General features: G+C 37.6%; 48 protein-coding genes and 1 pseudogene (1 of these 49 cut by a window edge). 34 read left to right on the top strand and 15 right to left on the bottom strand.

The annotated features are described in order from the left end of the window. The 14 genes from ACFIKN_RS03725 to ACFIKN_RS03660 all read left to right on the top strand — a co-directional run. Positions 1-1,080 carry the 3' portion of a Ppx/GppA phosphatase family protein gene (locus tag ACFIKN_RS03725; protein ID WP_375657922.1) on the top strand. The gene continues 231 nt to the left of window position 1, outside the view, so the window shows 1,080 of its 1,311 coding nt (coding positions 232-1,311); the start codon falls outside the window, past its left edge; the stop codon is at positions 1,078-1,080. Positions 1,081-1,109: 29 nt separating this feature from the next. Then, the gene (locus tag ACFIKN_RS03720; protein ID WP_273790641.1) at positions 1,110-1,838 is read left to right on the top strand and encodes an RlmE family RNA methyltransferase; all 729 of its coding nucleotides are present in this window, start codon (positions 1,110-1,112) and stop codon (positions 1,836-1,838) included. Positions 1,839-2,011: 173 nt separating this feature from the next. Further along, the gene (gene obgE / locus ACFIKN_RS03715; RefSeq protein WP_273790640.1) at positions 2,012-3,037 is read left to right on the top strand and encodes a GTPase ObgE; all 1,026 of its coding nucleotides are present in this window, start codon (positions 2,012-2,014) and stop codon (positions 3,035-3,037) included. 1 nt (position 3,038) lies between these two features. Continuing rightward, on the top strand, positions 3,039-4,178 hold the full coding sequence (proB, locus tag ACFIKN_RS03710) for a glutamate 5-kinase (RefSeq protein WP_375631102.1): 1,140 nt from the start codon (positions 3,039-3,041) through the stop codon (positions 4,176-4,178). Between the two features lie 45 nt (positions 4,179-4,223). After that, on the top strand, positions 4,224-5,480 hold the full coding sequence (locus ACFIKN_RS03705) for a glutamate-5-semialdehyde dehydrogenase (protein WP_375631101.1): 1,257 nt from the start codon (positions 4,224-4,226) through the stop codon (positions 5,478-5,480). Positions 5,481-5,509: 29 nt separating this feature from the next. Further along, a complete protein-coding gene (locus tag ACFIKN_RS03700) occupies positions 5,510-6,103 on the top strand; it encodes a nicotinate-nucleotide adenylyltransferase (protein ID WP_273790637.1) in 594 nt (197 codons plus the stop codon). 111 nt (positions 6,104-6,214) lie between these two features. After that, on the top strand, positions 6,215-6,601 hold the full coding sequence (gene rsfS, locus ACFIKN_RS03695) for a ribosome silencing factor (RefSeq protein WP_273790636.1): 387 nt from the start codon (positions 6,215-6,217) through the stop codon (positions 6,599-6,601). 1 nt (position 6,602) lies between these two features. Further along, complete coding sequence (rlmH, locus tag ACFIKN_RS03690) at positions 6,603-7,085, top strand: 23S rRNA (pseudouridine(1915)-N(3))-methyltransferase RlmH (protein ID WP_273790635.1); 483 nt, start codon at positions 6,603-6,605, stop codon at positions 7,083-7,085. 133 nt (positions 7,086-7,218) lie between these two features. After that, a complete protein-coding gene (locus tag ACFIKN_RS03685) occupies positions 7,219-8,463 on the top strand; it encodes a murein hydrolase activator EnvC family protein (protein WP_375657926.1) in 1,245 nt (414 codons plus the stop codon). Next, the gene (locus tag ACFIKN_RS03680) at positions 8,453-9,763 is read left to right on the top strand and encodes a S41 family peptidase (protein WP_273790634.1); all 1,311 of its coding nucleotides are present in this window, start codon (positions 8,453-8,455) and stop codon (positions 9,761-9,763) included. The genes ACFIKN_RS03685 and ACFIKN_RS03680 overlap by 11 nt, the downstream gene beginning before the upstream one ends. 39 nt (positions 9,764-9,802) lie before the next feature. Continuing rightward, on the top strand, positions 9,803-10,324 hold the full coding sequence (locus ACFIKN_RS03675) for an RNA pyrophosphohydrolase (protein ID WP_273790633.1): 522 nt from the start codon (positions 9,803-9,805) through the stop codon (positions 10,322-10,324). Between the two features lie 99 nt (positions 10,325-10,423). Further along, a complete protein-coding gene (locus ACFIKN_RS03670) occupies positions 10,424-10,984 on the top strand; it encodes an invasion associated locus B family protein (protein WP_273790632.1) in 561 nt (186 codons plus the stop codon). 327 nt (positions 10,985-11,311) lie between these two features. After that, a complete protein-coding gene (locus tag ACFIKN_RS03665; RefSeq protein ID WP_273790631.1) occupies positions 11,312-11,605 on the top strand; it encodes a YggT family protein in 294 nt (97 codons plus the stop codon). Positions 11,606-11,627: 22 nt separating this feature from the next. Continuing rightward, positions 11,628-11,942 (top strand): DUF167 domain-containing protein, encoded by a 315-nt coding sequence (locus tag ACFIKN_RS03660; RefSeq protein WP_273790630.1) that lies wholly within the window; start codon positions 11,628-11,630, stop codon positions 11,940-11,942. Positions 11,943-11,995: 53 nt separating this feature from the next. On the opposite strand, the gene ppa is transcribed toward ACFIKN_RS03660, so the two are convergent. The 3 genes from ppa to mgtE form a co-directional block, all read right to left on the bottom strand. Then, positions 11,996-12,526 (bottom strand): inorganic diphosphatase, encoded by a 531-nt coding sequence (gene ppa, locus ACFIKN_RS03655; protein WP_273790629.1) that lies wholly within the window; start codon positions 12,524-12,526, stop codon positions 11,996-11,998. 68 nt (positions 12,527-12,594) lie between these two features. Further along, positions 12,595-14,421 carry a translational GTPase TypA gene (gene typA / locus ACFIKN_RS03650; RefSeq protein ID WP_273790628.1) on the bottom strand — a complete coding sequence of 609 codons (1,827 nt, stop codon included), beginning with the start codon at positions 14,419-14,421 and terminating at the stop codon, positions 12,595-12,597. A 1,262-nt stretch (positions 14,422-15,683) separates the two neighbouring features. Beyond that, the gene (gene mgtE, locus ACFIKN_RS03645) at positions 15,684-17,060 is read right to left on the bottom strand and encodes a magnesium transporter (RefSeq protein ID WP_273790627.1); all 1,377 of its coding nucleotides are present in this window, start codon (positions 17,058-17,060) and stop codon (positions 15,684-15,686) included. Between the two features lie 553 nt (positions 17,061-17,613). Between mgtE and ACFIKN_RS03640 the strand changes: the two genes are divergently transcribed. After that, entirely contained in the window at positions 17,614-19,638 is a 2,025-nt protein-coding gene (locus tag ACFIKN_RS03640; protein ID WP_375657921.1) for a M3 family metallopeptidase, read from the top strand. A gap of 162 nt (positions 19,639-19,800) precedes the next feature. Here the strand turns inward: ACFIKN_RS03640 and ACFIKN_RS03635 are convergent, their stop codons facing one another. Both ACFIKN_RS03635 and ACFIKN_RS03630 read right to left on the bottom strand, forming a co-directional pair. Next, the gene (locus ACFIKN_RS03635; protein WP_375657920.1) at positions 19,801-20,877 is read right to left on the bottom strand and encodes an SGNH family hydrolase; all 1,077 of its coding nucleotides are present in this window, start codon (positions 20,875-20,877) and stop codon (positions 19,801-19,803) included. 14 nt (positions 20,878-20,891) lie between these two features. After that, on the bottom strand, positions 20,892-22,145 hold the full coding sequence (locus ACFIKN_RS03630; protein ID WP_375637590.1) for a lytic murein transglycosylase: 1,254 nt from the start codon (positions 22,143-22,145) through the stop codon (positions 20,892-20,894). 264 nt (positions 22,146-22,409) lie between these two features. On the opposite strand from ACFIKN_RS03630, the gene ACFIKN_RS03625 reads away from it, so the two are divergent. Together ACFIKN_RS03625 and ACFIKN_RS03620 are read left to right on the top strand one after the other, a co-directional pair. Continuing rightward, entirely contained in the window at positions 22,410-23,300 is an 891-nt protein-coding gene (locus ACFIKN_RS03625; protein WP_375631096.1) for a UTP--glucose-1-phosphate uridylyltransferase, read from the top strand. Positions 23,301-23,339: 39 nt separating this feature from the next. After that, positions 23,340-24,332: an SIS domain-containing protein gene (locus ACFIKN_RS03620; protein ID WP_273790622.1), complete on the top strand. Its 993-nt coding sequence runs from the start codon at positions 23,340-23,342 to the stop codon at positions 24,330-24,332. 274 nt (positions 24,333-24,606) lie between these two features. Here the strand turns inward: ACFIKN_RS03620 and ACFIKN_RS03615 are convergent, their stop codons facing one another. After that, positions 24,607-24,966 carry a hypothetical protein gene (locus ACFIKN_RS03615; RefSeq protein ID WP_375631095.1) on the bottom strand — a complete coding sequence of 120 codons (360 nt, stop codon included), beginning with the start codon at positions 24,964-24,966 and terminating at the stop codon, positions 24,607-24,609. Between the two features lie 252 nt (positions 24,967-25,218). On the opposite strand from ACFIKN_RS03615, the gene ACFIKN_RS03610 reads away from it, so the two are divergent. The 3 genes from ACFIKN_RS03610 to guaB all read left to right on the top strand — a co-directional run bounded on the left by ACFIKN_RS03610 (position 25,219) and on the right by guaB (position 30,229). Then, on the top strand, positions 25,219-26,604 hold the full coding sequence (locus ACFIKN_RS03610; RefSeq protein ID WP_375631094.1) for a sigma-54-dependent transcriptional regulator: 1,386 nt from the start codon (positions 25,219-25,221) through the stop codon (positions 26,602-26,604). Positions 26,605-27,007: 403 nt separating this feature from the next. Continuing rightward, on the top strand, positions 27,008-28,579 hold the full coding sequence (locus tag ACFIKN_RS03605) for a phospholipase D family protein (RefSeq protein ID WP_375657919.1): 1,572 nt from the start codon (positions 27,008-27,010) through the stop codon (positions 28,577-28,579). Positions 28,580-28,729: 150 nt separating this feature from the next. Next, positions 28,730-30,229: an IMP dehydrogenase gene (gene guaB, locus ACFIKN_RS03600; RefSeq protein WP_273790618.1), complete on the top strand. Its 1,500-nt coding sequence runs from the start codon at positions 28,730-28,732 to the stop codon at positions 30,227-30,229. 179 nt (positions 30,230-30,408) lie between these two features. On the opposite strand, the gene ACFIKN_RS03595 is transcribed toward guaB, so the two are convergent. Then, positions 30,409-30,555 (bottom strand): hypothetical protein, encoded by a 147-nt coding sequence (locus ACFIKN_RS03595; RefSeq protein ID WP_375631092.1) that lies wholly within the window; start codon positions 30,553-30,555, stop codon positions 30,409-30,411. A gap of 454 nt (positions 30,556-31,009) precedes the next feature. Between ACFIKN_RS03595 and ACFIKN_RS03590 the strand changes: the two genes are divergently transcribed. The 7 genes from ACFIKN_RS03590 (at position 31,010) to ACFIKN_RS03560 (ending at position 39,766) form a co-directional block, all read left to right on the top strand. After that, the gene (locus ACFIKN_RS03590) at positions 31,010-32,296 is read left to right on the top strand and encodes an RsmB/NOP family class I SAM-dependent RNA methyltransferase (RefSeq protein WP_375637591.1); all 1,287 of its coding nucleotides are present in this window, start codon (positions 31,010-31,012) and stop codon (positions 32,294-32,296) included. Between the two features lie 132 nt (positions 32,297-32,428). Next, on the top strand, positions 32,429-33,985 hold the full coding sequence (gene guaA, locus ACFIKN_RS03585; RefSeq protein WP_375631106.1) for a glutamine-hydrolyzing GMP synthase: 1,557 nt from the start codon (positions 32,429-32,431) through the stop codon (positions 33,983-33,985). 76 nt (positions 33,986-34,061) lie between these two features. Beyond that, positions 34,062-34,784 carry a glycerophosphodiester phosphodiesterase gene (locus tag ACFIKN_RS03580; RefSeq protein WP_375657918.1) on the top strand — a complete coding sequence of 241 codons (723 nt, stop codon included), beginning with the start codon at positions 34,062-34,064 and terminating at the stop codon, positions 34,782-34,784. A gap of 756 nt (positions 34,785-35,540) precedes the next feature. Then, positions 35,541-36,875 (top strand): sn-glycerol-3-phosphate ABC transporter substrate-binding protein UgpB, encoded by a 1,335-nt coding sequence (gene ugpB, locus ACFIKN_RS03575; protein WP_375631091.1) that lies wholly within the window; start codon positions 35,541-35,543, stop codon positions 36,873-36,875. A gap of 95 nt (positions 36,876-36,970) precedes the next feature. After that, complete coding sequence (gene ugpA, locus ACFIKN_RS03570) at positions 36,971-37,855, top strand: sn-glycerol-3-phosphate ABC transporter permease UgpA (protein WP_375637592.1); 885 nt, start codon at positions 36,971-36,973, stop codon at positions 37,853-37,855. 10 nt (positions 37,856-37,865) lie between these two features. Beyond that, positions 37,866-38,717 carry a sn-glycerol-3-phosphate ABC transporter permease UgpE gene (ugpE, locus tag ACFIKN_RS03565; RefSeq protein WP_375637593.1) on the top strand — a complete coding sequence of 284 codons (852 nt, stop codon included), beginning with the start codon at positions 37,866-37,868 and terminating at the stop codon, positions 38,715-38,717. A 2-nt stretch (positions 38,718-38,719) separates the two neighbouring features. After that, positions 38,720-39,766 (top strand): sn-glycerol-3-phosphate import ATP-binding protein UgpC, encoded by a 1,047-nt coding sequence (locus ACFIKN_RS03560; protein ID WP_375637594.1) that lies wholly within the window; start codon positions 38,720-38,722, stop codon positions 39,764-39,766. Between the two features lie 28 nt (positions 39,767-39,794). Here the strand turns inward: ACFIKN_RS03560 and ACFIKN_RS03555 are convergent. From ACFIKN_RS03555 to ACFIKN_RS03540, 4 genes and pseudogenes are all read right to left on the bottom strand, one after another. After that, a pseudogene (locus tag ACFIKN_RS03555) lies at positions 39,795-39,995 on the bottom strand (DNA-binding protein). Between the two features lie 1,642 nt (positions 39,996-41,637). Next, a complete protein-coding gene (locus ACFIKN_RS03550) occupies positions 41,638-42,555 on the bottom strand; it encodes a metal ABC transporter solute-binding protein, Zn/Mn family (RefSeq protein WP_375631087.1) in 918 nt (305 codons plus the stop codon). A 10-nt stretch (positions 42,556-42,565) separates the two neighbouring features. After that, positions 42,566-43,435, bottom strand: a complete 870-nt coding sequence (locus tag ACFIKN_RS03545; protein WP_375631086.1) for a metal ABC transporter permease — start codon at positions 43,433-43,435, stop codon at positions 42,566-42,568. Positions 43,436-43,438: 3 nt separating this feature from the next. After that, positions 43,439-44,191 carry an ABC transporter ATP-binding protein gene (locus tag ACFIKN_RS03540; protein ID WP_273790609.1) on the bottom strand — a complete coding sequence of 251 codons (753 nt, stop codon included), beginning with the start codon at positions 44,189-44,191 and terminating at the stop codon, positions 43,439-43,441. Positions 44,192-44,873: 682 nt separating this feature from the next. Between ACFIKN_RS03540 and nrdH the strand changes: the two genes are divergently transcribed. From nrdH to nrdF, 4 genes are read left to right on the top strand one after another with little or no spacing between them, the layout of a single operon-like run. Further along, the gene (nrdH, locus tag ACFIKN_RS03535) at positions 44,874-45,098 is read left to right on the top strand and encodes a glutaredoxin-like protein NrdH (RefSeq protein ID WP_273790608.1); all 225 of its coding nucleotides are present in this window, start codon (positions 44,874-44,876) and stop codon (positions 45,096-45,098) included. Then, a complete protein-coding gene (gene nrdI / locus ACFIKN_RS03530) occupies positions 45,098-45,496 on the top strand; it encodes a class Ib ribonucleoside-diphosphate reductase assembly flavoprotein NrdI (protein WP_273790607.1) in 399 nt (132 codons plus the stop codon). Before nrdH ends, nrdI begins: the two co-directional genes overlap by 1 nt. After that, on the top strand, positions 45,478-47,628 hold the full coding sequence (nrdE, locus tag ACFIKN_RS03525) for a class 1b ribonucleoside-diphosphate reductase subunit alpha (RefSeq protein WP_273790606.1): 2,151 nt from the start codon (positions 45,478-45,480) through the stop codon (positions 47,626-47,628). The genes nrdI and nrdE overlap by 19 nt, the downstream gene beginning before the upstream one ends. A gap of 11 nt (positions 47,629-47,639) precedes the next feature. Next, positions 47,640-48,614: a class 1b ribonucleoside-diphosphate reductase subunit beta gene (nrdF, locus tag ACFIKN_RS03520; RefSeq protein WP_273722534.1), complete on the top strand. Its 975-nt coding sequence runs from the start codon at positions 47,640-47,642 to the stop codon at positions 48,612-48,614. Here the strand turns inward: nrdF and prmC are convergent. The 4 genes from prmC to secA form a co-directional block, all read right to left on the bottom strand. After that, entirely contained in the window at positions 48,611-49,477 is an 867-nt protein-coding gene (gene prmC / locus ACFIKN_RS03515; protein ID WP_375657917.1) for a peptide chain release factor N(5)-glutamine methyltransferase, read from the bottom strand. The two genes, nrdF and prmC, sit on opposite strands and share 4 nt — an antisense overlap. After that, positions 49,474-50,550: a peptide chain release factor 1 gene (prfA, locus tag ACFIKN_RS03510; protein WP_375631085.1), complete on the bottom strand. Its 1,077-nt coding sequence runs from the start codon at positions 50,548-50,550 to the stop codon at positions 49,474-49,476. The genes prmC and prfA overlap by 4 nt, the downstream gene beginning before the upstream one ends. 223 nt (positions 50,551-50,773) lie before the next feature. Continuing rightward, complete coding sequence (locus tag ACFIKN_RS03505; RefSeq protein WP_273790603.1) at positions 50,774-51,265, bottom strand: Fur family transcriptional regulator; 492 nt, start codon at positions 51,263-51,265, stop codon at positions 50,774-50,776. Further along, positions 51,204-53,921 (bottom strand): preprotein translocase subunit SecA, encoded by a 2,718-nt coding sequence (secA, locus tag ACFIKN_RS03500; RefSeq protein WP_375657916.1) that lies wholly within the window; start codon positions 53,919-53,921, stop codon positions 51,204-51,206. The genes ACFIKN_RS03505 and secA overlap by 62 nt, the downstream gene beginning before the upstream one ends. 435 nt (positions 53,922-54,356) lie before the next feature. Here secA and ACFIKN_RS03495 point away from each other — a divergent pair, with 435 nt between their 5' ends. The 3 genes from ACFIKN_RS03495 (at position 54,357) to mutT (ending at position 57,211) form a co-directional block, all read left to right on the top strand. Then, positions 54,357-55,310 (top strand): peptidylprolyl isomerase, encoded by a 954-nt coding sequence (locus ACFIKN_RS03495; RefSeq protein WP_375657915.1) that lies wholly within the window; start codon positions 54,357-54,359, stop codon positions 55,308-55,310. A gap of 129 nt (positions 55,311-55,439) precedes the next feature. Next, complete coding sequence (gene argJ, locus ACFIKN_RS03490; protein ID WP_273790600.1) at positions 55,440-56,672, top strand: bifunctional glutamate N-acetyltransferase/amino-acid acetyltransferase ArgJ; 1,233 nt, start codon at positions 55,440-55,442, stop codon at positions 56,670-56,672. Positions 56,673-56,797: 125 nt separating this feature from the next. Continuing rightward, positions 56,798-57,211 carry an 8-oxo-dGTP diphosphatase MutT gene (gene mutT / locus ACFIKN_RS03485; RefSeq protein ID WP_375631082.1) on the top strand — a complete coding sequence of 138 codons (414 nt, stop codon included), beginning with the start codon at positions 56,798-56,800 and terminating at the stop codon, positions 57,209-57,211. Positions 57,212-57,671: the final 460 nt, after the last annotated feature.

Genomic DNA, 57,671 nt, shown 5'->3' with positions numbered 1-57,671 from the left:
ATAATGATAGGTGCTCAAAAAACAAAAAAACTCAAAGCACCTTTTCTTCGACGGTTCCATCCAGTAAAATCTCCACCTCTTTATGCGGCACTTGATCTCGGAACAAATAATTGTCGTCTTCTTATCGCATCTCCCAGTAAACCTGGATATTTTCGTGTTGTTGATGCTTTTTCTCGTATTGTACGATTGGGAGAAGGTTTAATAAATAACGGTTTTCTTAATACACAAGCTATGGATCGTGCGATTGAGGCATTAAAGATTTGTCATTTAAAGCTAAAACAAAGGCATATTAAGCGTTATCGCTTGATTGCAACGGAAGCTTGTCGTTCTGCAGAAAATGGTAGACATTTTATTCAGCGTGTTTTGGAGGAGACAGGACTTGAATTGGAAATTGTTGATCGGCGAACAGAAGCGCGTTTTGCTGTTACAGGGTGTAGTACACTTGTTGAACCAAATACTGACGCAATTGTGCTTTTTGATATTGGAGGAGGGTCATCAGAAATTGTGCTACTTGATGTTTCTCAAAAGCATTCTTTTCGTTTAGCTAGACAAATTATCGCTTGGACTTCTCTTCCTGTTGGTGTTGTTACGCTTGCTGAACGTTTTGGAGGGAATGATATTAGCTTAGACGATTTTGAAAAAATGAAAAGCTATGTGCGAGGGTTATTAAATAATTTTTCAGATCGTCATAAATTAGGAGAGTTAGCACAAGGTTCGAAGTTTCATCTTTTGGGAACCTCCGGTACAGTTACGACTTTAGCAGGAATGTATCTTAATTTAGAGCGTTATGATAGGAAAAAAGTGGATGGCATTTGGATGAAGGATGCAGACATTACACTTATGACACAACGTCTATTATCATGGGATATAGAAAAACGTGTCATAAGTCCTTTTATTGGGCGCGAGAGAGCAGATTTAGTTTTAGCTGGTTGTGCAATTTTAGATGTTATTCGGGAAGTTTGGCCAAGTCAGCGTTTAAGAGTTGCTGATCGTGGATTAAGGGAAGGAATTTTGATAGAGCTAATGTTACGCGATGGGGTATGGTGTCGTCGTAGAAAGAGCAGAGATTTCAAGCGTTAGAGAATTAAATATGGAGACAATGAATAACGATGAAAAAAACAACAAAAACACCGAGAGGTGGCTATGGAGGTTCAGGGTCACATGAATTATATCAGCGCGTAAAAAAGAAAGCAGGAACCATTAAAGCTTCATCACGACGATGGTTAGAGAGGCATCTGAATGATCCTTATGTCCATCAATCAAAAGTAGATGGTTATCGTTCACGTGCGGCTTATAAACTCATTGAAATTAATGAGCGCTATAGGTTTTTGAAAAAAGGTCAAAAGGTTATTGATCTAGGAGCAGCACCTGGGGGCTGGTGTCAGGTGGCTGAGCGTATAGTAGGGTCAAGTGATGAGGATCCTAGCGTTGTTGGTATTGATTATTTACATGTTGATCCATTACCTAGAGTTGCCATGTTGGAAATGGATTTTTTGCATACAGATGCACCGCAGAAATTAATTGAAACTTTAGGGACAAAACCGGATGTGGTTCTTTCTGATATGGCAGCGCCAACAACAGGTCATCGTCAGACGGATCATTTAAGAACGATTTATTTATGTGAAGTTGCGGCTGATTTTGCTCTTTCGGTTCTTAAGCCTGGGGGACATTTTTTAGCAAAGGCTTTTCAAGGAGGAGCAGAAAACACTCTTCTTACGATACTAAAACAGCATTTTAAAAAAGTCTATCATGTTAAACCACCCGCAAGCCGATCAGAATCAGTAGAGCTTTATCTTCTAGCACTTGAATTTAAGGGAAAAACAAAAATACAAGAATAGCGCCTTCTTTTAAGAAGACTTAACTTTACTTAACCTATTTAGATGTGATGATTTTTTTCTCAAAGAGTTATAGGCGATAGTGACAGTTTTTCTGTTATCAATGATGAAAAACTGGTAAAACTAATGTATTGCCTATAGAGGTAAAGAGATTGATTCCTCAGTGAGTGTTTCCAATGAAATTTCTTGATCAAGCTAAAGTTTATATTCGTTCTGGTAATGGAGGTTCTGGAGCAGTATCATTTCGTCGTGAAAAATTCATAGAATTTGGGGGACCTGATGGGGGGAATGGAGGACGGGGTGGTGATGTTTGGGCTCTTGTTGTTGATGGGCTTAACACGCTGATTGATTATCGCTACCAACAGCATTTTAAAGCAAAAACAGGGGGGCATGGCAAGGGGCGTAATATGACGGGTGAGAAGGGTAATGATGTCATCCTTAAAGTTCCGGTTGGGACGCAAATTTTTGAAGAAGATAATACAACGTTAATATGTGATTTAACGGAAGTGGGACAGCGCTATCGCCTTGCAAAAGGAGGGAATGGCGGTTTTGGCAATCTTCACTTTACAACATCGACAAATCGGGCACCGCGTCGTGCAAATCCAGGTTTGGCTGGAGAAGAGCGTGCAATATGGCTTCGTTTGAAGTTAATTGCTGATGCGGGGCTTGTTGGTTTACCAAATGCTGGAAAATCAACTTTTTTAGCTTCTGTAACGGCTGCAAAACCAAAAGTTGCAGATTATCCTTTTACCACTCTACATCCTCATCTTGGTGTTGTACGTATTGATGGTCGTGAATTTGTTTTGGCTGATATTCCAGGATTAATTGAAGGAGCGCATGAAGGTGTGGGAATTGGAGATCGTTTTTTAGGACATGTGGAACGTTGTCGCGTACTGCTTCATCTAATTTCTTCTCAAGAAGAAGATGTAGCAAAAGCATATCAAATTGTGCGTCATGAACTTGAGGCATATGGAAATAATCTAAGTGATAAAACTGAAATTGTTGCTTTAAGCCAGATAGATACTCTGACAATTGAAGAGCGTGAAGCTAAACGGGAAGCTTTGCAAAGAGCAGCGGATCAACCAGTTATGATGTTTTCTGCGGTTAGCCGCGAAGGTTTAGAAAATGTGCTGCGTGCTGGTGCACATATTATTGAAATGTCACGCAAAGAGGAGATCAGTGGGGATAGCAAGGTTGATTGAGATGGCTGTTGGATCGCAAAAACTTACACACTATAAACGTATTGTGGTCAAGATTGGATCTGCCCTTTTGGTTGATCCTCAGGCAGGTTTACGGGTTGAATGGCTTAAAAGCTTGATCAATGATGTTGTTGAATTACACAAAGGAGGCGTAGAGATATTATTGGTGTCTTCAGGTGCTATTGCTTTAGGAAGGACATTGCTACAGCTTCCTAAGGGGGCTTTGAAATTGGAAGAAAGCCAGGCATGTGCTGCTTTGGGGCAAATTGAGTTAGCAAAAACCTATGGTGATGCGCTTGCTCAACATGGGCTCAAAACAGGCCAAATTTTGCTCACTTTATTTGATACGGAGGAGCGAAGGCGTTATCTCAATGCACGTGCAACGATTGAGACGCTTTTATATTTGGGAGCTGTGCCTGTTATTAATGAGAATGATACTGTTGCAACAACTGAAATTCGTTATGGTGATAATGATCGTTTAGCTGCACGTGTGGCAACAATGGTGAGGGCAGATCTTTTAATACTTTTATCCGATATTGATGGTCTTTATACAAAGTCTCCCCATAGTGATCCTACGGCTGAATTTATACCTTTTGTTGCATCCATTACGCATGATATCGAAAAAATGGCAGATGTTGCTGCTTCAGAGTTTTCACGGGGAGGAATGAAGACTAAGCTTGAAGCCGGAAAAATAGCTAATGCTGCTGGAACGGCGATGATTATCACCTCAGGCAAGCGTATGAATCCTCTTGCTGCAATTGACAAAGGTGAACGCAAGAGTTTTTTTGCGGCAAGTAAGAAATCTGTCAATGCTTGGAAAACATGGATTTCTGGTCATTTAGATCCATCTGGTGTTTTGACGATTGATCAAGGAGCCATTAGGGCTCTTGAATCAGGAAAATCATTATTAGCTGCAGGGGTTATTGGCGTTGAGGGAAATTTCCAGCGTGGGGATACGGTTGCAATTGTTGGTACAGATGGAGTTGAGATTGCGCGTGGACTTGTAAGCTATGACAAAGATGAGGCTGTACGCATTATAGGACATAAAAGTGAAGAAATCGAAGCTATTCTTGGGTATGAGGCGCGCTCTGCTATGGTGCATCGTAATGATATGATTGTACGTTGCTTGACCAATACTGTTTAAAAAAGTTACTTTTGTTTTTATTGTTTTGGCAGAGTGGATGTTACGATGACTTTAGAAGAACAAATGAAAGATATGGGACAAAAAGCACGCTATGCCGCTGCAGCGTTAGCTGTTGCTTCTTCTGAGCAAAAGAACAATGCATTAGAAATGATCGCTTTAAGTCTAGAGGCTCAGTCAGATGAAATTTTACGGGCGAATTGTCAAGATTTAGAGAATGCTGCTCAGAATAATTTGAAAGCTGCAATGATTGATCGGCTAAAATTAGATGATTTGCGTTTACGTGCAATGATAGACAGTGTTCGCCAAGTTGCTCGTTTATCTGATCCTGTTGGACAAGTGATGGATGAATGGACGCGTCCAAATGGGCTTCATATAAGTCGTGTACGAACACCTCTTGGTGTGATTGGCATTATTTATGAAAGTCGTCCCAATGTTACAGTTGATGCGAGTTCTTTGTGCTTAAAAGCAGGTAATGCTGCGATTTTGCGCGGTGGTTCGGATAGCTTTCATTCTTCTCATGCTCTTCATTTAGCTTTGGTACAAGGTTTAGAGCGCTCTGGTTTACCCAAAGATGCTATCCAAATGGTTGGAACGACAGATCGTGCTGCCGTTGGGGAAATGCTCAAAGGATTGGATGGAGCGATTGATGTGATCGTACCACGTGGTGGAAAGAGCCTTGTTGCTCGTGTTCAGTCTGATGCACGTGTTCCAATTTTTGCTCATTTGGAGGGACTTTGTCATATTTATATTGATAAATCGGCAGATTTAGATATGGCACGCAATATTGTTTTAAATGCAAAGCTGCGGCGAACAGGGATATGCGGTGCTGTTGAGACAGTTCTCATTGACGGCCAAGCATTAAAAAAATTTCTTCCTGTTTTAACTGCTTTACAGGAAAAGGGGTGTGAAATTCGTGCCACAGAAGATATTGTTTTTCTTATGCCAGATGTCAAATTAGCTTCTGAAGAAGATTGGTCGCATGAATATCTTGATGCTATTCTTTCTGTTAAAACGGTTGAGGGTGTTGAGGGAGCCATTTCTCATATCAAGCGTTATTCATCAGGACATACGGAATCGATTATTGCTGAGGATTTGGAAGTGGTGAAGAATTTTTTTAATCATTTAGATTCAGCTATTTTATTACACAATGCATCTACACAATTTGCTGATGGAGGTGAATTTGGTTTTGGAATGGAAATTGGTATCGCAACAGGAAAAATGCATGCACGTGGTCCCATAGGTGTTGGACAGCTAACATCATTTCAATATCACGTTAAAGGAAATGGTCAGGTTAGAGCTTGAGAACACCATTTTTTCCATGGAAAAATTGTATGCCACATGTTGAAAGATCTAATGTTGTGGGTCTTTTTGGTGGTTCCTTTAATCCACCGCATGCGGGGCATCTTCTTGTTGCAAAAATTGCCATTCGGCGTTTGCATCTTGATCAGTTATGGTGGATGATCACTCCAGGAAATCCTTTAAAGGATTGTACACAGTTGCCCTCTTTAGAGGAGAGAATGCAATTAAGTTTTAAACTTATTGACCATCCAAAAATTCGCTTAACAGGTTTTGAACAGGCTATAGGGAGCAAAGTATCAGTAGATACGATTTTTCATATTCTTACCCATTACAGTGGCGTAAATTTTGTATGGATTATGGGGGCAGATAGTTTTGCGACGATACATCAATGGTATCGATGGCATGATATCGTCTCTATGCTTCCTATTGCGATTATTGATCGTCCTTTAGGCAATCGGTCAGCACTTTCTTCTCCTATGGCACATATTTATCGCCGTTTTCGTTTGGATGAGAGAGAAAGTAAGCGATTACCTTTTATCAAGCCACCAGTTTGGACTTATTTGCATGGACCTTTATCTTTTCAATCTTCAACAAACCTTCGTTTGAAGAAGAATGATTTTTCTTGAACATTTCATAAGATTCTGCTTCTCTTTAGAGAAGTCTCTTTTTTAGATTCCACAACGATAAGAAAGGATATTGATCTGAAAAACGTTGCACACAAACACTCTTACGATATTATGCCTTCAAAAGAAAAAAAAGTTTTTTCTGTTAGTGAGAGTCTTGAAGTTATTCTCAAGAGTTTAGAAGATACAAAAGCAGAAGATATTGTTGCTATTGATATTCGAGGGAAGTCATCTTTGGCTGATTATATGGTCATAGCTTCAGCAAATTCGCAGCGTCATGTATCGTCTGTTGCTGATCATTTATTACATACTTGGAAAGATAGTGGGCAGGGGCTTGCGCGTGTAGAAGGGCTTGCTGGAGGTGACTGGGTATTGATTGATACAGGTGATATTATCACTCATCTTTTTCGTCCAGAAATTCGTCTTTTTTATAATTTAGAAAAAATATGGATGACACCGGATTTAAACGATACGGCTTTGCTTCTCTTCGGAGATCATTAAAATGCAAATTTCTATTTTTGCGGTTGGTCGTATGAAAAGTGGGGCGGAGCAAAAATTAGTTCAGCATTATTTGGATCGTTTTTCTAAAATTTCTGGAGATGTAGGCTTTCATTTAAAAAAGTTACAAGAGATACCAGAAAGTCGTGCTCAAACAGTTTGTCAACGTATGGAGGAAGAGGGGAGAAAACTTATTGAATTTTTACCTGAAAAATGTCGATTAATTGTGTTAGATGAGCGTGGAGAATCGATTTCGTCAATTTCTTTTTCTGAAAAATTAAGGTGTTATCGTGATGAGGGCATTCGAGATGTCGTCATTGCTTTGGGAGGACCTGATGGGCATAATGAACAAATAAAGAAGCGTGCTGATTTTCTTTTATCTTTTGGTTTGATGACGTGGCCACATCAAATTGCACGTATTCTTCTTACAGAACAACTTTACCGCGCTGTAACAATTGAAAATAACCATCCGTATCATCGTTTTTAATATTTTTGTGCAATTTTTAGCACTTATTTATATGTTTATTAATATTGTTTTAGCTGACACCATTTAAAGCATCTCTAATGTATACGATGAGGTGTCATGGTTTTTGCAAATGAAAAAGCTTCTTCATAGAAAGATGCTATATTTATATGAGGAGTGCGTCATATTTGTCATTCTGCTCTTGAGTATGTTTTTTTGCTTTTCTGTATCGCGTGCGGAAGATACAATGAGGAGTACGGAAGTACATAAAGAATTAGGAGAAATTCGTCAAAATATTTCACTTTCGCGTGAGCGTGTTGCTTTTCTTATGCATCAAGTTGAGCATTTAAAAAAAGATCAACGTGTTTTGAGTGATGCACTCATAAAAGCGGCTAAAGAAGAACGTATAGTAGCAGATGATATTGCTAAAAGGGAAGAAAAGCTTAAAAAAATGATAGAAAAGCGGGTACAAGTCTATCAAAGTTTAAAAAATCGTCGTGCTGAATTTGCGGAAGTTCTTGCAATTTTGGAGCGTATGGGATTGAATCCGCCTCCTGCTCTTATGATACAGCCAGAGGATGCGTTGGCTTCTATACGTAGTTCTGTTTTATTAGGTACTGTTATTCCTCAGATGCAGGAGAAAACACGAGATTTAACAGAAAAACTCAAGGAGTTGACCAATTTGAGTAATTCCATTACTACAGAATATAAGGCATTAAAGACAAAACTGCAAAATCAAGCAGAGCAGCGAAAACGTCTAGAGCTTTTATTAGACCAAAAAAACAAACTACAAAAAAAATCAGAAAAAGAACTTACAGAACAGCAACAAAAAAATATTGCTCTTGCTAAAAAAGCGCAGTCTTTGGAAGAATTGATTTTAGAGCTCGATCGTCAGTCAAAACTTAACTCTGATGCATCAGTACAGGTACGGAAAAGTTTGCAATTGTTAGAACAGTCCAATTTTGAAAGCCGAAAAGGTTCTTTACTTTTTCCTGTTTCAGGAAAAAGAATACATCACTCTAACAAAAGTTCGCAGATTACGCGCTTTGGTGAAACGATAGAAACAGAGGCAGGAGCTGTTGTTATATCACCTGTGGATGCTTTTGTTGCTTTTGCAGGGCCATTTCGTTCTTATGGACAGTTAATCATTCTCAATGTTGGAAATGGTTATCATATCATTCTTACTGGAATGTCGAGAATTAATGTAAAACAGGGGCAATTTATTCTTTCAGGTGAGCCTCTGGGTATAATGGAGATGCAATTTATTTCAAACAGTGTTGCATTGGATATAGGAAAAACTTCTCCAATGCTTTACATTGAGTTTAGAAAGCAGGGAAAACCTGTAAATCCAACTCCTTGGTGGCAGACTGAAAAAATAAGAAGGAGCCAAAATGATTCGTAAAGTTATTCTTTTGGTCGCTGGGGTATTGCTCGGCGCCTGTTCAATGATTATGGTGCAGTCTGTTGCTGCGAATAATGAAGATAATGCATATAAAAAGCTAGCTATATTTGGCGATGTTTTTGAGCGTGTGCGTATGCAATACGTTACAGTTCCAGATGATAAAAAGCTTATTGAAAATGCTATCAATGGCATGCTCACATCACTGGACCCTCATTCATCTTATTTGAATGCTGAAGAAGCCAAGGATATGCGGGATTCTACGAAAGGAGAGTTCGGAGGTCTTGGTATTGAGGTCACTATGGAAAAAAACTTAATTAAAGTTGTTTCACCAATGGATGATACTCCCGCTTCAAAAGCAGGTATTCTAGCAGGAGACCTTATTTCAAAAATTGATGATGTACAAACGAATGGTCAAACATTGAATGAAGCTGTTAATAAGATGCGAGGTGCTCCTGGAACACCAATTACCTTAACAATTATTCGTTCTGGTGTTGATAAGCCATTTGAAGTGAAGATTGTTCGTGATATTATCAAAGTAAAAGCGGTGAAATATCGGGTTGAGGGTGATATTGGATATTTAAGAGTTATCCAGTTTTCTGAGCAGACATTGAATAATCTTCTGGCGGCAATTAAAGATATCCAATCTAAAATTCCTGAAGATAAGCTAAAAGGTTACGTCCTTGATTTGCGGCTTAATCCGGGTGGGCTTTTAGATCAAGCTGTTAATGTTTCGAGTGCTTTTCTCAATAAAGGTGAAATTGTGTCGACTCGTGGGCGCAAAAAGAGTGATGTGACAAGATTTGATGCGAAGCCAGGTGATGTCATCAATGGAAAACCGCTCATTGTCCTTATTAATGGTGGTTCGGCAAGTGCTTCTGAAATTGTTGCGGGTGCATTACAAGATCATCGTCGTGCAACAATTTTAGGGACGCAGTCTTTTGGTAAAGGATCTGTTCAAACAATTATTCCTTTGGGTGAAAATGGGGCTTTACGCTTAACAACAGCACTTTATTACACGCCATCTGGCACTTCTATTCAAGGAACAGGGATCACGCCTGATATTATTGTAGAGCAACCACTCCCTGAAAAATATAAGGGTTATGATGTAAAAGTTGGTGAGTCTGCATTAAAAGGACATATCAAAGGAAAACGAGAGAGTAATAAAGGATCTGGTTCAGCTGCTTTTGTTCCCAAAGACCCTAAAGATGATATCCAGTTGAATGAGGCTTATAAATTGTTACGAGGTGAAATGGCAAATGCAGCATTTCCACCAGATCCCAATAAGGATGTGTTAAAGTGAGAATTGATATCTATAGCTTGCGATTTTGAGGAATATTAAATGGATGCAGGTATTAATTTGAAGGTTCTTCCATATCGCAAATGTGTTGGGATTGTTATCTTTAATCATGACGGTAAAGTGTGGGTTGGGCGTCGTTTAATGATGCCCATTCATGCAGATATTGAAATATCTCATCGTTGGCAGCTTCCTCAAGGAGGGATTGATGAAGATGAAAAACCATTAGATGCAGCATATCGTGAACTTTATGAAGAAACGGGTATTCGATCTGTGAAGTTGATTAAAGAAGCACAAAATTGGTTCCATTATGATTTTCCACAAGAACTTATTGGGTGCACATTAACAAATAAATATCGTGGGCAAATACAAAAATGGTTTGCTTTCCAGTTTACAGGAAAGCTTTCTGAAATTGCGATTAATCCGCCACCAGATGGCAATAAAGCGGAATTCGATCAATGGAAATGGATTGATCTAGAAACCCTTCCGTTGATTGCTGTTTCTTTTAAAAAGCACGTTTATACGAAAGTTGTCAGCGAATTTCGAGGTAGCCTTAGACCATTATAAAAGCTATATGATTACGAGAAAGCTTTTTTTATTAAGATGCTTTATATTATAATAAATAATAAACATGTTTCTCTTTTATGTAAAGAACAGGAATATAAAATGAAAAAGTTATTTAATTTACTTATAGTTTTTACTCTCTTGAGTATTTCATCTGTTGCATTTGCAACAAGTTCAAAACCTCCTGCATCAAAAGATGCGGCAGCGACATTGCCAAATGGAGCTTCTTCTTTGACTGAAACCTACGGTTTGTGGACTATTAACTGTGGTATACAAGAAGGGAAAAGAATTTGTTTTATGCACCGTCAAGAAGTGAATGAGCAGGGGCGTGTTGTTGTGGCTATGGGCCTTACTCTCGATGCTGAGGGTGTTGTATCTGGTAATTTAACAGTTCCTTTTGGCATTTTGGTTTCTAAGCCTGTTCGTTTACAAGTTGATGAGGGAAAAGCTGTTATCGAAACCGGTATCCGGACTTGTGTACCAGCAGGTTGTGTGGTTCCTGTCGTTTTTGACAAAAATCACGTAGCAGCTTTACGTTCTGGAAAACAGTTAAAGTTGGCGATGACAATTGCTGCTGCAGGTGAACCAGCTTTGAATGATTTATTTGTTCAGCTAGATGGTTTTAGCAGTGCTCTTAATCGTTTGACTGCTTTGCAGAAATAATTTTAAAACTAAAAGCGGCCTTTAAAAGGCCGTTTTTAGTTTGTTTGTTTTTTATATATTAATAATTAAGACAATGAGATTTAAGATTAATCCTATAAGGGATATTCAGATTTTTTGCCGTTTCTTCTATTGTATGTTCTATTTTTAATTTTGATATTTGTTTTCTAACTGCATCGTCATTAAATAGAGAGATGAAGAATTTAGATATCTGGTTTTTATTCAAGAAAAAAGAGTATTGAAATATAAAACCATTTTTTGATACACAGACCTGCTTTAATGAAGGTTTTCTATACGCTCTTCTGTTTCCTTGATTGAAAGGGATGACGCATGATTTATGCATTGCTTCGAACGATTGATTTGATTTTTGAGATTTATATTGATATTTTAATCGCTAGTGTCATTTTTTCTTGGCTTTATGTCTTTAATATCATAAATTCACGCAATCGCTTTGTTGTTTTGATAGGAAGCTTTCTAGATCGTCTTACAAATCCCGTTCTAAGCCGTATCCGGAAAATTTTACCAAATTTGGGAACGATTGATATTTCACCTATTGTAGTGTTCATTATTATATATTTTATTCGTACTTTTATGTGGCGCGTTTACGCAAACATGTATGTATAGAAATATTACTTGAGGCGAATACATGTTTTATCAAGTTGATAAAAATAACTTGATTTTGTTTGTATATCTCATTCCCAAATCGTCCGTTGACAAAATAATAGGGATTGAATGTAGGGATGGTGAGAAACAATATCTGGTTATACGCCTTCGTGCTGTTCCTGAAGATGGAAAAGCGAATAAAGCTCTCATTAAATTTCTTGCCAAGCAATGGAGAATACCATCTTCTTCTATTTCTCTGAAAAACGGTGCAATATCTCGCTACAAACAACTTTACTTTTCAACACATTTAGAAGAGCTAAAGCAGATATGGCAATCCTTTAGAGATTGCATCTCGTAGAAAAAATAAAGAATAAAGCCTATTTTTAAATAGGCTTTATTTTATTAAAATCGTTATATTTTTTTATTGCGCTCAACAGCTTGCTTAATTAATTCATGCGCAAAGTTTTTATCACGCCATCCTTCAATTTTAGCCCATTTTCCAGGTTCCAGATCTTTGTAATGCTTGAAGAAATGTTCAATTTGTTTGAGTGTAATCTCGGGTAGATCTGTATAGTCATGAATATTGATATAGCGTTTTGTTAATTTTGTAGTGGGAATGGCAATAATTTTTTCATCTTTACCACCATCATCTTCCATCATTAGAGCTCCGATGGGGCGAACATTGATAACACAACCAGGCATAAGTGGACGGGTATTACAGATAAGGACATCAATAGGATCACCATCATCTGAAAGCGTATGAGGGACAAAACCGTAATTTCCAGGATAAACCATTGATGTATGAAGAAAACGGTCAACAAATAATGCACCAGACTTTTTATCCATCTCATATTTTATTGGTTGCCCACCAAGGGAGACTTCCACAATAACGTTAATATCTTCTGGTGGATTTTTGCCTACGGGTATTTCCTTAATATTCATAGAGACATCCTTTCTGGAATATAGTGAGGCTCAATACAATTAAATATTTTACCAAAGAGATTATGAAATTAACTTGAAATTGATGCACGTGTTTTTTCAAAACGTTTACGTTCATTAGGATCAAGATAGAGTTTGCGGAGACGAATATTTTTAGGGGTTACCTCCACAAGTTCATCATCTTGTATCCACGATAAGGCACGTTCTAATGTCATTTTAATGGGAGGCGTTAACTTTACGGCCTCATCTTTTCCAGAAGCGCGCATATTGGTGAGTTTTTTCCCTTTTAAGACATTGACTTCTAAGTCATTATCTCGTGAGTGGATGCCAATAATCATACCTTGATAGACTTTCACACCCGCATCGATGATCATAGGACCACGATCTTCAAGATTAAAAAGAGCATAAGCGACAGATTCACCGTTGTCATTTGAAATCATAACACCATTAACACGACCAGCAATGTCTCCTTTATAAGGTTCATAAGCATGGAAAAGGCGATTCATAATTGCTGTACCACGTGTGTCCGTTAAAAGTTCAGATTGATAACCAATGAGTCCTCGGGTTGGTGCATAAAAGACAAGGCGGACACGATTACCTCCAGAAGGACGTAATTCCACCATTTCGCCTTTACGTTCAGACATTTTTTGTACAACAGTACCGGAATATTCTTCATCAACATCGATAACAACTTCTTCGATTGGCTCAAGAGTTATTCCATTTTCATCTTTTTGCATAACAACACGTGGGCGTGAAACACTAAGTTCAAATCCTTCACGGCGCATATTTTCAATGAGAACTGCAAGCTGTAATTCTCCTCGTCCTGAAACGTAGAAAGAATCTTTATCGGCTGATTCTTCAATTTTAAGAGCGACATTGCCTTCTGCTTCTTTTAACAATCGGTCACGAATGACACGGCTTGTTACTTTATCGCCTTCAGTTCCAGCAAGGGGACTATCGTTGACGAGAAAACTCATAGTAACAGTAGGAGGATCAATTGGTTGGGCAGTAAGGGGTTCATTGACAGTAGGATCACAGAAAGTATCAGCTACGGTACCTTTTTGTAGACCTGCAATCGCAACAATATCACCAGCACTTCCTTCTTCAATAGGTTGCCGTTCTAAGCCACGAAACGCTAAAATTTTTGAAATACGCCCAGTTTCTAAAAGTTTTCCATCTTGTCCAAGAACTTTGACATTTTGATTGGGTTTTAGACAGCCAGAATGAATCCGCCCTGTAATAATTCGTCCCAAAAACGGATCCGCTTCAAGAATAGTTCCAATCATGCGAAACGGTCCTTCTGCTACACTAGGAGAAGGGACATGCTGCGTCACAAGATCAAATAAAGGACCTAATCCATGATCTTTTGGTCCTTCAGGGGCTTCAGCCATCCATCCATCGCGTCCAGATCCATAAAGAATAGGAAAATCAAGCTGTTCATCGGTTGCATCAAGAGCAGCGAAAAGGTCAAAAACCTCATTAATGACTTCATCAACGCGTGCATCCGGTCGGTCAATTTTATTAATAGCAACAATAGGGCGCAATCCTACTTTCAATGCTTTGCCAACAACAAATTTTGTTTGTGGCATTGGTCCTTCAGCAGCATCAACAAGTACAATGGCTCCATCAACCATATTTAGAATGCGTTCAACTTCTCCACCAAAGTCGGCGTGTCCTGGTGTATCAACAATATTAATTCGAGTATCTTTCCAAACAACAGATGTCACTTTCGCTAGGATTGTAATTCCGCGTTCTTTCTCAATATCGTTTGAATCCATCATACGTTCGCTTGTACGCTGATTATCACGGAAGTTTCCTGATTGCTTGAGAAGTCCGTCTACAAGCGTTGTTTTCCCATGGTCAACGTGGGCAATGATGGCAATGTTACGCAATTGCATAAATTTTCTTCTTTTCGTTTAATGAAATTTCATTTGAGGCAAAGTCTTTACATTCTTTGCCTGACTATTAAAAAACCTTTTACATGTTTTTTTATAGTTTTGGAAGATGGAGGCAATATTTTTATGACAAAACTATTTATCCAAGTCTTTAAGGCTCTATTAAGCTTCAATTGCTGGAGCTTCGTAAAAGGATTTTTATAGTGCGTATGTTCTATTCTCGAGCTAAGAATTATCCAAACAATCACCGTCAACTTGATTTCTATCAATATGACACAAGGAGTTTATATGAGCTCTTGTAAGAGTAAGTAAGTATAAAGGTAGCCATATTATTGTTGTTGTTTTGCAAAGAGATTAATAAAAATCCGGAATATCTCTCAATCCATAGCCAATTTATTGACAACTGTACAACATTCTTATTCTAAATAAAGCTTTTTCTTATTCTATAACTTGTCAATCAAAATCCAGAGCTAATGCAACCGTGTATTTGAGGTAAATATTGAGATGATTAAGAATTTTATAAGAAGTTCTAGCTTTTGTATGCCAGATTGGGGCAAGAGTTATATCTGTTTGATTTATTTATGAACCCGGAATACAGTCTTATTTAGAAAGAATATGAAGGCATCCAAAGAAAATTTCCATCTTTGCCGTTAATCCAATTTATGCTTTCAAAGGCATCTAAAGTAATATCTTTTAAACCATGGAGATAGTGCTTTGCCCCTCACACTTTTGTTAATCGTATTCTCTAATAGGAGCATGCTTTTCATGCCAAACAGAACACTTTAAACAGAATATACTTGTTGTTGTATATTCATGTACTTAAGAGAGATTGCTTAACGTATACTACATCCATTCCATGATAGGCTCATAAATGATATAATATACGCGAATAGTATACTATTAACGCCTTTGTGAAAAAATATAAAACTGTTGAGCATTATCATTCTTTCTCAGCTGTCAATATTGCGCCAGTTTTTGCTACGAGAAAGAAGATATAAGAAGTATTTTATTTTTTTCTTGAATAGTTTTTAGCCATACACCGATCTCGTTTGTGACTGGCAAGAAGATGACTTTAATCGATTTAATATGAGAAGCTTTATGATGAGGTAAATTTACGTTATTCGGAGCTGTTATTCAAAAAAAATAATAAATTATCTATGGAGCGGTGCGCTAGAAAATAAATAATAAAGCTTATTCTCTTATGGAAAGAATCTTAGGTTACATGACAAGATCTTTCCATAAGTAAGAGTTTTTACTTTACATGTTTAAAGAAGAGTTCCTGACAAAATGAGGGAAGCTACAGAAAAATAGATTATAATGCCCATGACATCTACTAAAGTTGCCACAAAAGGAGCAGAAGCACTTGCTGGATCAAATTTTAAACCTTTAAGAATAAAAGGCAACATAGATCCAGAAAGAGAACCAAAGGTAACGATTCCAACTAAAGCTGTACCCACTGTTGTCGAAATAGCAATCCAATGTTGTCCATAGTCGTAGATACCCAGTTTTTGCCAAAGAGCAATGCGCGTAACACCAATAATTCCTAGTAAGAGACCAAGGGATAGTCCTGTTGGAATTTCACGAATGATCACTTTCCACCAGTCTTTCAACGTGAGTTCACGTAAAGCCAATGCACGGATAATAAGGGATGTAGCTTGTGAGCCGGAATTTCCTCCTGAGCTCATAATGAGAGGTATGAACAGTGTAAGAATAATCGCTTTTTCGAGTTCTGTTTCGAAATGTTGCATAGCGCTTGCTGTCAGCATTTCACCGATAAAGAGTAAAGCGAGCCATCCGCCACGTTTTTTCATCATTTCAGGAAACTTAATTTGCATATAGGGCTTATTAAGCGCTTCCATACCCCCAAATTTATAGGCATCTTCATTCATCTCATCGACCATAGTATCAAGCACGTCATCAACGGTTACAATGCCAATGACATGGTTACTTTCATCAACTACAGGCACAGAGAGAAGATCATGGCGCTGGAAAAGGCGTGCGATATCTTCATGATGTGTGAAGGGCGATATTGTAATGGGCGAGTCATGGGTAGGGACATTAAGAATTAGTTCATCAGGTGAGGCAAGAATAAGGTTACGCAGGGAAACAGCTTTGAGAAGAGTACCTGTTTTAGGGTCAATTACATAGCTGGTATAAACTGTTTCACGTGTTCGCTCGACCTCACGGATGTGATCCAAAGTTTTTTGTATGGTCCAGTTTGAAGGAACGGCTATAAATTCTGTTGTCATCAGTGCCCCTGCTGTATGGTCAGGATAACTGGTGAGTTTTTTAAGTTCAGCGCGCGTTAAGGGGTTAAGCAAGGCATAAAGTCGTGTGCGAGTTTCTTTATCCATTTCTTGAAAGACGTCTGCAGCAGCATCGGCAGACATGCCATCAAGAATTTCAACAGCACGATTTATAGGGAGAAGTTCTAGGATGGCAGCAGGTTGCTCAAGCTCTGGTTTATCAAAAAGTTCGATAACATAATCAAGAGGCAGAAGACTAAGAATAGTTACACGTTCCATGCTATCGAGGTCATTTATGATATCAATAGAGTCTGCAAAATGCTGGTTCTTTAACTTTTCAGCAAGAGCTTCAGGAGAAAAATTTTTGAAGTCGAAGGCCGTTTTGATTTCAGTCATGATAAAGTACCTCCTGAAGAGTTGGAGAGTTATAAATCTAGATAATAGATGAGATAAAAACAAAAGTTTATGGAAGATTTAAAAAAAAACTCCCCAGCTATATTCCCAATTGTTAATATTTGAAGTAAAGTCAAGGGTGAATTATAAGTTATAAACAAGTTTCTGAATCACTAAAACGAGAATACAGCTTAATTTGAGGATAATATAAAAGCGTAAATGTAAAAATCAGTTCTGATTTTTACCATCATTTCTTTAATGCAGTTTTGTGATTTTCAAAAGAATCTACAGCAATATTTTGTAAAGAGTGGAGATTATGCCTTTCTCCAAGTTTTTTTGTTAATATGCAATTCTATTGTGATGTGTGAGCGAATAATCTTTATTGCTTCAATATAATATGGTTTAAAATGAAAGAACTTTGCGATTTTCAGGTTTTTTATTCAATAGCGTTTTGAAAGGTAGTTTTGAAACTCACGAGATAGTTTTAGTATGTTATCAATTTGTGTCGTAAAGATAATTGTTACAGTTTAAATTTATAATGGAGACATAAAGTATTATGGCAAAAGAAGCAGTGCTGGAGTGGAAGGGATTTTCATGTCTTCCTGATTTTTCTTCTATAAGTGATGAAGATTTTAAACCCGCTTTTGAACAGGCTCTTCAAGAAGCCGAAGAAGAACTAGAGGCGATTGCGATGGTGCAAGAACCACCAACGCTTGAGAATTTTTTACAGCCTTTTGAGCTTTGCGGCAAAGCGCTTGATCGTGTCTGTTCAATATTTTTCTTACGCACCAGTGCTCATACGAATGTATTAATTCAACAGCTAGAGCAAGAGTTCGTTGTAAAACTTTCTCGTTATTCTTCAAAAATGATGATGGATGCGCGGATATTTGCGAAAATAGATGTGCTTTATAAACAGTCGCAGCTGGGCATATTTGAGAGTGAAACAACACGTGTTCTTGAATTATGGTGGAAAAAGTTTGTTTGTCATGGGGCAAAACTCGATGAAAAAGCTAAGAAACGGCTTTTGGAAATTAATGAAAGACTTGCTTTTTTAAATGCTACTTTTGGACAAAATGTCTTAAATGATGAAGCTGAATGGATTCTATTTTTAAAACAAACAGACTTATCTGGTTTACCGCAAGATCTCATTGCTTCAATGAAGGAAATTGCGTGTGAAAGAGGCAATGAAGAAGCGTATGCATTAACACTAGCACGTTCGATTGTTGAACCTTTTTTAAAATTCTCTGATCGTCGTGATTTGCGTGAGGTTGCATTCCAAGCTTGGGCTAAACGTGGTGAAAATAATAACAAGAATGATAATAAAACAATTATTGTAGAGATTGTTGCGCTTCGAGATGAGCAGGCTAAATTATTGGGATATAAATCTTTCGCAGATTTGAAGCTCGATAATACTATGGCTAAAAGTGTTGATTCCGTTATGGATTTGCTTATGCCTGTATGGGAGCGCGCAAGAGCGAAAGCTTCTACTGAGCAAATTGACTTACAAAATTTTGCCAACAATCAGGGCTGCAATGAATCTTTAGCTGCTTGGGATTGGCGTTATTATGCTGAAAAACTTCGTACTGAAAAACTTTCTTTCGATAGCGCGGAGATTAAATATTATTTTCAGCTTGATCGTATGATTAAAGCGGCTTTTAGGGTAGCAGAAAAACTCTTTGGCATTACATTTGAAGAAAAAAACGCTGTTACACTTTGGCATCCTGATGCACGTTTGTGGGAAGTAAAAAAGTCTGATGGAAGTCTACTTGGGCATTTTATTGGTGATTATTTTGCGCGTTCTTCAAAACGCTCCGGTGCGTGGATGAGTAGTTTGCAATCACAACATAAATTGGATGGCGGACAAAAGCCTATTATCTACAATGTTTGTAATTTTGCTAAACCGCCCAAAGGAGAAGTTGCTCTTTTATCACTTGATGATGCACGTACGCTTTTCCACGAATTTGGACATGCATTGCATGGTTTGCTTTCTGATGTCACATGGCCATCTGTGTCGGGAACATCTGTTGCACGTGATTTTGTTGAGCTACCTTCTCAACTTTACGAACATTGGTTAACCGTGCCAGAGATATTAAAATCTTATGCTATACATACAAAAACAGGCCATCCTATGCCACAAGAGTTGATAGATAAAGTTTTAGTAGCACAGACATTTAATGCAGGATTTTCTGCCGTTGAATTTATCTCATCAGCTTTAGTGGATATGGCTTTTCATCAAGGCGAAACAGTCACTGATCCAACAGTGTTTGAACGCCAAGAATTAGAAAAGCTGCAAATGCCTGACACAATTATTATGCGTCATCGTCCCCCACATTTTATGCATGTGTTTGCAGGGGATGGTTATGCATCTGGTTACTATTCTTATATGTGGTCGGAAGTTCTTGATGCAGATGCTTTTCAGGCTTTTGAAGAAACGGGAGATGTTTTTAATTCAGAGCTCGCTGATCTTTTAAAGCGTTGTATTTACTCCGCTGGAGGAAGTCGTGATCCAGAGGAGCTTTATAAAGCTTTTCGGGGACGGATGCCTTTACCAGAGGCAATGATTAACAAACGTGGACTATAAGATATAACGGTATGGTTAACACCATGCCGTTTTCATATTATTCGAAAGGTGCAGTTGCGAGTTATGCAAATTTCCTCTTCATTATAGCTCTGTAAACAGAGTTTTTTATCTTATTCGCTTTTTGTTTATAGAGGAAAACAGATTTTGTATTTTAAATAGACATTATGGGAAAGAAAAATCATCAGCTCGATCTTTTTGATGCCCATTTGGTGGAAACCATAATTTTTTTATAAAACTTGACTTTCTTTTGCCTAAAAGGTGAGTGTTTTGTTGTGCCATATCATCGAGGCTCATTGGAAGCTGACGCATAATTTTACTCCGCTCTTGATTCTCTGATTCTTGTATAAGTTTTTGAATAGCTTGATCGGTTGAGTAAGGATTTCCATGAGAAAAGGCATAAAAATTTAAAATATTTTTCAATGGCTTTTCTAAATAAGAGGCAAGTTTTTTCTTTCCTTCAGGGGTGAAATGCATGCCATTATTGGTGCGTAATTTGGTTATTTTCCCATTAATATCATAGCCTGAAAAAGAAAAATTTCCTTCTTCATCACTAAAGCCGCTCCAGATATCGAGAAAATACCCTCCTGCTGTTTCTGTTTCTTGTTTATAGAGCGCATTAAAAATTTTTATTTTTTGTGTCAAAAGATCATTTTCAAAAGAAGGTTGACCTATCCATATCCATGGTTTTCCAGAGGCATGAAGACTTTCAGCAATTTCGATAATTCTTTGTTTGTAGATGCGCATCCATTCTGACTGATCTGTGTTAATCATGTTATGAGAGTCTGTGATGGGTTGATTATCATTTGCACCGATCATCATGATAATAACATCGGGATTATTTTGATCAATGAGTTTAGAAATATTGCCTTGCCAAGAATAATAATCCGTTCGAACTAAGCCGGAAGCTGGTATTGTGTTGTTCATGATAACGATATCGCTATTATTTATAAAAGACTTCTTAAGTGCATCGGCAACAGCAGAAGCTGCAAAATCCCCTATGACAAGAATGCGCTTTGCATTCTCATTTTTTAGCTTTTGTATGTTTTTTTGTGTTACGATCTTTTTTTGCGGCTTGTCTATTTTTTGTTCTATAATTTGCGGTGGCTGCTGTGTCTGTTTGTTTTGTTGTGACAACCATTTGAAGAAGTTCGTTGCTTTACTTGGGGATGGCTGTAAGATCCCCACAATAGAAAGTGAAAACAGCAATAATGTCAAGTATATCAGGCGAAAAGAAGACAAAAATTTAGTCTCCCTTATTGTTTGCGAAGGAGAAAAAGCACTTGAGATGATGGATATCCATTTGCTTTTAGACCGTGACGCAGTTGAAAAGCTTTAATTGCTTTGCGAGAAGCTGTTCCGATTTTTCCATCAACATTCCCTTTATAATAGCCCAGTGCACTTAAGCGAGATTGTAGTTCTTTACATTCCTGGAAAGTAAGAGGTTGAAAAGGTCTTTGCCAATCATTTACCAATCCAGGATGTCCAGCAATGCGATCAGCAAGAAGGCCAACAGCAAACGCATAACGATCTGCATTATTATAATGTTTCAGAACAAAGAAATTTTTTGTGACTAAAAATATAGGTCCTTTTGCTCCATCTGGATATTTTAATATTGCTTGTTCAGCTGATGTAGGAAGAGGGTGCCCATTTGCGTGTTTTACACCTAATTTTTTCCATTGTTCAAAGGAATACCAGCCTTCAGGAAGGTTTTTCCCCTGCGGCACTTTTACCTCTACTCCCCAAATAAGATTAGGTTGCCAGCCATTTTTGTGGAGAAGGTTAGCAGCAGTAGCCAGAGCATCTGGAACAGAGTTCCAGATATCACGCCGTCCATCTTGGTCCATATCAACTGCATAGGCGAGATAACTGCTTGGAATAAATTGTGTATGCCCCAATGCACCGGCCCAAGATCCAGTGAGTTGATAGCGTTTAATTTCGCCACTTTGTAGAATTTTCATAGCAGCAATCAGCTGTGTATATGCATATTTTGCACGTTTTTTATCAGCATAGGCTAAAGTTGCAAGAGAGCGAATGGTATCACGCATTACACTTTTATTGGCTAAAACCTTCCCATAGTTGCTTTCCATTGACCAAATAGCAAGCAGAATATTGCGATCAACACCAAAACGTTTTTCAATTTGAAGAAGCCATTTGTTCCATTTTTGAGTTTGGTGCCGTCCTTCCTCAATTGCAATATCATGGACACGATTATCGAAATAGTTCCATGAAGGAGCAACAAATTCCGGTTGGTATGCGGCGCTTTTTAGAACTTCTGGATCAATGGCATTAACACCTTTAAACGCCATATGAAACGTAGAGGGGGTAATATTGTGAGCAATAGCTATTTTTTTAAATTCTTTAATCCAGTGTTTAAATCCGCTATCAGCATATGAAAGGGATATAAAAAACATAAAAAAAGCAGAAAAAATAACGGCAGAGACAGTGAAAAGAGTTCTCCAAGTTATTGACTTCTCTAAAAAGAGAGTCTTCAATTCTGTTTTTTGCATTTTGAAATCCCCATTAATATTCAATTCATTAGATGTGCAATAACTTTATTTTGTATTTAGTTTAATCGATAATATGATCAAGAAGAGGAAAAAACTGAATAAATAATACGTTTTAATCCTTTCAATAAATTCTCAGACTCTTTTTACATTTTTATTATCCATTATAATGATAATCAAAACAATAAGATATCTTTTTTACCATTTCGTAAAAACATATGATAAATAAAACAAAAAAGTTATATGAATTCATTGAGGAGGGTGAGTGTGCGTAAAATCCGGAAAGCAGTATTCCCAGTAGCAGGTCTTGGGACGCGTTTCCTTCCTGCGACAAAAACGATTCCTAAAGAAATGCTAACAGTTGTTGATAAACCTGTTATTCAATATGTTGTGGATGAGGCGAGGGAAGCTGGTATTGAGCATTTTATTTTTGTGACTGGACGTAACAAAGCAGTCATTGAGGATTATTTTGATGCGCAAGTTGAATTATACACGACACTTGCTGAATGTGGAAAGAAAGAAGATCTTGCACACTTATACCGTTTACAGCCATTACCAGGGTCAACTTCTTTCACTCGGCAACAGCAACCTTTGGGATTAGGGCATGCTCTTTGGTGTGCGCGTGAATTAGTTGCAGGGGAACCTTTTGCTTTATTATTACCCGATATGTTGATACAGGCGAAAAAGGGCTGTCTTTCTGAAATGATGAGCCTTTATGAAAAGGTGGGTGGGGGAAATATTATAGCAGTTCAGGAATGCGATCCTAGAGAAACACATAAATATGGTATTGTTGGGAAAGGCAAACAGATTGCAAATGGTTTTGAAATCACAAAAATGGTAGAGAAACCAGTACAAGGAACGGCACCATCAAATTTGTACATCAATGGACGTTATATTTTGCAGCCAGAAATTTTTAATATTCTTTCCACTCAAGAACGGGGAACAGGAAATGAAATTCAATTAACAGATGCTATGATACGGCTTTCAAATGAGCAAGATTTTTGGGGTTTGCAAGTAAAAGGGCGCACTTTTGATTGCGGTTCTAAAGCTGGTTTTATTGAAGCCAACGTTGCATTTTCTTTGGCACGCGCTGATATGCACAGCCACGTTTCTGCCTCATTGAAAAATTTACTGGAAACCATTAATGTTGAAAAATAATATAGATCTCTCACTTAATTTTATTGATCGAATTTGATTATGATAATACCGTCTCCTCATATGGCTTTGCAGGGTGCTGTTGTATCAGCGCTTAAAACACTTGCCAGTGAAAAGCAGGGGCTTGAAGCCCTTGAAAAAGCTCTTCTGGAAAGTCTTTCTTCTTCTTTTGAAGCGGCTGTTCAAACTATTAGAAATGCTCGTGGACATGTGGTCATTACTGGTCTTGGAAAAAGTGGTCATATAGGGACAAAAATTGCAGCAACCTTAGCCTCAACTGGAACACCTGCCTTTTTTGTTCACGCTGCAGAAGCCAATCATGGTGATCTTGGTATGATTGGATCTGATGATGTTATTCTTGCTTTATCATGGTCTGGTGAAACTCAAGAGTTAAGTGGTATTATGAGTTATGCGGCGCGTTTTCGTATTCCCCTTATTGCGATGACATCAAGTAAGCACTCTGTGTTAGGACGACAAGCTGATATTGTGCTATTATTACCAAAGATAGAAGAGGCTTGCCCCCATGGTTTAGCCCCTACAACTTCAACAATTATGCAATTGGCAATGGGAGATGCATTAGCGGTTTCTCTTTTAGAAATGCGTGGTTTTACCGCAACGGATTTCAAAATATATCATCCTGGTGGTTCTCTTGGTGCAAGCCTTAAATACGTGTGTGATATTATGCATGAGGGTGATAATATTCCTTTGGTAATGCAGGGAACATCTATGACTGAAGCGATGAATGTTTTGGTGGAAAAACATTTTGGTTGTGTTGGTGTTGTGAATCAAGAAGGTGAACTAATCGGAATTGTAACTGATGGCGACCTTGCACGTAACATTCATTTTAATTTATCAAAATTTAATGTTGACGAGGTGATGACCAAAGCTCCTAAAGTTGTAAAGCCAAATACACTTGTTGGTGCAGCAACAGCTTTTATTAATGATCATCAGATTGGTGCATTTTTCGTGGTTGAAGATAAAAAACCGATAGGAATTGTCCATTTTCATGATCTTTTGCGCATTGGCGCTGCTTAGATTAAGCTTCCTTATCAAATAAAATGTTATTTTAGGTTGAAATAGATTGCAGGATACAAAGTTACAATTTTATTGTAGGTGGCTTTACTGATATTTTGTGGAAGAAAATGATTATTTTACGCATTTCATAATGTTTAGAAAATTCTCAGGGTAAAGATTATACCAGCCTCTTTGCGTATTTTAGAGAGGATTTTCTATCAGGAGGAGAACGGATCGCCTCCTGCTTAATGTGTGTGCTCCCTCTGTTCTTAAGAGAGGTTTCCCTTGTACTTTGTTAAGATTTCCGCTTAAGGAAAAACTGTGCTCCTGTATGTGAGGTGCAGAGAAGTTGTGTGGCGTCATATGACATTGTACAATTGACTCTAGAAATTGTTCCACGGAGAATAGAGCGTATTTCAATTTCTATATTTTGGGCATTGAGATAATTATATGCCCCTTCTGATAGTTTTTCTTCTGTATCTGCTGCACGCGTTTCAAAAACACCATTGTGGAAAGAAGAAATAATACCATTCTCATCAACCCATTTCCCATCAATTCCAGTTGGCATATTTGAATTATAATATTGCGAAAATTTACAGGCACTTAACAGCAAGGCGGTGATTGTAAGACATAAAATATGAAAGGTATGTTTCATTTATTGCACTCTATTTAGATTATTTTCTCTCGAGTTTCTATAACATTATTAAATTACCCCATGAGTCAATATGAAAAATTTAATGAAAATCAATGAAAAAGCAAAAAAATGGAAAAAAATGCCTTAATGTTGTATTTAATTGATAGCTTGATGAAGTTTGTAAGTGAAACACAAGAGGTGAAATATTTCTTATGGTTTACAACAATTTTGATATTAAGCTGCTGAGTAGTCTCAAAGGAGATTATTGACATTATGGTTGGTCCCATTCTTGTTGCGAGTGAAGATTATGGAAGACGTATAGAACTTTCTGCTATGCTGAGAGGTTTTGGTTATCGTGTCATTGAAGCAGAAAATGGTCTCCGTACGATTGATCTTTTACACAGGCGTAAAAACATTGTGCTTGCACTCCTTGATGTCGTTATGAGTGATTTGAGTGTGAGCGATTTGATTAAAATGATTAGAGTTGCTGGTGTTTCTGTTCCTATTGTCGTTATAGCACAACAAGAGAATCAGCATTTACTCCAGAAAGCTTTAACAGCTGGAGCTATTGATTATTGGATCCATCCAGTAACATTATTACGCGTAAGAGTTACTTTGGATATTCTTGCTCTTATTTCTGCCTTGGAGCATGAGGTTCGAGATATTCGGCGAAAAAAAGAGAATCATTTACGGTTTTCTGATCTTTGCGTAAAAAGTAGAGCTATGCAGATAGTGTTAGAACAATCGAGACAAGCAGCAACTTCTTTACAGAATCTTTTGATAGAGGGGGAAGCTGGAACAGGACGTGAGACATTAGCTCGGATTATTCATCATGAGGGATTATTTTCGGAGGGTGTTTTTGTTCGCTTTCAATGTTCAGCCATCGTTGATCCAGAAGAAGAAAATCAGCAGTGGTTTAAAGAATTCCTACCATTGGTTTCTTCTCTTGAAAAAGGGACACTTTGCCTTTGTGATATTGATCGACTTGAGCCCATACAGCAAAAACGGTTTGCTCATTACCTTAAAGAGAGGGAAAGGGATACAAAAGGAGGATTTTTCCCTTTTCGGATCATTGCTATTTCAACATCGCGTTTAAAGGACTTGGTTAATGAGAACTTTTTTTTGCATAGTTTGTTTGAACAATTTTCTCACTTGTCTATTAGCGTCCCTGCTTTACGAGAATTAAGGGATGATTTTCCAGAGATTACACAACGTTTGATTGATCGCATTATCACAGAAACAGGGCGATCACATGTCCATGGTTTAGCAGGCTCTGCTCTTTCCTTGCTTATGCAGTATGATTGGCCTGGCAATAGAAATGAGCTTGAAACCTTTTTATTTCGTGCGATTTTACTCAGTGAAGGACCGTTATTAACTGTTCGAGATTTTCCGCAATTAATGGGAAATTCATTAATGAATGTTCCCAATATCATTGAGGGTAATATACAAGAAGATAATGAACAAGAATCGATAAAATTTTTGAATACTGATGGGCATGTGCGTACTTTTGCAGAGATGGAACATGATATTATAGAGAAAGCGATTAAACATTATAAAGGACATATGAGTGAGATTGCGCGCCGCCTTCATATTGGTCGCTCTACACTTTATAGAAAAATGGAAGAATTGAGAGCAATAAGAAATCAAGAACGAAAGTAAAATTCATAACAAATTTCTCTTCATGACAAGCATGAGTTTCAAAAAAATAGAGTGGATTTTGATAAAGTTCGTGGGGGAAGCTTAAGAAAACAATTATTTATTGTAAAATTTATCTATAGAGGATGATTTTGTAGATTTAAATCAAATATAAATTTTATGTGATTATTTTAATCGTTTGTTTCAATTTATACAATTTTAGTTAAGTTTACATTTATTAAAACAGAGAAGCATTTTTAAAAACTTTTAAATACTACCGCTAAAATTTTTGTATCATCAATATTAAATTTATACTCTCTTAAGCAAGAAGTGGCATTTTATCTGCTATACGATTAAGATAAAGTGATTAGTGTTATCGTTTGCATTACTGATGATGTGATAGTTTAAAATAGAAAGTTTATCCTCTTTGACTCTTTTACAGATTGTTATTGGTTTTGTCCTCTTTTTTTTTATTGCATCTATGTTGGCAATCTACACCTATGGGCGTTTTGTGAAAAATGCTAGGGGGCAGTGTTCTTATGCGTTACCTATTCAGAAAGATGAAACTAAGCTTGATCGTATCGTCAGTCAATTAGCTGAGGAAGAAAATGGATTGGGGATTGATAAAGATGCCCTTTCCCTCATTATCAGCAATTTGGATGCGTTTTGTGTTCGTGCAATAGGAGCTGCAGAGGCTGGGCGTAGCCTTGATCTGATGTATTATATTTGGGACGATGATTTAACGGGGCGCCTATTATTAAGTGAAATAGTTGAGGCAGCAGATCGGGGTGTTCGGGTACGGCTTCTTTTGGATGATATTAATGCTCAGGCACGTGATCCAGCTTATATTGCGCTAGATAAACATCCTCATATTGAGGTGAGAATGTTTAATCCAGGGCGATCTCGTAAAGGTGGTTTACGCCGTGGTTTAGAAATTATATTACGGGCAATTACCGTAACACGTAGAATGCATAATAAAGCTTTTATTGTTGATGGCAGGGTCGCTTTTGTAGGAGGACGTAATCTTGCAGATTCTTATTTTGATGCTGGTAAAGAATCTCATTTTCGAGATTTAGATTTGATGTTAATCGGTCCCTCTGTTAAAAAGGTAGAAAGTATCTTTGATGATTTTTGGAATAGTGCTGTTGTTTTACCAATTCATACTTTGGTTGTTCCTAAAAGCGCAAGTGATCTTAGCTATTGGAAAGATAAATTACGAAAGTTTCGTGATTCCAAGGTTGCAAAAGTTTATTTAGATTATGTCAAAGAGCACATTAACTTTAATTGTTTTATCCAAACAGGAAAGCGGTTATTTTTAGCAGACAAAGTTGTTGTTCTTTCTGATCCTCCAGAAAAAGCATTGCGTAAAAAAGCAAGCAATTGGCTTATGAAGGCACTTTCAAAGGTTATTGGAAATGCCCAAAAAACGGTTCAGATTACGTCACCTTATTTTGTTCCTGGTAAGGTTGGCACGCAGAATTTTAGTAATTTGGTTTCAAAGGGTGTTGATGTCAAAATTCTGACAAATTCTTTAGCAGCTACTGATGTAGCATTAGTGCATGGTGGTTATGTACCGTATCGTAAGGCATTGTTGAAAAGTGGTGTTAATCTTTATGAATTAAAAGCGGAAGGCAATACTCATGGGTTACGATTGTTTCGATCGAGTAAGGCAAGTTTACATGCCAAAGCTTTTTTAATTGATCGTAAAACAGCTTTTATTGGATCTTTAAATTTTGATCCAAGATCAGCATCATTAAATACAGAAATGGGCATTCTTTTTGAATGTGCTCCCATTACAGCAAGATTAGATTTGTTGTTTTCTGAAGAAACTACAGGGGAAATGAGCTATCATCTGCGTCTTGGTGATAATAATCGTATTTATTGGGATTTTATTGAAAATGAAAAAAAATATAGCATTGACTATGAGCCAGAAAGCAATTTTTGGCGTCGCGCATTTGCAAAAATAATAAGTTGGTTACCTATTGAATCACAATTGTAAATTTTTATAAACCACACTTAAAAAAATATTTTATTTTTCTTTTCATTTTGTTTGTAGCATGGCATAATTTTTTGCCAATCTACCATGTATGAGAACCGCAGTTGTATTTTAAAGCTCCTTGCGGTGTTTTATTATAAAAGGAATTTTGCTATGGCAAAGATTGTTGAAACGGGGACAGGTGCATTGGCACTGACTTTTGATGATGTACTTTTACAACCCGGTCATTCTCTTGTTATGCCTAGTCAAGTGGATCTCAGTACGCGCATTGCAGCGGATATTAAGCTCAATTTGCCATTGCTTTCTGCGGCAATGGATACGGTAACAGAATCGCGTTTGGCTATTGCGATGGCTCAAGCTGGTGGTCTTGGGGTTATTCATCGTAATATGTCTCCTGCAGAGCAGGCAGAAGAGGTCCGCCAAGTAAAAAAGTTTGAATCTGGTATGGTTGTTAATCCAGTCACCATTGGACCAGATGCAACACTTGAAGAAGCAAAATCTTTGATGCGCTCTCATGGTATTTCCGGTATTCCGGTTGTTGAAAATGGTGCTAAAGGTGAAACTGCTGGACGGCTTGTTGGCATTTTGACAAATAGGGATGTACGTTTTGCATCGGATCCCAAACAAAAAATTTATGAATTAATGACGCATGAAAATTTAATCACAGTGCGTGAAAATGTTCAACTCAATGAAGCAAAGTATCTTTTACACCATCATCGTATTGAAAAATTATTAGTTGTGGATGAACAGAATCGTTGTGTCGGACTGATAACAGTTAAGGATATTGAAAAAGCAAAATTAAATCCAAACGCTGCCAAAGATTCGCAAGGTCGCTTGCGTGTTGCAGCTGCAAGTAGTGTAGGGGACGATGGGTTTGAGCGGGCTGAACGATTAATTGATGCAGGTGTTGATATTCTAGTGATTGATACTGCACATGGACATTCTCAGCGTGTATTAGACACAGTTGAGCGTATTAAAAAAATGACGTTTTCTCCAGCCATTATTGCTGGTAATGTCGCAACTCCGCAAGCAACACAGGCTTTGATTGACAGTGGTGCGGATGCTATAAAAGTTGGTATTGGTCCTGGTTCTATTTGCACAACGCGAATTGTTGCAGGTGTTGGTGTTCCTCAGCTTGCAGCCATTATGAGTGCGGCAGAAATTGCTGATAAGGTCGGTATTCCCGTTATTGCTGATGGGGGGATAAAAGCTTCGGGTGATTTTGCTAAAGCCTTAGCAGGTGGGGCTTGTGCTGCTATGATTGGCTCTCTTTTAGCGGGTACAGAAGAAAGCCCTGGTGAAGTTTATCTATATCAAGGACGATCCTTTAAAGCTTATCGCGGCATGGGATCTGTTGGTGCTATGGCACGAGGATCGGCAGATCGCTATTTTCAAGATGATGTTCGTGATGAACTTAAGTTGGTTCCTGAGGGTGTAGAGGGGCAGGTGGCTTATAAAGGTCCTATAGCATCAGTTCTACATCAGCTTGCTGGTGGACTTCGTGCTTCGATGGGGTATGTTGGAGCAAAAGATCTTGTAGAGTTTCGTGAAAAAGCAACGTTTGTACGTATTACGAATGCGGGACTCCATGAAAGTCATACGCATGATGTTTCCATCACACGAGAGAGTCCAAATTATCGTGGGCCAGTTTAAAGATACAAGATCCTAATGTCATATTGCATAAATATAAAATCTTCCGAGAATAAGAAAGAGAGACTGCGCTTTTTTCTGTTTGTAATTTGGTGTAATAATCCCAAAAAGGAAAGAATTAGAGGTCAAAACTCTAATTCTTTCTGTTAAGACTATATGAAATAAGTTATATAAAATTAGAATTAACTTTTTGTTGTCTTCCGTCCAGTCTTTGACGCACGTTGGCGAGTGTTTGTCTGATCACTTTGGATGGATTTCTTTCCGTTGTTTGAGGGCATTGTATTATGACGGCTTTTAGACGAAGTTGTTTTTCCATTATTATAAGTCATTATTTTCTCCTTTTAAATTGTCTGGCAGTTGCCATTAGAGTAAAAACGGTCATGCCAAATAGTGGTTCCAAGCATTTTCTAAAAAGTTAATTTTTTGTTGAACGTAAGATGAAATTGTTTAATTTTATGAGAAGACTTTTTCTATTTTTTCAGCAGGATAGCCGTACAAAGATGGGAGATATTTGATTTTTTCGTAATGCATGGCGGAAATAAGTTCTTTATGGATGGCTACGTATCTTTTAGCATAAGAGGTAGAAGGATAAAAAGCGAATGGGCAGAAGATGAAAGGAAAAATCTAGATATTCTAAATTTGATTTTATAAAAAAGTATGATCAGATCATTTTAATATTGAATGTAAATTTTTTATGGCTTTGAGAAGGTTCCATTGGCAAGAAGACGATAATATTATTTTTTTAGATGATTTAAAATTTTATTATTTTAATGGGAGAAATGAATGCGATTAGGTGGGCGTTTGCAAGCAGCAATAGATGTTCTCAAAGAGATAGAAATGAAGCATCGCCCAGTAGGAGCAGCTTTAAAGGATTGGGGGCTTTCTCATCGCTTTGCTGGAGCAGGTGATCGCGCAGCTATTGGTACAATCGTTTATGATGTTTTAAGACGACGTTATTCTTTACAATGGCGTATGGAGAGTGATGATATCCGAGATATCGTTTTTGGTGCCTTATTAGATTATGGAAAAATGACGCTGGAGCAAATTGACGGTGAGTTGGCAGAAGATCGGTTTGCACCACAGTTATTAGGGGCTAAGCAGCGTAAATCGTGGCAAGGTCAGCAATTAGTGGATGCTCCAGACTATATTCGTGGTGATATTCCACAATGGTGTCAAGCACATCTGCGTCCTTTATTTGGTGATAATTGGATCACTGAAGCGGCTGCGTTAGCAACGCGTCCTTCTTTAGACATACGGGTAAATAACCTAAAGGCAACACCAGAAAAGGTGCTGAAAGAATTAGCAAAAACCAAACTTAAATCTTTTCCATGGTTTGGGCAAGCTTTAAGAATTGCACCGATTGAAAAGTTTAATCGTCATCCCAATGTTCAAGTGGAACAAGCTTTTCAAAAAGGACACTTTGAAATACAGGATTTAGGATCTCAAATTGTTGCTCACCTTGTGGACGCGCAAGAGAGCATGCAGGTATTAGATTATTGTGCAGGTGCTGGGGGCAAAACATTAGCTTTAGCTTCCGATATGAACAATCGTGGGCAAATTTATGCTTATGATTCCGATAAAGCGCGCTTAGCTCCTATTTTTGATCGTCTTCGACGCGCTGGTGTTCGTAATGTACAAACACGAGCACAAAAAGAAGAATTGAAGCCATTAATAGGCCAGATGGATAGAGTTCTACTAGATGCACCATGTAGTGGGACAGGAATATGGCGTCGTCGTCCAGATGCGAAATGGCGTTTAACATTAGAACAGGTGAAACAACGCCAAACAGAACAGAGGGCTATTTTGAATGAAGCGATAGCTTATCTTAAGCCAAATGGGCGCCTAATCTATATTACCTGTTCTCTTTTTACAGATGAAAATGAGGAACAAATTTCCCATTTCCTTCAACAACATTCTCATTTTTCTCCAATAGATATGCCAGCGCTTTGGCAGAAACATTTTAGTTTTTCTCCTGTGCAACCAGTTTTTTCAAATTATGGACTTACTTTGTCGCCAGCCACAACACAAACAGATGGGTTCTTTTTATCTGTGTTGCAAAAAAAACATTGATCCATATTTTTGCACTTTTTATCATAAACTTTACGAGAATAATCTTTTTCTTAAGAAAACAGGCTTGTGAAAAGAGAAAGATTAAATCATAACTCTCATGAGTTTTCTTTTACAATTGTTGATTGGTTTTCTATGAGCATATCACATCCAGACACTGTTCTTATTATTGACTTTGGTTCACAAGTTACACAACTTATTGCACGACGGGTACGAGCAATGGGGGTATATTGTGAAATTGCTCCTTTTCAATTGGCTTTAGAAGCTGTGCGCCGCATAAATCCTAAAGCTATTATTTTATCAGGGAGTCCTTATTCCGTTATTGATGAGGGCTCTCCGCGTGCTCCAATGGAAATTTTTGAGGCGGGTATTCCGATTCTGGGTATTTGCTATGGTGAACAAGTCATGTGTGTTCAGCTTGGAGGAAAGGTTGAAGTTGGGCATGAGCGTGAATTTGGGCGTGCTTTTTTGGAAGTGCAAGAAGAGAGTGCCCTTTTTGATGGAGTGTGGAAAAAAGGTTCTCGTTATCAAGTATGGATGAGCCATGGTGACCGTGTGGCAGCTTTACCAGAAGGTTTTCGTGTCATAGGAACCTCAAAAGGAGCTCCCTATGCGGCTATTGCGGATGAAAAAAGACATTTTTATGCGGTACAGTTTCATCCTGAAGTTATCCATACACCGGATGGTACAAAACTTTTGCAAAATTTTGTTCATAAGATCTCTGCTATTACAGGCAATTGGTCAATGGCTTCTTATCGTGAGCAGGCAATTGCTACGATACGACAAAAAGTTGGGAAAAGTCGTGTGATTTGTGGTCTTTCAGGGGGAGTGGATTCATCTGTTGTAGCGGTACTCCTTCATGAAGCTATAGGAGATCAACTGACATGTATTTTGGTAGACCATGGGCTGATGCGCAAGAATGAAGCTGAAGAAGTTCTCACGCTCTTTCGTGATCACTATAATATAGAGCTTATTCACGTTAATGCTGCTGATGTGTTTCTTAATGCTTTAAAAGGTGAGATAGATCCAGAAAAAAAACGCAAAACAATTGGTCGCCTTTTTATTGAAGTTTTTGAAGAAGAAACGAAAAAAATAGGAGGTGCAGAGTTTTTAGCACAAGGAACACTTTATCCAGATGTTATTGAGAGTGTGTCTGCTATTGGTGAAACGGTAACCATTAAAAGCCATCATAATGTGGGTGGGCTACCAGAACAGATGAAGATGAAACTTGTAGAACCGTTACGTGAGCTCTTTAAGGATGAGGTTCGCTCGCTAGGACGAGAGTTAGGGCTACCGGAGCAGTTTATTGGTCGCCATCCTTTTCCAGGTCCCGGCCTTGCAATTCGGTGTCCAGGTGCTGTAACACGTGAAAAATTAGAAATTTTACGCGAAGCAGATGCTATTTATCTTGAGGAAATCCGTAAGGCCGGTCTTTATGATGAAATTTGGCAAGCTTTTGCTGTTCTTCTTCCAGTTCAAACTGTTGGTGTTATGGGGGATGATCGCACTTATGAATTTGTTTGTGCTCTTCGCGCTGTCACATCTGTAGATGGAATGACTGCTGATTTTTATCCCTATGATATGGCATTTTTAAGTAAGACAGCAGCACGTATTATTAACGAAGTTAGAGGGATTAATCGTGTTGTATATGATGTAACCTCAAAGCCTCCTGGTACTATTGAATGGGAATAATTGAAATGAAGAATAAGCCTTTATCTGACAATCTGTACGTCAATATCGTTTAAAATTGAGAAGTGTGGGATTTTGCATGTCTGAGAAAAAAATTGTTGCACACCGTGGAGGAGCTCATCTTTATCCTGAAAATACCCTTTCAGCATTTAATAATGCTATAGCGTTAGGTGTTGATGAAGTTGAATGCGACGTTCATTTGCTGAAAAGCGGTGAAGTGGTTGTCTTTCACGACTTCCGTTTAGACCAATTGGTTGGGAAAAAGGGGTATATTCACGACATTGATAATGAAACACGCAAACAACTCTGCGTGAAAGGAAGCCAAGAAGCACCTCCCTTATTAGAAGAAGTGCTTGATCTTTTAGCACCAACGAATGTTGCATTGCATCTTGAAATCAAAACATGTGGTGAAGTGGAGCGTGAAACAATATTATCCCAAAAAGCGCTTGCACTAATAAAAAGCCGAAATTTATTAGAACGGGTTTCTGCAATTAGTTTTGATCCTTTTATCCTTCGTCCTTTTATTGAAGCAGGAATACCATCTGGTCCATGTGTTGATAATTTTGAAGGTGATATGTACCGTCATTTTTCTGAATGGAAGCAATTAGGTTATTCTGATATAAGTTTAGATGGCTCCATTGTTTCACAGAACTTTATTGAATCAGCTCTTGAGGCTGGTTTTACTGTAGGGGTATGGACAATTAATGGAAAAGCTCGGTTATCACATTGGCTTGATATGCCTGTACATTACATTACGACAGATCAACCTGATCTCGCATTGCAATTGCGTGCACAAAGGTAAAAAACACATCAACACAAAAGGAACTATATATTTTCATAAAGCTAGCGTAATAAAAGAATAAAAATTATCTAATATATAACATAATACATTGATTTATAATGATAATTAATGGTTTATTCATGTGAATAATAGACCTTAATACATAAGATTTTCTTATTTCAAATCTTTTTACAATGAATCAATTCAAATCATTCGTTTGCACATTACAAGCAGGGTTGGTGTGTGGATAAAAAATGATTGAGAAAAGAATAAAAATATTCATTTAACGTATTTTAAATGCAAGATTTGTTGAAGCATTAGGGTCTCACATGATGATGTCGTTTTGCACTCTTATGAAGTGTAAAAGTGATGGTATACAAAAAGTCTTATATACTTTAGTGGAGAGGCTTTATGGCTTATATTATAGGAGCTATCACGAAATGTAGATGTATTGAAAGATTTTTTAACAGCATGGAAATTGGTCATACATTGTCATTTTGTTTTGCGTGAGGGGCGTGATCTTGTTACAGGGAAAGAGACTATTAAGCGCTCAAAATGATTTTTAATTTTAAGAAAAGTTTTATTTGTCTCTTCGTTAATACATAAGAATGCTTATAAAAGAAAATGAATAAATTTAAACAAATTCATTTGACCTTTTGGTGGTTCCTGTTTAAATGAGAGAATATGTTTCTGAAATAAAACTGTCATAGCATGTTCATGTGTAATACTATAAATTTAGGGGTAGTTTGTATTCCATCACTTCAGAAAGGGTGAACCATGAGTCGTTTTTATCTTTCCATAGCGGCCACGGTTGCTATCATAATGTCCACAGCGGGAATAACAGCAAGTTTTGCGCAGACAAAAATCAGCTTTTGGCATTCTATGAGTGGTGAATTAGGAAAGCAAACTGAAAGTCTCATTAACGATTTTAATGCAAGTCAATCTGAGTATAAAGTTGTTTCTTCATATCGCGGTGAATATGAAGAGGGGTTGATTTCACTTATTGCAGCATTTCGTGGAAAGAAACAGCCAGTACTTGCCCAAATTTATGACGTTGGTACTGGAACTATGATGGCTGCAAAAGGCGCAATCTACCCATTTTATCAACTTATGGCTGATACAAAACAAGAATTTGATCCTACAGATTATTTCCCTGCTATTAGTGGTTATTACTCCGATGAACAGGGGCGTATGGTTTCTATGCCATTCAATATTTCAACACCCATCCTTTATTATAACAAAGATATCTTTAAAAAAGCAGGGCTTGATCCAGAACAGCCTCCTAAAACGTGGCAAGATATAGAAAACTTTTCCAAAAAAATTCTTGAGACTAAAGCAGCAACTTGTGGTTTTACAATGGCTTATGCCGCTCAATGGATTGGTATAGAAAATTTTTCAGCGTTGCATAATGTTCCGTTTGGAACAAAGGAAAATGGCTTTAAAGGACTTGATTCAGAACTTACATTTAATGGACCTTTACAAGTGCGTATGTGGACTGACCTGAAAAAGTGGTCTGATCAAGGTATTTTCCGCTATGGTGGTCCAGCAGGTGCATTAGATTCAACACCAATGTTTATGGCACAAAATTGTGCAATTTTTATGCAATCTTCAGGATCACATGCTGGAATTGTTTCTGAAGCTCAGTTTAATGTGGGGGTTGGTATGCTACCGTACTATAAGGATACAGAAGGAGCACCACAAAATTCAGTTATTGGGGGAGCTTCTATTTGGGCGTTTAAGGGCCATACCCCAAAGGAATATGCAGGGGCAGCCGCTTTTCTTAAATTTCTTTCGAAAACAGAAAATCAAGCAAAATGGCATCAGGAGACAGGTTATCTTCCAACCACAAAAACGACTTATGAATTGAGTAAAAAACAACATTTCTATGAAAAAACGCCAGGTGCGGATATAGCTATCAAACAGATTAATCTTAATCCACCAACAGTTAACTCAAAAGGGATAAGATTTGGTAATTTACCACAAATCCGTGCCATTCTTGATCAAGAGTTGGAAGCTGTTCTTAGTGGTTCAAAAACGCCGAAAGATGGTTTAGATGAGACCGTTGAACGTGGAAATAAACTCTTGCGTGAATTTGAAAGATCTAATCATTAATTTCGTTTTATTGTTAAACATTAAAGACTCAACAAAAACAGTTGAGTCCTTTTTGTTTACCTTTTTAAAGTCTCTACATTTAAAGAGCCCTACGAATGCAAGAAAAACATGCATATTTTAAAAATAATCTACTTTCTTATGGACTGCTTTTTCCTCAGCTTTTTGTGACTTTTTTGTTTTTCTTTTGGCCTGCTGCTCAAGCAATAAAATCATCTTTTGAGCGTGAAGACACTTTTGGCTTTACAACAACCTTTATTGGTTTTGAGAATTATCTAACCGTTCTTTCTGATCCTACTTATCGGCAATCGCTTCTTACAACCGCAGTATTTTCCATCTCAGTTACTGTCGCTTCAATGACAATATCACTTCTCTTAGCTGTCTGTGTTGATCGTGTCATCCGTGCAAAAAAGGCTTATACAATGCTTTTGCTTTGGCCCTATGCTGTTGCTCCAGTATTGGCAGGTATATTATGGCTGTTTATCTTTCATCCCACCATCGGAATTATGCCTTTTCTTCTCGAGAAAATAGGAGTGCTATGGAATTATCGTATTAATGGCACTCAAGCAATGATTCTTATTGTCATTGCGGCTAGTTGGAAACAAATTTCTTACAATTTTCTCTTTTTTCTTACAGGTCTTCAGTCTGTTCCGCGTTCTCAAATAGAAGCAGCCGCCATTGATGGTGCTGGTCCCTTTAAACGATTTTGGACAGTGGTCTTCCCGCAAATTTCACCAACGACGTTTTTCCTTCTTATTGTCAATGTCAATTATGTTATGTTTGATACTTTTGGTATTATTGATAATACAACTTCTGGAGGTCCTGCGCGTGCAACGAGCATACTCGTCTATAAAGTATATGACGATGGCTTTAGAAATCAAATAATCGGTGCATCAGCAGCACAATCAACAATATTGATGTTGATGGTTATTGTCTTAACGTTTATCCAGTTTCGCTGGATTGAGCGCCGTGTACAATATTAGGAAACAAATTATGGTTGAAAATCGCCCTGTTTTGAAATTTCTAACCCATATTACTCTCATTGTTGGTATTATCATTATTTGCTTTCCAGTTTATGTTGCTATCATTGCATCAACTCATAGTTCAGCAGCATTTAACTCAGGAACACTTCCTCTTTTGCCTGGGAAATACGCTCTGGAAAATTATAAAACAATCTTTGGTGATGGCCTTGCACGGCTAGGTTTGCCCAACCTCTGGCCACTCTTAATGAATTCATTCATTATGGCTCTTGGGATTAGTATTGGAAAAATTATTATTTCACTTTTGTCTGCTTATGCAATTATTTACATGCGCTTTCCCTTCCGAAAAACTGCTTTTGTTCTTATTTTTGTTACATTGATGCTCCCTGTCGAAGTTCGTATTCTTCCAACCTATGAGATTGTTGCAAAATTGGGGATGGTTAACACCTATAGTGGAATGATTATTCCACTTATTGCATCTGCAACCGCTACATTTTTATTTCGCCAGTTTTTTTTGACTGTTCCAGATGAACTCTTAGAGGCGGCACGTGTTGATGGTGCAGGTCCAGTTAAATTTTTTAAGGATATCCTTCTTCCTCTTAGTAAAAGCAATATCGCTGCCTTATTTATCATTATGTTCATTTATGGATGGATACAATATCTCTGGCCTCTTATCATCACAACGGATCAAAATCATCAAACGATCCTTATTATTTTAAAACAGCTTATTGTCGAATCACTTCAACATGATCCTCAATGGAATATACTCATGGCAGTATCGGTTGTTGCCATGGTTCCCCCTGTTCTTGTTGTTATCTTCATGCAGCGGCTTTTTATCAAAGGCCTTATTGAAACGGAGAAGTAATTGTGGCCATAATCCAGTTATCAAATATAAAAAAACAGTATGACAACGGCATTCTGGTCATTGATGATTTAAACTTAACTGTTGCCGATAAAGAACTTCTTGTTCTTGTCGGTCCTTCAGGGTGCGGAAAATCGACCTTATTACGTATTATAGCAGGACTTGAACAAGTTACCTCAGGTGAATTATGCATTGATAACGAATGTATCAATGATCGTGAACCAGCTGATCGTGATATCGCTATGGTTTTTCAAAATTATGCCCTTTATCCCCATATGACAGTTCGTGGAAATTTAGAATATGGTCTTAAAAATCGTAAAACCCCTAAAGAAGAAATTAAAAAACGTATCGCACATGCTGCAAAGCTTTTGGAGATAGAACCATTTCTTGATCGTAAACCACGACAATTATCAGGAGGACAACGCCAGCGTGTTGCAATGGGGCGTGTGATTGTACGTCAACCCCGTGTTTTTCTCTTTGATGAACCTCTTTCAAATCTTGATGCAAAATTACGGGCGCAAATGTGTATTGAAATAAAAACACTACAGCGTTCATTAGGAACAACGAGCCTCTATGTTACCCATGATCAACTAGAAGCTATGACATTAGCTGATAGAATAGTCGTTTTGAATAAAGGAGCTATCGAGCAAATTGGAACACCAATGGAAATTTACGATACTCCAGCAACAACATTTGTTGCTGATTTTATTGGTTCTCCTCCTATGAATTTTCTTGATCGCCATGTCTTAGAACAACATTTAGGGCATTCATTTACTTATGGCGAAGAAACTGATCTTTTAGCATTCAGACCTGAAATAATCTTATTGGGCGAACATCCAGATAAAGGACCAGTCTTTCACACAAAAATTGAGCTTATCAAGCCTATTGGAACAGGTTGCCATGTTTTAACGCGTTGGAATGGTATCATCTTTACGATTGAAATAAAAGAACGCTTGACACACGACTATGGTCAAAAACTAAGTTTCACAGTTGCTCATCAGAATTTTCATACTTTTAATAAAAACACAGGAAAGCGCACAAATAATAAGTAAGCATTAATTGATGTGACACGACTCTCTTTTATGCTGCGTCATGATAATGTTGCTTTTTGACTTTCTCGATTACATTTACAAAATCAGGTTGTAACCGGCGGGATTAAAAACAAAATTTTAATAGTTTTGGTAATGATCCATTGTCCCATGGCGCTGAGAATGTCAAAACATTTATATGAAAAAATTTTGCGGTTTCACGGTCTGTAAGAAGAATATTATTTTCAAACATCATTTTCATTATAAAAAACAACATATTATCATATGTTTCTTGATGTAATAATTTATGTATCTTATAAAAAGTAAATGAGAGAAATAGAGAGAAAAATGCGTCACAGATAAGGGAGGATGCACCCCATATCTTAGCTTTGATCCCTAACATAAGAAGTCTATTTGATCCACAAAATACGACGCTGTTCTAAATAGTCTGTACGAGAATAGGCGCATTCTATTTTACCGCTAACCATATGATCTAAAATGATTTCAGAGCTCCTATAAGAAGCATTTGTTTTTTCTACCAATCACATAAATTAGAGAGAAACCTATGCGCGCATGCTACAAGTTTATTTTTTCTCATGTAAATCACTATGCAATTCTCAGCGAGGGTATCTGATAAGTTGCAAAAAAATCACTGAGATATAGAAGGCGTGCTTGTTTTAGAATTTTCATGACTGTTAACGATAAAAGCAGATGAAACACATCTGTAACATCTCATCGATCTTTCTATAGTCTTGAGTTAAAAATTGCCTATAGATCATCCTAAAACAGATCTTTATGAATATAACATAAGGGATTGGTGCGAACACCTATAAGAATCAGCAGAGACAAAGACAGTTATATTATTGTTTTGCAAAGCATTTTATAAAATCTGGTATATTTTTTCAATATATTGCCAGTCTATTAATGGTTTTATGATATTACTTTCTTATAAAGCGCGTGCTTTTTTGTTGCTTATAAATCAACCTAAACTTTATACAGCAGTATGTTTGAGACAAATATGAAGACGGTTCGGTGCTGTATTCAGTTTTTGTATGTCAGAGTGGAATAAGCTTGTCTTCTTATGTAATTTCTAAAATGAGGAGACAGCTTAATTTAGGGAGAATATGAAAGCATCAAGATAAAAAATAGTTTCTATCTTTAGCCTCATCTTTTAATTTAGTATTGCGATTTTCAAAAAAAAATCTGAGCCAATGTCTCTTACATAATGGAGATTACGCATTGCTGAACACATTTTTTTATTACGTTCTTTGAATAGAGTTGCACCTCTCATACAAAACAGAATACCTAAACAGAAGGCTATTGGGTTGCCAATTCACGCACTTGTTTTAAAAAATATCTTGCAAGGTTGTTCCAACTATTTTTTCACGCAGTCTTTTATGAGTGGTATAACATAAAATCCACAGTGTATCGCCATCTTTATGCTTATAAAAGTGCAAGCTGGGGACATCATCATACTCTCTTTCAGTCTCCAACATTGCAACAATTATTGTATTGAGACTCTTTAGAAGAGGCATTTTTTCTTCAAGTGGTTTTTATTCATACGCTAATCCCACTTGCATGTTATAAATGGAGTTGGATAGATAAAAATATTTTAAGAAAGAGACACCAAATGCTTCTTATGAATCGTTTCAAGTGTCGAGAGTTATTGTAAAAGAATCATTGAAAAGTAGAGTGCTACTGCTAATGATTTGGGCACCATGAGGTAATAAATCCACTTACTTTATCTATCTTAGAATCTATTGAATATAAATTTCTCTGTAAAAGTCACTTTATTTCATATCAATGTTATCAATTATAGATGTTGGGCATCATTAGTAATATAATCATAGACTTACGATTTTATGAACTCTTTTTTATCTCTTTTGTAGAAGATCTTAATGTTTTGTGATGGCATCAATGATGGTATTCACATTATGTTCCATCATATCGAGATAAGTTGCTGCTGGACCATTTTTGTTTGACAATGCATCAGAATAAAGTGTTCCACCAATTGTTAAACCTGTTTCTTTTGCAATCTGTTTTATGAGACGGGGATTAGAGATATTTTCAACGAATAGTGCAGCTGCTTTATTCGCTTTAATTTGTTTGATAAGTTTAGCAACATCGGCTGCGGATGCTTCAGCTTCTGTTGAAGCACTTTGAGGGGCAAGGATAGTAAAACCATATTCCTTGGCAAAATAGCCAAAGGCGTCATGAGATGTGATAATGATACGTTTATCTTTAGGAATAGTAGCAATTTTTGTTTTCAGGGTATCTTGTGCTATTTTAAGTTTTTGAATGTAGGTTTCGGCATTTTTTTTGTAGCTGGTGCAGGATTGTGGATCGATTTTACAAAAAGCAGCAGCGATATTCTTCACATAGATTTTGACATTGGGAATGGTTTGCCAAGCGTGTGGATCAATAACGCTGTGGTGGTGATGGGCATTATGTTCTTGATTTTTCATTTTGAGGGAGGGAATGTTAGCGCTAACTTCGACAAGAAGTGCTTTTGTACCACTTGCTGTAATGAGGCGATCAATAAATCCTTCTAAATGAAGCCCGTTGATGAAAATAATTTGAGCATTTCTAAGAGCTTGAGCATCATGGGGGGTAGGTTCATAAGTGTGGGTATTCGCATTGGGACCTACAAAAGTGGTCATAGAGATATGGTTGTCTCCTACATTTTTGACGAGATCTGCGAGAATAGAAAAGCTCGCAACAACTTTGATTTTATTGTGTGCAGAAGCAGAAAATGGAGAAAGGGCAAGCAATAAAGCTCCAAGAAGAGCAAATTTTTGAGCAAACTTAGGCACATTTTTTTCCTTAAAGTGAGGAGGTATAAAAGAGGTGGGGAAACCATGTTACAATAAAGCCACGTGGACTTATCAAACAGGAAACAAGATAAATAAATCCTGCGGCAATGATGATAGCAGGGCCGGAGGGAAGTGAAAGATGAAAAGAAAGCAGAAGACCACATACGCTAGAAATGATTCCAAAAAGAGTGGAAAGCGCGCAAATAGGGCCTAGCCGTGAAAACCAAAAACGGGCTGTAATGGCTGGAATCATCATAATGCCAACGGAGAGTAATGTTCCTAGTGATTGAAAGCCTCCAACCAGATTCAACACCACAAGTCCAAGCAATGAAATATGAATATATTTACTCAATGGAGAGAGTGATTTAAAAAAGAGGGGGTCAAAGCTTTCTAAAACGAGTGCACGCCAAAAAATACAAAGGCTGCATAGTGTAATCAGCATTATAGTAGCGATTAACCAAAGGGCTTGTGCATCAAGTGCAAGAACCGATCCGAATAAGAGATGAAGCAGCTCAATTGTTGAGTCTTTCAGTGAGATAATAATGACACCTGCCGCGAGTGCAATAAGATAAAAGACGGTCATGGATGCATCTTCTTTCTGAAAGCTGTTTCGTGAAATCAAAATGGTTGCTAAAGCAACAATAAGACCAGCGAAGATGCCACCAAGTGTCATAGATATGAGGGAAAAACCACAAATCAGAAAAGCAGTTGCAACACCAGGAAGAATGGCATGAGAGATAGCATCTCCTGTCAAGCTCATTCCACGGAGCATCAAAAACACACCAACAGGACAAGCGCTAATAGACAGGAAAATAGAACCGATAAGGGCGTTTTGCATAAATTGGAAATCAACAAAGGGGGCAAGAAAAAATGCATACACGTCTTATAACCTAAGAAAGAGAGGATCATTGATGGGAAGATTTTGTTTTTGTGCGCTAACAGGGAAAGAATTGGATGAGAGAGGTGGCATAACGTGATGAATGGTGTTGTTTAAAAACTGTGTTGTTTCTCCATAAAAGGCGTTTTGTTGATCAATTTGAATCATTTGGGGGAAAAATTCTTGCACGATGAGAGGGTTATGGAGTGCGGTGAGAATTGTGCGTCCTTGCTGTTGCCAGTATGTGATCAGTGCAAGAAGGTCTTTTTGGGTACTATGATCTACACCATTGAAAGGTTCATCAAGCAAAATAATATTGGCATCTTGCACAATGATACGCGCAAAAAGAGCGCGTTGTAATTGCCCGCCTGATAATGTTTCAAGTGAACGGGGTGCGAGTTCTGTAAGCCCAACCATTTTAAGCGCATTTTGAATCTTAGAATCATAAGGGCGCTGATTTTTCCATAATCCACAAAAAGACCACAGTCCTGTTTTTACAAGCGTTTTCACATCAATTGGAAATGTTTGATCTATATCACATTGCTGAGCAAGATAAGCAATGCGACTTTTTTTTTGTTTTATAATTTTTCCCTTAAGAGGTTTAATCAATCCGGCGATGGCTTTTAGCAGTGTCGATTTTCCAGCGCCATTATCACCTGTTATTGCGACCAATGAACCAGCTTTTAACTTTGCTGAAAAGTTCTTTATTGCTATTCTATTCCTATAGCCTAATGTTGTCTTATTGAAGAGCAGATCCATATTTTTTACCATCGTTGCTTATTATTTTGGAAACTATGTAATAATATAACGTTTGTCAACAAAATGTTATATTATTACATAGTTTTGAGTACTGAAAATTTTAGTGGGAAGATCGTGGAAAATTAAAAATAATAATTGAATTCACCTTGACGAAAGAGAGAGAGTATATACTATATATAGTATCAAAATGATTGGTGATTCTAAATAAGCACAAGAGAGGGTGTTAGTGTGTTTCGTTTGGTATCTAAGTTATTTCCATTATTGTAAAGAGTTTATTGACCAAGGGTATAGCAGTATTTTTGCTGAAGGATCTCTTTTGGAAGGATTCCCTTTCATTTTTGTAATTGATTTTTGCCGTAAAAGAGTAAAACAGAGCTCTTGGAAAACGGTAGTTTAGAACGTTAGTTTTTTAGACAGCAGGAGGGAATTGTAATGCAAGCAAAAGATTATTTTATAACTAGGGGACTTTGCCATTTAAGTTGTAGAATAATCTCTTATTCTCATCATAGTCTTTGAAGTTATTTGATGAGGAATTCTGTTATATTCAGGAAGCTGTGTACTATTTGAAAAATAACCACATGCTTTGCGTACAATTTCTATTTTTTGTTATTCTTGAGTACCTATAAAATTATTAGATTGACCTTTGAGGGTTGATTGTTTGGAATTGTGAAAGTTGAAGAAAATGTCGATCACTATTTATAGTAAACCATCTTGTGTCCAATGTGATGCTACACGCCGCGCTTTTGATGCAAAAGGCATTCGTTATCGTGTTGTTGATATTTCCTGTGATGAACAAGCATACAGTTTTGTTCAATCTCTGGGGTATCGTCAGGTTCCTGTCGTTGTTTGTGGTGAAAATCATTGGTCTGGTTTTAGACCAGATATGATTAGTGGTCTTTGTGCTTAATGGGGCTTATTGTTTATTATTCGAGTGCAACGGGTAATACACAGCATTTTGTCTCGCAGCTTGGTCAACGACTCTTCAAAATTGATAAAAGAAAGCCTTCTGCATTGGTTGGTGAACCTTATGTACTGGTTGTTCCTACATATGCAGATGGTGAAGGAAGAGGGGCAGTGCCGAAAGCCGTTGTCCAGTTTCTTAATGAAGCTGAGAACCGAAAATTAATTTGTGGTGTTATTGGCGGTGGGAATCGTAATTTTGGTCGCTATTATAATTTAGCAAGTAAAATTATTGCTGAAAAATGTTGTGTACCTTGCCTTTATCGTTTTGAGCTGCGTGGAACTGATGAAGACGTTATTTATGTAAAAAAGGGATTGGAAATATTTTGGAAACAATTGGTATAGGACAATCGCAGAAATCGGATCAGATTACTGATTATCATGCGCTGAATGCAATGCTTAATCTTTATGATGAAAATGGTCATATTCAATTTGATATGGATCGGCTTGCCGCACGGCAATATTTTCTTCAGCATGTTAATCAAAATACAGTTTTTTTTCATAACCTGAAGGAAAAAATAGATTACTTAATAGAAGAAGGTTATTATGAAAAAGCTTTATTTGAGCTTTATGATTTTTCTTTTATTAAAAAACTTTTTAAACGTGCTTATGCATTTAAGTTTCGTTTTCCTACCTTTTTAGGCGCATTTAAGTATTATACCAGCTATACACTGAAGACTTTTGACGGGAAACGTTATCTTGAACGTTATGAAGATCGCGTCTGTCTTGTAGCTTTATATTTGGCACAAGGGAATAAAGCTCTTGCTGAAAATTTTGTGGATGAAATTATTACAGGACGTTTTCAACCGGCAACACCGACATTTTTAAATGCTGGAAAAAAACAACGAGGTGAATTGGTTTCGTGTTTTTTGCTACGTGTTGAAGATAATATGGAATCGATAGGTCGTGCGGTTAATTCGGCTTTGCAGCTTTCAAAACGTGGTGGAGGTGTGGCGCTTTGTTTAACGAATTTGCGGGAAGCAGGGGCACCAATTAAGCAAATAGAAAATCAGTCCTCAGGTGTTTTACCGGTGATGAAACTCTTGGAAGATTCTTTTTCTTATGCCAATCAGCTTGGGGCACGACAGGGGGCTGGAGCTGTTTATTTGCATGCTCATCATTTAGATATTATGAAATTTTTGGATACAAAGCGTGAAAATGCTGATGAAAAAGTTAGAATTAAAACGCTTTCGCTTGGTGTCGTTATTCCTGATATTACTTTTGAGCTTGCACGGAATAATGAGGATATGTATCTCTTCTCATCGTATGATATCGAGCGTGTGACAGGTAAGCCTTTTAGCGATATTTCTTTAACGGAGCATTATCGTTCTTTTGTTGATAATGCAAAGATTCGTAAAAAGAAAATAAGTGCACGCGTTTTTTTCCAGACATTAGCGGAAATTCAATTTGAGTCCGGTTATCCCTATATTTTATTTGAGGATACTGCTAATCGATCGAATCCGATAGCTGGGCGCATAAGTATGAGCAATTTATGTTCAGAAATTTTGCAAGTGAGTGAGGCGAGTGAACTGGAGACAGATTTAACTTATCGCACGATTGGAAGTGATATATCCTGTAATCTTGGATCCATGAATATTGCCAAAGCAATGGAAAGTCCTGATTTTGGACAGACCGTGGAATCTGCTGTTCGTGCTCTTACTGCTGTTTCGGATATGAGCAATATTGCCTGTGTGCCTTCCATTGCGAAAGGCAATGCTGAAAGTCATGCGATTGGTTTGGGACAAATGAATTTGCATGGGTTTCTAGCGCGTGAGCAGATCTATTATGGGTCTCCAGAAGCGATTGATTTTACCAATATCTATTTTTATATTGTGACATATCATGCCATACGGGCTTCCAATTTAATTGCGCACGAACGTCAAGAAATGTTTGCAGGGTTTGAAAAATCAGCTTATGCAGATGGAAGTTTTTTCGAAAAATATATTGAAAAAGAATGGAAACCGCAATTTGCGCTTGTGCAAGAGCTTTTTGCACGGAATAATATTGTTATCCCAGATCAAAAGGATTGGCAGGAACTCAAAAAATTAGTTATTGAGTATGGGCTTTATAACCGCAATTTGCAGGCAGTTCCACCTACGGGATCTATTTCCTATATTAATCATGCCACTTCTTCTATTCATCCAATTGCTTCAAAAATTGAAATTCGCAAAGAGGGAAAAATTGGGCGCGTTTATTATCCCGCTCCTTATATGGATAATACGAATTTGAATTTTTACCAAGATGCTTATGAGATTGGCCCTGAAAAAATTATAGATACCTATGCTGCTGCAACACAGCATGTTGATCAAGGTCTTTCATTAACATTATTTTTTCCTGATACAGCGACCACACGTGATATTAACCGCGCACAAATTTATGCTTGGAAAAAGGGTATCAAGAGTATTTACTATGTACGGTTACGGCAAGTAGCATTAAGTGGAACGGAAGTTGATGGCTGTGTTTCTTGCAGTTTATAGGAGATCATCATATGACAAAGATTACAACCAAAAATCCTGTTGTGTGCGCTGTTAATTGGAATAGATTACATGATGAGAAGGATCTTGAAGTATGGAATCGCTTAACTGGGAATTTTTGGTTACCTGAGAAGGTTCCACTTTCCAATGACATTCCCTCATGGTCAAGCTTAACGGATGAAGAACGTAAATTGACAATTCGTGTTTTTACAGGACTAACGCTTTTAGATACAATTCAAAACACTGTAGGAGCCATTTCGCTTCTGGCTGATGCGATAACAGAGCATGAGGAGGCAGTTTTGACGAATATTGCCTTCATGGAAGCGGTTCATGCACGTTCTTATTCCTCTATTTTTTCAACCCTTTGTTCGACGGTAGAAGTTGATGACGCGTTTAGATGGTCAGAAGAAAATATTCATTTGCAGAAAAAGGCTAGATTAGTACTTGAGCGTTATGAAGCAAATGATCCACTTAAGAAAAAAATTGCTTCGACTTTGCTGGAAAGCTTTTTATTTTATTCTGGTTTTTATTTGCCCATGTATTGGGCCAGTCGCGCTAAGTTGACCAATACAGCAGACCTCATTCGACTAATCATTCGTGATGAAGCAGTCCATGGTTATTATATAGGTTATAAATTCCAATTGGGCTTTGCAAAGCTTGATGAAGCCAAAAGACAAGAAATTAAAGATTTTGCTTTTAACCTGCTCTTTGATCTTTATAACATTGAGTGCAAATATACTGAAGATCTTTATGATGCGCTTGGATTGACAGAAGATGTTAAAATTTTTCTTCATTATAATGCAAACAAGGCTTTAATGAATTTAGGTTTTGAAGCTCTTTTCCCCCCTGAGGTTTGTCGTGTTAATCCCGCTATTTTGGCAGCTTTATCACCAAACTCTGACGAAAATCACGACTTTTTTTCAGGGGCAGGTTCTTCTTATGTCATCGGCAAGGCGGTTGCTACCACGGATGATGATTGGGAATTTTAATGTTTGCATGCAAATAGAAGTGCGCGGGGTATTCCACTTAGATCTTTGCGCACTTCTAAACATTGAAAACCATTTTTTTCGAACAAATTGCAGACTTCATTTTCTTGAGAGAAACCAATTTCAACAGCGATACAGCCGTTTTCTTTTAAGTAGTTGGCTGCTTCATGGGCGAGTTTTCGATAAAAATCAAGTCCATCTTCTCCTCCTATCAGAGCGCGCAATGGGTCATGTAAGCGCACTTCTTTTGCAAGTTTTTTGATATCTTTTACGGGAATATAAGGTGGATTGGAAACAATAAAATCAAAGCGATCTGCGACAGAATCAAACCAGTCGCTAAGAAGAGGTGTGAAGCGGTGTGCTACTTCAGCATTTTTTGCATTTTTTTTTGCTGTTCTAAGGGCATCTTCAGAAATATCGACTGCCACCGCATAGGATTGGGGAATTTGTTTAAGGAGTGCAATAGCAATGGCGCCACTTCCTGTTCCCATATCAAGGAATGTTGTTTTTCTCGAATTTTCGACCTGTTTTTGGAGAAAAGGGAGAACAAGATCTATCAGCGTTTCTGTATCAGGGCGAGGTTCTAACGTCTCTTGAGACAATGTAAAAGATATACCATAAAATTCTCGTGCTCCTATAATACGGTAAACGGGTTCGCCTGCAATACGCCGTTGTAAAGCTTGTTCTATTTGTATAATATGCTCAGAAGATAGATGCATATCTGGTTTAGAAATTCTTTCAGCAGCATTTATTCCTGTTATCCATTCAACGAGTATTTTCGCATCGAGATCGGCTTCAGCAATTCCTTTCGTGCGCAATTTTTCTTGCATTTGTTGGATGACATTCTTGAAAGAATATTTGCTCAATTATTATCCATTTCCATCAGCAGTGTTGTTTGATGATCTGAGATGAGTGCATGAAGAAGCTCATCAAGATCTCCCTCTAGAATGCGATCAAGCTTATACAAGGTTAGATTAATACGGTGATCCGTGACACGTCCTTGTGGAAAATTATAGGTACGAATACGTTCTGAGCGATCACCAGAACCAACTTGGCTTTTACGAGAAGCTGAACGTTCACTTTCCGCTTTTTGTCGTTCGATATCGAATAAGCGTGCCCGTAAAATTTGAAGGGCTCTTGCTCGGTTTTGATGTTGTGATTTTTCTGCTTGTACGACCATAATTCCTGTTGGAATATGCGTGATACGAACAGCTGAATCCGTTGTATTAACATGCTGTCCTCCTGCTCCGGATGCACGCATTGTGTCGATACGAATATCTTCAGGACGAATATCAATATCAATATCTTCAGCTTCTGGAAGCACAGCAACGGTAGCAGCAGATGTATGGATACGTCCACCTGTTTCTGTTTCAGGGATGCGTTGCACACGATGAACCCCTGATTCATATTTCAATTTAGAAAAGACACCTTTTCCTGAAATGGTAGCAATAATCTCTTTATATCCGCCAACTTCCCCCTCACTAAGTGAAATAACTTCTACTTTCCAATGGTGAGCATGGGCATAACGTTCATACATGCGGAAAAGATCACCGGAAAAAAGTGCTGCTTCTGATCCACCCGTTCCTGCACGAATTTCAACAATAGCGTTTTTTTCATCAGCAACATCTTTAGGCAAAAGCAGAATCTGGAGTTCTTTTTCAAATTGCTCTACTTTTTTATATAACGATGGTAGCTCTTCTTGGGCAAGATTACGCATCTCTATATCTGTTTGTTTATCGTTGATAATCGTTTCTAATTCTGTAATCTCTTCGTAAAGAGCATTTAATGCGCGTATAGAGGCAATAACGGGTTGTAGTTCTGCATATTCAGAAGCTAATTTAACATATGTTTCAGCATTTGGATTCGTCGTCATTTGGCTTTCAATTATTTCAAAGCGCTTTTCAAGCTGTCTCATACGATCTTGTGGCAAGGAAACCATGATAATATTGGCCTAATTTTTTATAATACAATTTTTTATAATATTTTGTTGCAATGATTTTTTGTTATAATATTGGCAATGAATTACCGTATAGCATCATACAAAGAGGGGTAATAAAGCAATTCTTTTTTTTTGCCAATGAAAACTATTATATTTTAAAGGTAAATTTTTATAAAATTTGATTTGCCTGAGGTCTTTTATCTAATGATATATGATCACTTTTTTAAGAGTTTTTTTTTCCGTAAAGTTCAAGGCGGTGATGAATAATATCATAGCCAAGAGATTTTGCAATTTCCTCTTGTAGCTTTTCAATAACATCAGAATGAAACTCGATGACTTGTCCTGTTTCTATATCAATGAGATGATCATGATGTTGCCCATCTGCTTGCTCAAAACGAGATGGACCACCACTAAAGCTATGGCGATGAATTGTTCCATTTCCTTCTAATATTTTCATGGTTCGATAAACAGTTGAGAGTGAAATATTCGAATCTATTTTGTTTGCACGCTGAAAAATTTCAAATGCATTGGGATGATCATTTGTATCAGTCAAAATATCAAGAATAACTCGTCGTTGACGTGTTACTCTTAAACCAGCGGTGCGCAATTCTTGCTCATAATTTCGCTTTTTATTCATTTGCATAATTTGCTTTTCAAATAAAGGCTCCATGACAGTGTTTGTATTTTTTCTCTGAACCGCAAGGACAACGCTCATTACGTCCAACTTTTCCCCATGTGGTTATATCGTTAGGGTCACGATCTTGTGGATTAACAAATCTATTTTCTTGTGATCGTGCCGATAAGGTGGGAGCATTTTCTTGACTTTGATCATTAAAGACAGAAGAAGCAGCATCAGTTTGCTCAGGTATGGTCGGTTCTGTGGGGTGTTGAATGATTTCAAAGCGCATAAGCTTAGAAGTGACAATTCGGCGCAAATTTCTCAACATACTTTGAAAGAGTTCAAATGATTCTGTCTTATATTCATTGAGCGGATCCCGCTGCGCATAACCACGAAAACCAACAACAGAACGCAAATGGTCTAAACTCACCAGATGTTCACGCCATAACGTGTCAATAGTTTCAAGCAATACTGCTTTGTGAAAATAAGCCATAACTTCTGGAGAATATCGTTCAGTACGCTCATTTTCAAGTTTTGTAACAGCATCTGATATACGCTCTAGAATTTGCTCCTCGGCAATTCCATCTTCTTTTGCCCATTCTTCCACTGGAAGCTCAAGATTAAAGAGTTGTTGAAGCTCTTCTTCAAGAGTTTTTGCATCCCATTTTTCAGAATATGTCCCTGATGGAATATAAGCCTCTACGAGATCCTCTACGACTTCATTGCGCATTTCAAGGATCATTTCTGATAAATCATCTGCGTTCATGACCTCCATACGCTGTTCAAAAATAACCTTGCGTTGATCATTCATGACATCATCATATTTTAGCAGATTTTTACGAATTTCAAAGTTCCGTGCTTCGACCTTTTTTTGTGCTTTTTCAAGGGCTTTATTAATCCATGGATGGATAATAGCTTCATTTTCTTTCAATCCAAGTTTTTGCAGCATACCATCCATACGGTTAGAGCCAAAGATACGCATAAGATCATCTTGAAGAGAGAGAAAGAATTTTGAGCGACCAGGATCGCCTTGGCGACCAGAACGTCCACGAAGCTGGTTATCAATACGACGGCTTTCATGACGTTCAGTAGCGATAACGTAAAGCCCTCCAGCCGCTAAAGCTTTTTCTTTAAGCTTCTGAACATCTTTTTTTATTTCTTCAATTTTAGCTGTTCGCTCTGGACCTTCGGGGATATCCTGTAACTCTTGTCGGATGCGCATTTCAACATTACCACCAAGCTGTATATCCGTACCGCGTCCTGCCATGTTGGTTGCAATGGTGAGAGCTCTAGGAACGCCTGCTTGCGCAATGATATATGCTTCTTGTTCGTGATAGCGAGCATTTAAGACTCTAAAATCGGTAATGCCTTCTTTTCGCAAACGCTCTGCCAATTGTTCTGACTTTTCAATAGAGGTTGTTCCAACAAGAATAGGCTGTTCTTTTTCGTGCGCTTGACGGATATCACGCACAATTGCCCGATATTTCTCTTCTGCTGTTCGATAAATCTCATCATCTTCATCAATACGTTGTATTGGCAAATTTGTAGGGATTTCGACAACGTCAAGACCATAAATATTTCTGAATTCTTCGGCTTCTGTTGTTGCAGTTCCAGTCATGCCAGATAATTTCCTATACATACGGAAGTAATTTTGGAAAGTGATGGAAGCAAGTGTCTGGTTTTCTGGTTGAATAGCAACATGCTCTTTAGCTTCTAACGCTTGATGAAGTCCTTCAGAATAACGCCGCCCAGGCATCATTCGCCCTGTAAATTCGTCAATAATAACGATTTCATCATTGCGAACAATGTAATCTTTATCGCGAGCAAACAGTTTATGAGCTTTTAGAGCATTATTGACATGATGAACGATAGCGACATTTTCTATGTCATAAAGACTCTCACCTTTAAGATGCCCAGCTTGTTCGAGCATTTTTTCAATTTTTTCAGTACCAACTTCGGTAAATGTCGTTGTTTTTTGTTTTTCGTCTATTTCATAGTCTTCTGGAGTTAAGGCAGGAATAAATGTATCAATAAGGTTATAGAAGTCAGTACGATCTTCTAGAGGACCAGAAATAATAAGGGGGGTACGGGCTTCATCAATAAGAATCGAATCAACTTCATCGACAATTGCGTAATGATGTCCACGTTGGACCATTTGACTACGATCGAAGGCCATATTATCACGCAAATAATCAAAACCTAGTTCATTATTTGTGGCATAGGTGATGTCGCATGCATAGGCCTCTCGGCGGGCATCACTATCAAGATCATGAAGAATCACGCCTGTTGTAAGTCCTAGAAAACTAAAAATTTTTCCCATTGTTTCAGCATCACGACTGGCGAGATAATCGTTTACTGTCACAACATGAACGCCCTTACCTTCCAATGCATTGAGATAAATTGGTAGAGTTGCCATTAAGGTTTTACCTTCACCAGTACGCATTTCAGCTATGCCGCAGTCGTGAAGGACCATTCCACCAATAAGTTGTACGTCAAAAGGACGCATGTCATAAACACGTTTTGCGGCTTCACGAACAGTCGCGAAAGCTTCTGGTAAGAGCAAATCAACACTTTCACCTTCACTAAGACGTTTACGAAAGGCATCTGTTTTTTGGCAAAGCTGCTCATCACTTAATTTTAGGAATTGTTCTTCCAAAGCATTAATTTGTGCAACTTTTTGGCGGAGTGCTTTGAGATGTCGCTCATGAGCTGAACCAAAAAACTTACGGGCAAAAACACCTAAACTGACCATCTCTGGCCCTTTCTTTTAATTGTTGTCACTCTTGTTGGGAAATTCATATGCTCTCCCCATACTCTACATTTCCTTCAGGTTGTCTGATATCATTGGAGACATCATGAAATGCAGATGGTACCATTATACTTGCTGGTGTGCAATTTTTCACTCTAATTGTAAAGTAGAGATAAGAGGCTAAGCGCTTTATGTCAACTTTAAGTATGCTATTTAACTGATACAATACAAAGTAATTTAAGATACAATATGTCATTTTTCTCTATTATCATGTTTTTCATCTGCATTAGATAGGATTGGAGAAACTGAGATAAAAGGATGATTTTATACTTTTTTAAAATAAAATTACTAATTTATTTCTCTATGTTTAAAGATTAAAGTGTTATGGTAAAGAAAATTGGAATCTTGAACCTGCCTTCATTTTTAAGGAGTATATTTATGAAATTTAACTTTATCACGCTTTTTTTAGCATCAACTTTATTGGCAAGTACAAGTTTAGGGGTGAGTGCTCAAGAAGGTTTGAATTCATCGTCGAGTGATTTAAAGACTTTAGAGAAAGCTTCTGAAAAAGCCGTTTCTCCTTCTCATGTTATGGCGGTTATTGATGGGAAAAATATTACAGCAGGCCAATTGGATGATTTAGCGCTTGAAATAAATCCTAATTTAGCACGTTTTCCTGATGAACAACGCCGTATGATGGTTTTAAAAGCTTATTTAGATATGCAGGCACTCGCAAAAGCAGCAAGAAGCAAGGGTCTTGATAAGACAGAAGTTTACGATAAACGTATGGCAGTCATGCGTGACAATGTTCTTCAACAGCTTTATTTTAAACAGGAGATTGTTGATAAAATATCGGATACTGATTTGGAAGCTCTTTATAAGCAAGAAGTTGCTGCTTTACCTAAAGAGGATGAGGTTAAAGCGCGTCATATTTTGGTCAAAACGAGAAAAGAAGCAGAAGCTATCATTAAGCATTTAAATAAAGGCGAAAATTTTGAAGAGATTGCAAAGAAAAGTTCAACAGATGGTTCTGCTGCCGTTGGGGGTGATCTTGGTTATTTTAGCCATGGTCAAATGGTCAAGCCTTTTGAAGATGCCGCATTTGGTTTGAAAGTTGGCGAATACACAAAACAACCCGTTGAAAGTCCTTTTGGTTGGCATATTATTAAATTAGAAGATCGTCGTGTAAAACAACCGCCTGCATTTGATGATGTTAAAGAGATGTTGCGGACACAGCTAATAAAAAAGCGCTATCAAGAACTGATTGTTGATTTGCGTAGCAAGATAGATGTGAAATACCCTGATCCTAATGTTACCAAAATCATGGAATCGCTTCATCAAAATGGGACGCTACTTCCCGATGAGACATCAGATGAAGAAGATACGGAATAGCTAGGAAAAATAAGTAGATAGCCTCTTTAATAGATAATTTGCTAGGTTAGTTTTGTTCAAAAAGCCTAGCAGTTTTCTATGAGAGGTTATTGATCTGCAATCATTTCATTTTTTTATAGAAAGCATATTGTGGTTTTGAAAATCTCTCCTTTGTCGCCTCAAAAGATCCAAGAGCTTTCTCCATTATCTGGTGTACGGATAGCAACAGCTGAAGCTGGGATTAAATATAAAGATCGTACAGATCTTCTTTTCATCATATTCGATAAGCCAGTGAGTGTGGCCGGTGTTTTTACTCGTTCAAAATGTCCATCTGCCCCTGTAGAGCATTGTCGTGCATCGCTTCCTCATGGGGTTGCGAGGGGTGTTGTTGTGAATTCTGGAAATGCAAATGCTTTTACAGGAAGCAAAGGAAAGCACACAACCGATGCAATTATTTGTGCAGCAGCGAACGCTTTAAAGGTTAGAGAAGATGAAATTTTTATAGCTTCTACGGGTGTTATTGGTGAGCCAATGGATGCATCGGGTATTGTCAATCTTTTACCAAGTATGGCAGAGACAGCAGAAGAGGGCAATTGGTTGGAAGCTGCAAAAGCCATAATGACAACGGACACATTTCCAAAACTTGCGACGCGCACTTTTGACTGTGGGGGAGAGCGTGTTACCATTAATGGAATTGCAAAAGGTTCTGGTATGATTGCACCAGATATGGCGACAATGCTGTCATTTGTGGTTAGTGATGCGACTATTTCTTCGGATGCACTCCAATCCATGTTATCAGAGGCAGTTGAGGGTTCTTTCAATTCAATTACTGTTGATAGCGATACCTCAACTTCAGATACGCTTATGTTGTTTGCGACAGGAAAAGAACATTTTCCATGTCTTACAAGTAAATCTGATCCGCGTTATAGGGTTTTTGTGAAACAATTGAGTGCACTTCTGCATGAACTTGCACTACAAGTTGTTTGTGATGGTGAAGGTGCTCGTCATTTAATTGAGGTTAATGTGATGGGCGCTACAACAAACAATGCAGCTAAAACTATTGCTTTATCAATTGCAAATTCACCGCTCGTAAAAACGGCTATTGCCGGTGAAGATGCGAATTGGGGGCGGGTCGTTATGGCAGTTGGGAAGGCCGGTGTTGAAGTCGATCGTGATCTATTGACGATTTGGTTTGGTGAGCATCGTGTGGCCGTGAATGGCGTACGAGATCCTGAGTATTGTGAAGAGACAATAGGTGCTTATATGCAAGGTAAACACATCACAATTCGTGTTGATATCGGTTTGGGTAAGAGCACGGCGACGGTTTGGTCTTGCGATTTAACAAAAGAGTACGTTATGATCAATAGCGATTACAGAAGTTAATGGATGCACTTTATATTTAACAGCTTATTATTTTTCAGAGCAAATGGGGTATGTGAGCTCTTTTAGGAGCAGAGGGGATATGATAGGAAAGTCAGTTATTTTTATATTCCCTATTGGGGAGTGATATGTGTATGAAAAGTTCTATTCTTCTTGTTGTTGCATGCGCATTGTTCGATCAGAATAATCGTGTTTTGCTTACACAGCGTCCTGAAGGAAAATCACTGGCTGGTTTATGGGAGTTTCCTGGTGGCAAGGTTGAGCAAGGTGAAACTCCGGAAGCATCATTGATTCGTGAATTAGAGGAAGAGCTTGGTATTTATGTTCAACCAAATAATTTACACCCTTTAACATTTGCAAGTCATAACTATAAAACATTTCATCTCTTAATGCCATTGTATCTTTGTGACCATTATGAGGGTGTTGCGCAAGGACGAGAGGGGCAAAATTTAGAATGGGTTTTTATTAATGATCTTGATAAATACTCTATGCCTGATGCTGATAAACCATTGGTTCAGGTATTGAAAAATCATCTTCTTTAATGTGTTATAAGAAGAAAATATAATTCAATATATTGATTTAAAATGATAATTTATAATTTTTTATGTTGAATGGGGAAGTCCAGAGTCGTAAAAAACTTTCTCATTTCAAATCTGTTTTATGTTAAATTAATCAAAACCATTCTTTTGCACGTTCCAAGCGGGGAGGGTTATGTGGATAAAATTATTTAAGAAAGAAATAAAATACGTGCTGAAAGAACACTCTCCAATAGCCAAGGGTTATCGCAACATTGAGAATTGGCAAAGTGTATAACGATGTCTTTACACGATTCATAAGTATAAAGATAGTGGTAGACAATGTATGTTATACTTTTCACGTGTATCATTGTGAGATGGGTTTGGGTGCACTGAGAGGTATAAGGGGTATTTATTTCATGAGATATCGATAATAGGAAAAATTTCAAAAAATGTTGCTTTTGATTAAGAGGGGTACGTTCTTTAC

The sequence above is a fragment of the Bartonella sp. CL436QHHD genome, assembly GCF_042195105.1.
Lineage (GTDB): Bacteria > Pseudomonadota > Alphaproteobacteria > Rhizobiales > Rhizobiaceae > Bartonella.
The sequence above is the reverse complement of the archived record's forward strand: the minus strand, read 5'-3'. Positions and strand labels throughout refer to the sequence as shown.

What these genes read in the sequence shown, in the direction of transcription:
- ACFIKN_RS03720 (WP_273790641.1), top strand. Translation starts at nt 1,110, where the DNA reads ATGAAAAAAACAACAAAAACACCGAGAGGTGGCTATGGAGGTTCAGGG.
- obgE (WP_273790640.1), top strand. Translation starts at nt 2,012, where the DNA reads ATGAAATTTCTTGATCAAGCTAAAGTTTATATTCGTTCTGGTAATGGA.
- proB (WP_375631102.1), top strand. Translation starts at nt 3,039, where the DNA reads ATGGCTGTTGGATCGCAAAAACTTACACACTATAAACGTATTGTGGTC.
- ACFIKN_RS03705 (WP_375631101.1), top strand. Translation starts at nt 4,224, where the DNA reads ATGACTTTAGAAGAACAAATGAAAGATATGGGACAAAAAGCACGCTAT.
- ACFIKN_RS03700 (WP_273790637.1), top strand. Translation starts at nt 5,510, where the DNA reads ATGCCACATGTTGAAAGATCTAATGTTGTGGGTCTTTTTGGTGGTTCC.
- rsfS (WP_273790636.1), top strand. Translation starts at nt 6,215, where the DNA reads ATGCCTTCAAAAGAAAAAAAAGTTTTTTCTGTTAGTGAGAGTCTTGAA.
- rlmH (WP_273790635.1), top strand. Translation starts at nt 6,603, where the DNA reads ATGCAAATTTCTATTTTTGCGGTTGGTCGTATGAAAAGTGGGGCGGAG.
- ACFIKN_RS03685 (WP_375657926.1), top strand. Translation starts at nt 7,219, where the DNA reads ATGCTATATTTATATGAGGAGTGCGTCATATTTGTCATTCTGCTCTTG.
- ACFIKN_RS03680 (WP_273790634.1), top strand. Translation starts at nt 8,453, where the DNA reads ATGATTCGTAAAGTTATTCTTTTGGTCGCTGGGGTATTGCTCGGCGCC.
- ACFIKN_RS03675 (WP_273790633.1), top strand. Translation starts at nt 9,803, where the DNA reads ATGGATGCAGGTATTAATTTGAAGGTTCTTCCATATCGCAAATGTGTT.
- ACFIKN_RS03670 (WP_273790632.1), top strand. Translation starts at nt 10,424, where the DNA reads ATGAAAAAGTTATTTAATTTACTTATAGTTTTTACTCTCTTGAGTATT.
- ACFIKN_RS03665 (WP_273790631.1), top strand. Translation starts at nt 11,312, where the DNA reads ATGATTTATGCATTGCTTCGAACGATTGATTTGATTTTTGAGATTTAT.
- ACFIKN_RS03660 (WP_273790630.1), top strand. Translation starts at nt 11,628, where the DNA reads ATGTTTTATCAAGTTGATAAAAATAACTTGATTTTGTTTGTATATCTC.
- ppa (WP_273790629.1), bottom strand. Translation starts at nt 12,526, where the DNA reads ATGAATATTAAGGAAATACCCGTAGGCAAAAATCCACCAGAAGATATT.
- typA (WP_273790628.1), bottom strand. Translation starts at nt 14,421, where the DNA reads ATGCAATTGCGTAACATTGCCATCATTGCCCACGTTGACCATGGGAAA.
- mgtE (WP_273790627.1), bottom strand. Translation starts at nt 17,060, where the DNA reads ATGACTGAAATCAAAACGGCCTTCGACTTCAAAAATTTTTCTCCTGAA.
- ACFIKN_RS03640 (WP_375657921.1), top strand. Translation starts at nt 17,614, where the DNA reads ATGGCAAAAGAAGCAGTGCTGGAGTGGAAGGGATTTTCATGTCTTCCT.
- ACFIKN_RS03630 (WP_375637590.1), bottom strand. Translation starts at nt 22,145, where the DNA reads ATGCAAAAAACAGAATTGAAGACTCTCTTTTTAGAGAAGTCAATAACT.
- ACFIKN_RS03620 (WP_273790622.1), top strand. Translation starts at nt 23,340, where the DNA reads ATGATAATACCGTCTCCTCATATGGCTTTGCAGGGTGCTGTTGTATCA.
- ACFIKN_RS03615 (WP_375631095.1), bottom strand. Translation starts at nt 24,966, where the DNA reads ATGAAACATACCTTTCATATTTTATGTCTTACAATCACCGCCTTGCTG.
- ACFIKN_RS03610 (WP_375631094.1), top strand. Translation starts at nt 25,219, where the DNA reads ATGGTTGGTCCCATTCTTGTTGCGAGTGAAGATTATGGAAGACGTATA.
- guaB (WP_273790618.1), top strand. Translation starts at nt 28,730, where the DNA reads ATGGCAAAGATTGTTGAAACGGGGACAGGTGCATTGGCACTGACTTTT.
- ACFIKN_RS03595 (WP_375631092.1), bottom strand. Translation starts at nt 30,555, where the DNA reads ATGACTTATAATAATGGAAAAACAACTTCGTCTAAAAGCCGTCATAAT.
- ACFIKN_RS03590 (WP_375637591.1), top strand. Translation starts at nt 31,010, where the DNA reads ATGCGATTAGGTGGGCGTTTGCAAGCAGCAATAGATGTTCTCAAAGAG.
- guaA (WP_375631106.1), top strand. Translation starts at nt 32,429, where the DNA reads ATGAGCATATCACATCCAGACACTGTTCTTATTATTGACTTTGGTTCA.
- ACFIKN_RS03580 (WP_375657918.1), top strand. Translation starts at nt 34,062, where the DNA reads ATGTCTGAGAAAAAAATTGTTGCACACCGTGGAGGAGCTCATCTTTAT.
- ugpB (WP_375631091.1), top strand. Translation starts at nt 35,541, where the DNA reads ATGAGTCGTTTTTATCTTTCCATAGCGGCCACGGTTGCTATCATAATG.
- ugpA (WP_375637592.1), top strand. Translation starts at nt 36,971, where the DNA reads ATGCAAGAAAAACATGCATATTTTAAAAATAATCTACTTTCTTATGGA.
- ugpE (WP_375637593.1), top strand. Translation starts at nt 37,866, where the DNA reads ATGGTTGAAAATCGCCCTGTTTTGAAATTTCTAACCCATATTACTCTC.
- ACFIKN_RS03540 (WP_273790609.1), bottom strand. Translation starts at nt 44,191, where the DNA reads ATGGATCTGCTCTTCAATAAGACAACATTAGGCTATAGGAATAGAATA.
- nrdH (WP_273790608.1), top strand. Translation starts at nt 44,874, where the DNA reads ATGTCGATCACTATTTATAGTAAACCATCTTGTGTCCAATGTGATGCT.
- nrdI (WP_273790607.1), top strand. Translation starts at nt 45,098, where the DNA reads ATGGGGCTTATTGTTTATTATTCGAGTGCAACGGGTAATACACAGCAT.
- nrdF (WP_273722534.1), top strand. Translation starts at nt 47,640, where the DNA reads ATGACAAAGATTACAACCAAAAATCCTGTTGTGTGCGCTGTTAATTGG.
- prfA (WP_375631085.1), bottom strand. Translation starts at nt 50,550, where the DNA reads ATGGTTTCCTTGCCACAAGATCGTATGAGACAGCTTGAAAAGCGCTTT.
- ACFIKN_RS03505 (WP_273790603.1), bottom strand. Translation starts at nt 51,265, where the DNA reads ATGAGCGTTGTCCTTGCGGTTCAGAGAAAAAATACAAACACTGTCATG.
- secA (WP_375657916.1), bottom strand. Translation starts at nt 53,921, where the DNA reads ATGGTCAGTTTAGGTGTTTTTGCCCGTAAGTTTTTTGGTTCAGCTCAT.
- ACFIKN_RS03495 (WP_375657915.1), top strand. Translation starts at nt 54,357, where the DNA reads ATGAAATTTAACTTTATCACGCTTTTTTTAGCATCAACTTTATTGGCA.
- mutT (WP_375631082.1), top strand. Translation starts at nt 56,798, where the DNA reads ATGTGTATGAAAAGTTCTATTCTTCTTGTTGTTGCATGCGCATTGTTC.